General features: G+C 72.1%; 56 protein-coding genes (2 of these 56 cut by a window edge). 20 read left to right on the forward strand and 36 right to left on the reverse strand.

Annotated features, from left to right (window positions below; genetic code table 11):
• Positions 1-165 carry the start of an endo-beta-N-acetylglucosaminidase gene (locus AC07DC_RS16960; RefSeq protein WP_478915198.1) on the reverse strand. 1,947 nt of this gene lie to the left of the window's left edge, so 165 of the gene's 2,112 nt are visible here — the first part of the coding sequence; it begins with the start codon at positions 163-165; its stop codon lies beyond the left edge, outside the window.
• A 291-nt stretch (positions 166-456) separates the two neighbouring features.
• Here AC07DC_RS16960 and AC07DC_RS16965 point away from each other — a divergent pair, with 291 nt between their 5' ends.
• Positions 457-1,521, forward strand: coding sequence for a LacI family DNA-binding transcriptional regulator (locus AC07DC_RS16965; RefSeq protein ID WP_478915199.1), 1,065 nt, complete (start codon positions 457-459; stop codon positions 1,519-1,521).
• A gap of 45 nt (positions 1,522-1,566) precedes the next feature.
• Here AC07DC_RS16965 and AC07DC_RS16970 read toward each other — a convergent pair whose 3' ends face one another.
• The 4 genes from AC07DC_RS16970 to AC07DC_RS16985 form a co-directional block, all read right to left on the reverse strand.
• Complete coding sequence (locus AC07DC_RS16970) at positions 1,567-3,000, reverse strand: hypothetical protein (protein WP_478915200.1); 1,434 nt, start codon at positions 2,998-3,000, stop codon at positions 1,567-1,569.
• A gap of 132 nt (positions 3,001-3,132) precedes the next feature.
• Positions 3,133-3,786: a cytochrome b/b6 domain-containing protein gene (locus AC07DC_RS16975; RefSeq protein ID WP_478915201.1), complete on the reverse strand. Its 654-nt coding sequence runs from the start codon at positions 3,784-3,786 to the stop codon at positions 3,133-3,135.
• A complete protein-coding gene (locus tag AC07DC_RS16980) occupies positions 3,770-4,528 on the reverse strand; it encodes a molybdopterin-dependent oxidoreductase (protein WP_478915202.1) in 759 nt (252 codons plus the stop codon). The genes AC07DC_RS16975 and AC07DC_RS16980 overlap by 17 nt, the downstream gene beginning before the upstream one ends.
• A gap of 97 nt (positions 4,529-4,625) precedes the next feature.
• Positions 4,626-5,459 carry an alpha/beta fold hydrolase gene (locus tag AC07DC_RS16985; protein WP_478915203.1) on the reverse strand — a complete coding sequence of 278 codons (834 nt, stop codon included), beginning with the start codon at positions 5,457-5,459 and terminating at the stop codon, positions 4,626-4,628.
• A gap of 167 nt (positions 5,460-5,626) precedes the next feature.
• Here AC07DC_RS16985 and AC07DC_RS16990 point away from each other — a divergent pair, with 167 nt between their 5' ends.
• The gene (locus AC07DC_RS16990) at positions 5,627-6,964 is read left to right on the forward strand and encodes an aminotransferase-like domain-containing protein (RefSeq protein ID WP_478915593.1); all 1,338 of its coding nucleotides are present in this window, start codon (positions 5,627-5,629) and stop codon (positions 6,962-6,964) included.
• A 37-nt stretch (positions 6,965-7,001) separates the two neighbouring features.
• Here AC07DC_RS16990 and AC07DC_RS16995 read toward each other — a convergent pair whose 3' ends face one another.
• Entirely contained in the window at positions 7,002-8,135 is a 1,134-nt protein-coding gene (locus AC07DC_RS16995) for a PLP-dependent cysteine synthase family protein (RefSeq protein WP_478915204.1), read from the reverse strand.
• 376 nt (positions 8,136-8,511) lie between these two features.
• Here AC07DC_RS16995 and AC07DC_RS17000 point away from each other — a divergent pair, with 376 nt between their 5' ends.
• Positions 8,512-8,964, forward strand: a complete 453-nt coding sequence (locus tag AC07DC_RS17000; RefSeq protein ID WP_478915594.1) for an ATP-binding protein — start codon at positions 8,512-8,514, stop codon at positions 8,962-8,964.
• A 145-nt stretch (positions 8,965-9,109) separates the two neighbouring features.
• Here AC07DC_RS17000 and AC07DC_RS17005 read toward each other — a convergent pair whose 3' ends face one another.
• From AC07DC_RS17005 to AC07DC_RS17020, 4 genes are all read right to left on the reverse strand, one after another.
• Positions 9,110-11,674, reverse strand: coding sequence for an ABC transporter permease (locus AC07DC_RS17005; RefSeq protein WP_478915205.1), 2,565 nt, complete (start codon positions 11,672-11,674; stop codon positions 9,110-9,112).
• Positions 11,671-12,453: an ABC transporter ATP-binding protein gene (locus tag AC07DC_RS17010; RefSeq protein ID WP_478915206.1), complete on the reverse strand. Its 783-nt coding sequence runs from the start codon at positions 12,451-12,453 to the stop codon at positions 11,671-11,673. Before AC07DC_RS17010 ends, AC07DC_RS17005 begins: the two co-directional genes overlap by 4 nt.
• Positions 12,450-12,800 (reverse strand): SHOCT domain-containing protein, encoded by a 351-nt coding sequence (locus AC07DC_RS17015; protein WP_478915207.1) that lies wholly within the window; start codon positions 12,798-12,800, stop codon positions 12,450-12,452. The genes AC07DC_RS17010 and AC07DC_RS17015 overlap by 4 nt, the downstream gene beginning before the upstream one ends.
• A gap of 153 nt (positions 12,801-12,953) precedes the next feature.
• Positions 12,954-13,334 (reverse strand): PPOX class F420-dependent oxidoreductase, encoded by a 381-nt coding sequence (locus AC07DC_RS17020; RefSeq protein ID WP_478915208.1) that lies wholly within the window; start codon positions 13,332-13,334, stop codon positions 12,954-12,956.
• A gap of 37 nt (positions 13,335-13,371) precedes the next feature.
• On the opposite strand from AC07DC_RS17020, the gene AC07DC_RS17025 reads away from it, so the two are divergent.
• Entirely contained in the window at positions 13,372-14,271 is a 900-nt protein-coding gene (locus AC07DC_RS17025; protein WP_478915209.1) for a DUF2797 domain-containing protein, read from the forward strand.
• Positions 14,272-14,299: 28 nt separating this feature from the next.
• Here AC07DC_RS17025 and AC07DC_RS17030 read toward each other — a convergent pair whose 3' ends face one another.
• Complete coding sequence (locus tag AC07DC_RS17030; RefSeq protein ID WP_478915210.1) at positions 14,300-15,961, reverse strand: DUF2142 domain-containing protein; 1,662 nt, start codon at positions 15,959-15,961, stop codon at positions 14,300-14,302.
• Positions 15,962-16,364: 403 nt separating this feature from the next.
• Positions 16,365-17,603, reverse strand: a complete 1,239-nt coding sequence (locus AC07DC_RS17035; protein WP_478915211.1) for an ROK family protein — start codon at positions 17,601-17,603, stop codon at positions 16,365-16,367.
• Positions 17,604-17,620: 17 nt separating this feature from the next.
• Here AC07DC_RS17035 and AC07DC_RS17040 point away from each other — a divergent pair, with 17 nt between their 5' ends.
• Positions 17,621-18,868 carry an MFS transporter gene (locus tag AC07DC_RS17040; protein ID WP_478915212.1) on the forward strand — a complete coding sequence of 416 codons (1,248 nt, stop codon included), beginning with the start codon at positions 17,621-17,623 and terminating at the stop codon, positions 18,866-18,868.
• A gap of 218 nt (positions 18,869-19,086) precedes the next feature.
• Entirely contained in the window at positions 19,087-19,830 is a 744-nt protein-coding gene (locus AC07DC_RS17045) for a maleylpyruvate isomerase family mycothiol-dependent enzyme (RefSeq protein ID WP_478915213.1), read from the forward strand.
• A 60-nt stretch (positions 19,831-19,890) separates the two neighbouring features.
• On the opposite strand, the gene AC07DC_RS17050 is transcribed toward AC07DC_RS17045, so the two are convergent.
• Positions 19,891-20,286 carry a MarR family winged helix-turn-helix transcriptional regulator gene (locus AC07DC_RS17050; RefSeq protein WP_478915214.1) on the reverse strand — a complete coding sequence of 132 codons (396 nt, stop codon included), beginning with the start codon at positions 20,284-20,286 and terminating at the stop codon, positions 19,891-19,893.
• An 86-nt stretch (positions 20,287-20,372) separates the two neighbouring features.
• Between AC07DC_RS17050 and AC07DC_RS17055 the strand changes: the two genes are divergently transcribed.
• Entirely contained in the window at positions 20,373-21,923 is a 1,551-nt protein-coding gene (locus tag AC07DC_RS17055; protein WP_478915215.1) for an MFS transporter, read from the forward strand.
• Positions 21,924-22,068: 145 nt separating this feature from the next.
• Positions 22,069-22,347 (forward strand): DUF6332 family protein, encoded by a 279-nt coding sequence (locus tag AC07DC_RS17060; RefSeq protein WP_478915216.1) that lies wholly within the window; start codon positions 22,069-22,071, stop codon positions 22,345-22,347.
• Between the two features lie 39 nt (positions 22,348-22,386).
• On the opposite strand, the gene AC07DC_RS17065 is transcribed toward AC07DC_RS17060, so the two are convergent.
• The 3 genes from AC07DC_RS17065 to AC07DC_RS17075 are packed head-to-tail and all read right to left on the reverse strand — an operon-like array spanning position 22,387 to position 25,044.
• Entirely contained in the window at positions 22,387-23,052 is a 666-nt protein-coding gene (locus tag AC07DC_RS17065; protein WP_478915218.1) for a response regulator transcription factor, read from the reverse strand.
• Positions 23,049-24,266, reverse strand: coding sequence for a sensor histidine kinase (locus AC07DC_RS17070; RefSeq protein ID WP_478915219.1), 1,218 nt, complete (start codon positions 24,264-24,266; stop codon positions 23,049-23,051). The genes AC07DC_RS17065 and AC07DC_RS17070 overlap by 4 nt, the downstream gene beginning before the upstream one ends.
• Positions 24,267-24,324: 58 nt before the next feature.
• Entirely contained in the window at positions 24,325-25,044 is a 720-nt protein-coding gene (locus tag AC07DC_RS17075; RefSeq protein WP_478915220.1) for a TetR/AcrR family transcriptional regulator, read from the reverse strand.
• Positions 25,045-25,175: 131 nt separating this feature from the next.
• On the opposite strand from AC07DC_RS17075, the gene AC07DC_RS17080 reads away from it, so the two are divergent.
• Complete coding sequence (locus AC07DC_RS17080) at positions 25,176-25,631, forward strand: nitroreductase family deazaflavin-dependent oxidoreductase (protein ID WP_478915221.1); 456 nt, start codon at positions 25,176-25,178, stop codon at positions 25,629-25,631.
• Between the two features lie 7 nt (positions 25,632-25,638).
• Here the strand turns inward: AC07DC_RS17080 and AC07DC_RS17085 are convergent, their stop codons facing one another.
• Complete coding sequence (locus tag AC07DC_RS17085) at positions 25,639-26,295, reverse strand: DUF4230 domain-containing protein (protein ID WP_478915222.1); 657 nt, start codon at positions 26,293-26,295, stop codon at positions 25,639-25,641.
• 58 nt (positions 26,296-26,353) lie between these two features.
• Positions 26,354-27,523 carry a geranylgeranyl reductase family protein gene (locus AC07DC_RS17090; RefSeq protein WP_478915595.1) on the reverse strand — a complete coding sequence of 390 codons (1,170 nt, stop codon included), beginning with the start codon at positions 27,521-27,523 and terminating at the stop codon, positions 26,354-26,356.
• 209 nt (positions 27,524-27,732) lie between these two features.
• Here AC07DC_RS17090 and AC07DC_RS17095 point away from each other — a divergent pair, with 209 nt between their 5' ends.
• Positions 27,733-29,094, forward strand: a complete 1,362-nt coding sequence (locus AC07DC_RS17095; RefSeq protein WP_478915223.1) for a M20/M25/M40 family metallo-hydrolase — start codon at positions 27,733-27,735, stop codon at positions 29,092-29,094.
• A gap of 71 nt (positions 29,095-29,165) precedes the next feature.
• Here the strand turns inward: AC07DC_RS17095 and AC07DC_RS17100 are convergent, their stop codons facing one another.
• The 5 genes from AC07DC_RS17100 to AC07DC_RS17120 form a co-directional block, all read right to left on the reverse strand.
• Positions 29,166-30,170 carry an NUDIX hydrolase gene (locus AC07DC_RS17100; protein ID WP_478915224.1) on the reverse strand — a complete coding sequence of 335 codons (1,005 nt, stop codon included), beginning with the start codon at positions 30,168-30,170 and terminating at the stop codon, positions 29,166-29,168.
• 142 nt (positions 30,171-30,312) lie between these two features.
• Positions 30,313-31,239 carry a carbohydrate ABC transporter permease gene (locus AC07DC_RS17105; protein ID WP_478915225.1) on the reverse strand — a complete coding sequence of 309 codons (927 nt, stop codon included), beginning with the start codon at positions 31,237-31,239 and terminating at the stop codon, positions 30,313-30,315.
• Positions 31,236-32,150 carry a carbohydrate ABC transporter permease gene (locus AC07DC_RS17110; protein ID WP_478915226.1) on the reverse strand — a complete coding sequence of 305 codons (915 nt, stop codon included), beginning with the start codon at positions 32,148-32,150 and terminating at the stop codon, positions 31,236-31,238. The genes AC07DC_RS17105 and AC07DC_RS17110 overlap by 4 nt, the downstream gene beginning before the upstream one ends.
• 11 nt (positions 32,151-32,161) lie before the next feature.
• On the reverse strand, positions 32,162-33,433 hold the full coding sequence (locus AC07DC_RS17115) for an ABC transporter substrate-binding protein (protein ID WP_478915596.1): 1,272 nt from the start codon (positions 33,431-33,433) through the stop codon (positions 32,162-32,164).
• A gap of 319 nt (positions 33,434-33,752) precedes the next feature.
• Positions 33,753-34,736, reverse strand: a complete 984-nt coding sequence (locus tag AC07DC_RS17120; protein WP_478915227.1) for an ROK family protein — start codon at positions 34,734-34,736, stop codon at positions 33,753-33,755.
• A 151-nt stretch (positions 34,737-34,887) separates the two neighbouring features.
• Between AC07DC_RS17120 and AC07DC_RS17125 the strand changes: the two genes are divergently transcribed.
• A complete protein-coding gene (locus tag AC07DC_RS17125; RefSeq protein WP_478915228.1) occupies positions 34,888-35,874 on the forward strand; it encodes a LacI family DNA-binding transcriptional regulator in 987 nt (328 codons plus the stop codon).
• An 89-nt stretch (positions 35,875-35,963) separates the two neighbouring features.
• Here the strand turns inward: AC07DC_RS17125 and AC07DC_RS17130 are convergent, their stop codons facing one another.
• From AC07DC_RS17130 to AC07DC_RS17150, 5 genes are all read right to left on the reverse strand, one after another.
• Positions 35,964-37,259: a DUF6986 family protein gene (locus AC07DC_RS17130; protein WP_478915229.1), complete on the reverse strand. Its 1,296-nt coding sequence runs from the start codon at positions 37,257-37,259 to the stop codon at positions 35,964-35,966.
• A gap of 193 nt (positions 37,260-37,452) precedes the next feature.
• The gene (locus AC07DC_RS17135) at positions 37,453-38,415 is read right to left on the reverse strand and encodes an electron transfer flavoprotein subunit alpha/FixB family protein (protein WP_478915230.1); all 963 of its coding nucleotides are present in this window, start codon (positions 38,413-38,415) and stop codon (positions 37,453-37,455) included.
• A 51-nt stretch (positions 38,416-38,466) separates the two neighbouring features.
• Positions 38,467-39,252, reverse strand: a complete 786-nt coding sequence (locus AC07DC_RS17140) for an electron transfer flavoprotein subunit beta/FixA family protein (RefSeq protein WP_478915231.1) — start codon at positions 39,250-39,252, stop codon at positions 38,467-38,469.
• A 186-nt stretch (positions 39,253-39,438) separates the two neighbouring features.
• Positions 39,439-39,957 (reverse strand): flavin reductase family protein, encoded by a 519-nt coding sequence (locus AC07DC_RS17145; protein WP_478915232.1) that lies wholly within the window; start codon positions 39,955-39,957, stop codon positions 39,439-39,441.
• Positions 39,958-40,181: 224 nt separating this feature from the next.
• On the reverse strand, positions 40,182-40,595 hold the full coding sequence (locus AC07DC_RS17150; protein WP_478915233.1) for a thioredoxin family protein: 414 nt from the start codon (positions 40,593-40,595) through the stop codon (positions 40,182-40,184).
• Between the two features lie 95 nt (positions 40,596-40,690).
• Between AC07DC_RS17150 and AC07DC_RS17155 the strand changes: the two genes are divergently transcribed.
• Complete coding sequence (locus tag AC07DC_RS17155; RefSeq protein WP_478915597.1) at positions 40,691-41,119, forward strand: DUF4395 domain-containing protein; 429 nt, start codon at positions 40,691-40,693, stop codon at positions 41,117-41,119.
• 141 nt (positions 41,120-41,260) lie between these two features.
• Entirely contained in the window at positions 41,261-42,016 is a 756-nt protein-coding gene (locus AC07DC_RS17160) for a lysophospholipid acyltransferase family protein (RefSeq protein ID WP_478915234.1), read from the forward strand.
• 24 nt (positions 42,017-42,040) lie between these two features.
• Here AC07DC_RS17160 and AC07DC_RS17165 read toward each other — a convergent pair whose 3' ends face one another.
• From AC07DC_RS17165 to AC07DC_RS17190, 6 genes are all read right to left on the reverse strand, one after another.
• The gene (locus AC07DC_RS17165) at positions 42,041-42,745 is read right to left on the reverse strand and encodes a B3/B4 domain-containing protein (protein ID WP_478915235.1); all 705 of its coding nucleotides are present in this window, start codon (positions 42,743-42,745) and stop codon (positions 42,041-42,043) included.
• A gap of 40 nt (positions 42,746-42,785) precedes the next feature.
• Positions 42,786-43,385 carry a transglutaminase-like domain-containing protein gene (locus AC07DC_RS17170; protein ID WP_478915236.1) on the reverse strand — a complete coding sequence of 200 codons (600 nt, stop codon included), beginning with the start codon at positions 43,383-43,385 and terminating at the stop codon, positions 42,786-42,788.
• A 68-nt stretch (positions 43,386-43,453) separates the two neighbouring features.
• Entirely contained in the window at positions 43,454-43,849 is a 396-nt protein-coding gene (locus AC07DC_RS17175) for an STAS domain-containing protein (RefSeq protein ID WP_478915237.1), read from the reverse strand.
• Positions 43,850-44,006: 157 nt separating this feature from the next.
• Complete coding sequence (locus AC07DC_RS17180) at positions 44,007-45,107, reverse strand: threonine aldolase family protein (protein ID WP_478915238.1); 1,101 nt, start codon at positions 45,105-45,107, stop codon at positions 44,007-44,009.
• Entirely contained in the window at positions 45,086-45,847 is a 762-nt protein-coding gene (locus AC07DC_RS17185; protein WP_478915598.1) for an SDR family NAD(P)-dependent oxidoreductase, read from the reverse strand. The genes AC07DC_RS17180 and AC07DC_RS17185 overlap by 22 nt, the downstream gene beginning before the upstream one ends.
• Before the next feature lie 23 nt (positions 45,848-45,870).
• The gene (locus AC07DC_RS17190) at positions 45,871-47,268 is read right to left on the reverse strand and encodes a DUF6421 family protein (protein ID WP_478915239.1); all 1,398 of its coding nucleotides are present in this window, start codon (positions 47,266-47,268) and stop codon (positions 45,871-45,873) included.
• A gap of 402 nt (positions 47,269-47,670) precedes the next feature.
• Here AC07DC_RS17190 and AC07DC_RS17195 point away from each other — a divergent pair, with 402 nt between their 5' ends.
• The 5 genes from AC07DC_RS17195 to AC07DC_RS17215 all read left to right on the forward strand — a co-directional run bounded on the left by AC07DC_RS17195 (position 47,671) and on the right by AC07DC_RS17215 (position 51,145).
• Complete coding sequence (locus AC07DC_RS17195) at positions 47,671-47,796, forward strand: hypothetical protein (RefSeq protein ID WP_478915240.1); 126 nt, start codon at positions 47,671-47,673, stop codon at positions 47,794-47,796.
• A gap of 10 nt (positions 47,797-47,806) precedes the next feature.
• Positions 47,807-48,502, forward strand: a complete 696-nt coding sequence (locus AC07DC_RS17200; RefSeq protein ID WP_478915241.1) for a glycerophosphodiester phosphodiesterase — start codon at positions 47,807-47,809, stop codon at positions 48,500-48,502.
• A gap of 116 nt (positions 48,503-48,618) precedes the next feature.
• On the forward strand, positions 48,619-49,515 hold the full coding sequence (locus tag AC07DC_RS17205) for an ABC transporter substrate-binding protein (protein ID WP_478915242.1): 897 nt from the start codon (positions 48,619-48,621) through the stop codon (positions 49,513-49,515).
• On the forward strand, positions 49,512-50,384 hold the full coding sequence (locus AC07DC_RS17210) for an amino acid ABC transporter permease (protein ID WP_478915243.1): 873 nt from the start codon (positions 49,512-49,514) through the stop codon (positions 50,382-50,384). The genes AC07DC_RS17205 and AC07DC_RS17210 overlap by 4 nt, the downstream gene beginning before the upstream one ends.
• On the forward strand, positions 50,381-51,145 hold the full coding sequence (locus AC07DC_RS17215; protein ID WP_478915244.1) for an amino acid ABC transporter ATP-binding protein: 765 nt from the start codon (positions 50,381-50,383) through the stop codon (positions 51,143-51,145). Before AC07DC_RS17210 ends, AC07DC_RS17215 begins: the two co-directional genes overlap by 4 nt.
• Before the next feature lie 3 nt (positions 51,146-51,148).
• Here the strand turns inward: AC07DC_RS17215 and AC07DC_RS17220 are convergent, their stop codons facing one another.
• Positions 51,149-51,709: a GNAT family N-acetyltransferase gene (locus tag AC07DC_RS17220; RefSeq protein ID WP_478915245.1), complete on the reverse strand. Its 561-nt coding sequence runs from the start codon at positions 51,707-51,709 to the stop codon at positions 51,149-51,151.
• 57 nt (positions 51,710-51,766) lie between these two features.
• Between AC07DC_RS17220 and AC07DC_RS17225 the strand changes: the two genes are divergently transcribed.
• Positions 51,767-52,153 carry a VOC family protein gene (locus AC07DC_RS17225; protein WP_478915246.1) on the forward strand — a complete coding sequence of 129 codons (387 nt, stop codon included), beginning with the start codon at positions 51,767-51,769 and terminating at the stop codon, positions 52,151-52,153.
• Here the strand turns inward: AC07DC_RS17225 and AC07DC_RS17230 are convergent.
• Positions 52,137-53,570: an aminotransferase-like domain-containing protein gene (locus tag AC07DC_RS17230; protein ID WP_478915247.1), complete on the reverse strand. Its 1,434-nt coding sequence runs from the start codon at positions 53,568-53,570 to the stop codon at positions 52,137-52,139. The two genes, AC07DC_RS17225 and AC07DC_RS17230, sit on opposite strands and share 17 nt — an antisense overlap.
• On the opposite strand from AC07DC_RS17230, the gene AC07DC_RS17235 reads away from it, so the two are divergent.
• On the forward strand, positions 53,569-54,287 hold the 5' portion of the coding sequence (locus tag AC07DC_RS17235; RefSeq protein ID WP_478915248.1) for a DMT family transporter. The gene runs 175 nt beyond the window's last position; 719 of the gene's 894 nt are visible here — the first part of the coding sequence; it begins with the start codon at positions 53,569-53,571; its stop codon lies beyond the right edge, outside the window. The genes AC07DC_RS17230 and AC07DC_RS17235 overlap by 2 nt on opposite strands.

Raw genomic sequence — 54,287 nt, forward strand, 5'->3', positions numbered from 1 at the left:
CAGGTTCCGGGCGCTTCCGGCCGCCGCGGCGGCCGGCAAGCTGGGCGCCAGGAGGAGGCCCGCGGTGCCGGCCCCGGCGATCAGGACCCGGCGCCGGGACGGCCGCGGACGGTCCGCGGCGGGCAGGGCGACGGAGGGGTCGGCAGAGCTGCGGTGCTCGGTCATCGGTGCGCTCCCTGGGAATGTTCGACCTGATGGACGATGAGATGACGCCGCGGGCCGCCGGATGGTCGGCGACGCCCGCGAGGGTCGCCCACTGGCCGGGAGGGGCGGGGTAAGGCTGCACCCGCGCCGGGAGCGTCGTCAACGGTCAACCGGTGACTAATTCACGCCACGCCACATATGTGCAGGTGAGAGCAGTTGTCGCGGAGAAACTAATACGCTTTAGCAAGCCGTTGCTCAAGCGCATTAGTCGCCCGCCGCACTCCGGACCGGGGAGTAGGACATAATCCAGCCATGGATCCCGTGCGCCGCACCCCGGCCCGCCGACCGACGATGAAGGACATCGCGCAGCGCGCGGGTGTCTCCGAGAGCGCCGTGTCCTTCGCGCTCAACGACCGGCCGGGCGTCTCCCCCGTCACCCGCGACCGGGTCCGCCGGGTCGCGGAGCAGCTGGGCTGGCGTCCCAGCACCGCTGCCCGCGCGCTGTCCGGTGAGGGGGCCGCCACCGTCGGCCTGGTACTGGCCCGGCCGGCGCACACGCTCGGCGTCGAATCGTTCTTCCTGCAACTCGTCTCGGGCATCCAGGAGGTGCTGGCGCGGCGTCACCTCGGGCTGCTCTTCCAGGTCGTCGAGGATCTCGGCGAGGAGTGCGCGATCTACCGCCGCTGGTGGGCGGAGCGCCGGGTCGACGGACTGCTCGTCGTCGACCCGCGGCTCGACGACCCCCGGCCGGCGCTGCTCGACGAACTCGGCCTGCCCGCCGTCGTCATCGGCGCGCTCGGCCCGGATACCCCCGCGCACTCCGGCATCTCCACCGTATGGGCCGACGACGCCGGCGCCATGGCCTCGATCGTCGACCACCTGTACGGACTGGGGCACCGCAGGATCCTGCACATCGCCGGCCTGCCGCACCTCGCCCACACCCAGCGCCGCATCCACTCGCTGCGCGCCGAGGCCGCCCGTCGCGGGCTGCCCGACGTCCACTCCATCAGCACCGACTACTCGGACACCGAGGGCGCCGAGGCCACCCGCCGGGCCCTCGCCCAAGCACGGCCGCCCACCGCGATCGTCTACGACAACGACGTCCTGGCCATGGCCGGTCTCGGCGTCGCCAACGAGCGCGGCCTCGCGGTCCCAGGCGACCTGTCCCTCGTCGCCTGGGACGACTCCGTGCTCTGCCGCAGCGCGCACCCCGCGCTGACCGCGCTCGTCCGCGACACCGGCAGTTTCGGCCGCCATGCCGCCGAGCAGCTGCTCAGCCTGCTCGACGGGAACCCCGCCCGTGAGATCCAGGACGACCTGCCGCGCCTTGTCGCCCGCGCGAGCACCGCGCCGCCCCGCGGCCAGGACGGGACGTAGAGCCGCACATGAGCCGGGTCCGGTGCGTCAACCGGATCCGGTGCGTCAGCGGTACTCGGCCAGTCGCGGGCGGACGCCCAGCAGGACCAGGACCGCCGCGGCGGCCAGGGCTCCGGCGGGGACGGCCGGCCAGCCGGCGAGGGCCGAGCGGGCGCGGCCGGTGTGCAGGTCGAAGTCGGACCGCTGGTGGTCCGCGAGCGTGTCGAGCGTTGTGGCGAAGTCCCAGAAGTCGAAGGCGACCTGGCCGCGGCCGACTTCGGTGAGCACCGTGACCGCCTCGTCGAGCCGGCCGGCGGCGCGCAGGTCGCGCAGCTTCCGGTCGTCGGCGCGGAAGTGACCGTAGCGGGTGAGGACGTCCTGGTACGCGGGGCGTTCCGCGGTCGTGGCGTACGACTCGGGGGCGAGGAGGACGTCGAGCCGGCGGGTGAGCACGTCGAACCGCTCGCGCTGGAAACCGGCCGCGTCGGTGTCATGGACCAGCCAGCGGCTCTGCGTGGCGGCGGCATCGGCGGCCACCGCGCGGGCCTCGGCCAGCCGGGACCAGGGCCGCAGGCCCTCCTGCCCCGCGGCGTCGACCTCGGACGCGGCCGAGGCGAAGGAGAGCGCGCCGGTCAGGGTGACGATCACCGCGGCGACCGTGGCGGCGACCAGCGCCGGGCTGAAAACCCGCTGGTAGCGGCGGGCGAGGTCGCGCTGCCACCACACCAGGAAGCCGAGAGTGAGAGCGCCGAGCACCCCGACGAGGCCCGCCGACCAGGACGCGCTGTCGTGCGCGGCGGACTCCAGGTGCGTGGCCTGCTGGGCGTACGTCTCCGACAGCTCCGTCGCGACGGGCAGCAGCTCGTTGCGCAGCACATCGGCGGCCTCGGAGGACAGGGCGACGGCGGCGTGCGGCGGGTTTCCCGCCGGGCGGTTGGGCTGGGTCTCGTCCACGTAGGAGGAGCGGGCGCTCGCGTCGTCGTAGCGGCCGAGCGCGTCGAGCAGGGAGCGGACCCGGTCGCCCTGGCCGGGGTCGGCGCCGAGCTGCCGCAGCAGACCGCTGACCTCGGTACGGCGCTGCTGGGCGGTGATCAGTGCGAGCAGCCGGTTGCCGACCTCCACGTCCGGCTGCAGCGCCGAGTGTCCCGGCACCAGGGAGTTGGCCCGCTGGGCATCGAGGTCGGCGAGCGCGAACCGCAGTTCGGCGGCGACGGCCGCCCGTTGGGAGACGGCCGTGCCCAGGTCGGAGACATCGCCCCGGACGTCGACCGCGCCGAGAACGGCGGCCGCGCAGAGCGCGACGAGGGAGGCCAGCGCGATCGCGGCCGACACGATGAGCCGTACGGGACCGGTGCGCGGGCGCTGCGGACGCCGTGCCGGGAGGCGCCGGGCGCGCGACCGCGGCGGGTCGGGCGGCGCGGCCGGTCCTGCGGCCGGCGCGGCCCGCGGCACTTCGGTCGCGGACACCCGCAGGACCGGCGGCGCCTGAGAGGTCGTCATATCGTGACGCTAGGCGCGTGCCCGGAAAGGCGGATGTCCCATCGGCGGACTCCAGGTGACCGGCCCGTAACAGATCGGAACGGAGGCCGGGCCTCCGCACCGCCCCTAAGCGTGTAAGCCCGTCAGGCCTTGTCAGTCCTTGTCGTCCGGCTTCCACAGCGAGTGCTCGCGCCGCGCCCACCACGGGGCCACGCTCCCGGTCCGCATGCCCAGCCGCGCCTCCGGATCCTTGGTGGCCATCCAGACGTGCCCGGTGATGCCGGCGGCGAGCAGCAGCGCCAGCCAGTCGTGGACGAAGGTGGCACCGGTCCTCCAGACCACCGGGGCGAGGTGGGTGAACCACATCAGCAGCCCGGTGCCGATCATCACCAGCACCGCCCCCGCGATGAAGGCCGCGTAGAGCTTCTGGCCCGCGTTGAACTTGCCTGCGGGCACTCCCTCCTTGCTGCGCTTGCGCAGTACGGTGCGCAGCCAGTGCCAGTCGTGCCGGCCGAAGCGGTTGAGCCTGCTCAGGTCGGCACGGAGCGCGCGGAAGAACAGCCCGGCGAGCAGCGGCGCCGGGAGCACCAGGCCGGACCATTCGTGGACGGTCACCACCAGCCGCCGCCTGCCGACGAGTTCGGCCAGCGGGGGCAGGTAGAGGCAGGCGGCGGTGAAGACGCAGATGCCCATCAGCCAGGCGGTGACGCGGTGCACCCAGCGTTCGGCGCGGCTGAAGCGGCGCACCCGCCGCGCCGGCGCGGGCCGGGCCGCCGGTGCGGTCATGCCGTCAGGAAGTGGGGTCATCGGACCGTCCGTTCGACTTTCCGACCCAGGCGTCGACGTCGTAGCCGAGCTTCTCCCAGTAGCCGGGCTCGACGCTCTTGGTGAGGGTGATCCCCGACAGCCACTTCGCGGACTTGTAGAAGTACATGGGCGCCGCGTAGAGCCGGACCGGGCCGCCGTGGGCGTGGGTGACCGGCTTGTCCTGCATCGACAGGGCCACCAGGACGTCGTCGCGGCGGGCCTGCTGCAGCGTGAGGCTCTCGGTGTACTTGCCGTCGAAGCAGTCGAACCGGACGGCGGTCGCCTCCGGCCGTACCCCCGAGGCGGCCAGGAGCGCGGAGAGCCGCACCCCGCCGAACGCGGTCTTCGGCACCCGCCAGCCGGTCACACACTGCACGTCGTGCACCAGCCGCTGCTGCGGCATGGCCTCCAGGTCGGCGAGCCGGTACGTCATGGGGCGGTCGACGAGGCCGCCGACGGTGAGCCGGTAGTTCTCCGCATTGCGCTTGGGCACGGACGAGGTGACCGAGTAGTACCGGAAGCCTCCGCCGCCGGGCAGCAGTCCCGTCACCCCGGTGGGGTCCTTGGCGCTCACCTCGGCGAGCACCGCGTCGATCCGGTCCTGCACGGAGCTGCCCAGCGCGACCCCCGCGGCGCCCAGGCCCAGCATTCCCAGCACGAGGCGCCGACCGACCGGCGCACCACGCCGTTCGTTCTCTTCCCCCGGGTCGTCGGGGGCATCGTCCACGCGGGGCTCTTCCATAGGTCGATTCGAGCACGTGTGGAAGCCGCTGGCCAGGGGCGGAGCCCTGACGTCAGGCTTTCGTCATAACTCGGGTCGGCGTCAGGTCAGGATCGGGTCAGGATCGGGTCGGTGTCGCGTCAGAATTGGGGCGGCATCGGGTCAGGAAGCGGTCCAGCGCCGCGTTGAATCCGTCCGGACGTTCGAGGTTCGGCAGATGGGCGGCGCCCTCGATGACGACCAGCTCGGATCCGGCGATCCGCCGGTGCATGGCTTCCGCGTCGGAGACCGGGGTGTACTCGTCGTCCCGGCCGACCACGACGAGGGCGGGCACGGCGATCCGGCCCAGCAGCTCCTCGTAGCCGGGACGTTCGGCGCGCCCGCGCAGGGCCGCCGCCGCGCCCTCGGGCGGAGCGCCGTACATCATGCCGCGCACGTGGTCGGCGACGGCGGGCAGCGCCTCGATGTTGTACGGCGCGACCATCTTGGACAGCACCTCGTCGGTGTACCCCTTCAGCCCCTCGCGCACCAGCCGTTCGGCCATGTCACGCCGTACGCGCTTGCCGTCCTCGGTCTCGGCCGCCGGGAAGGTGTCGGCGAGCAGCAGGCCGCGGACCCGGTCGGGGAAGAGTCGGCAGAACTCCATGACGATCTGGCCGCCCATCGACAGACCGCCGATGACGACCCGGTCCAGGCCGAGGTGGTCGAGCAGGGCCGCGATGTCGCGGGCGAAGGTCTCCAGCGGGGTCGTGCCGGGGACGACGGTGGTCGCGCCGTAGCCGCGCAGGTCCGGGGCGACGACCCGCCAACCGCCGGCGGCGAATGCACCGACCTGTGGTGCCCACATCGAGCGGTCGAAGGGGTGGCCGTGGACGAGGACGAGCGGGTCGCCCTCGCCCGCGTCCTCGTATCCGACGGTGATGCCGTTGACCTGTGCCGTTGCCGCCGCCATTGCGCTCCCCACCTGTGCCTTCTTCTTGGTCCGGCCCACGCTGTCCGATGCGGCCGGTGCGCCGTGAGGTTCCGTGCCCGACCCCCGATCCGATGCTAGGGCTGGGAAATGGTGAGTGCAATGTTTATATTGATCTCGGTGCAATGGCGGAGTGGACGGAGTGCGTGATGGAGGACTACCGGGCGGTCGCCGACGCGGTCGCCGCGGACATCGCTGCCGGCCGGCTGCGGCCGGGCGACCGGCTCGCCACGCAACGCGCGTTCGCCCGCCGGCACGGCATCGCGAACTCCACGGCGAGCCGGGTCTACCGCGAGCTGGCCCGGCGCGGTCTGGTCGTCGGCGAGGTCGGGCGCGGCACGTTCGTCCGAGCCGCCCCGCGGACGCCGGGGCCCGCGCTCGCCGAGCCGGCCGCCGCGCGGGTCGACCTGGAGCTGAACTACCCGGTGGTGGAGGGGCAGACCGCCCTGCTGGGCGAGGGGCTGGGCCGGCTGCTGCGACCCGATGTGCTGGCGGACGCCCTGCGGCCGGTGGGCCCGGCCGGCACTCCCCCGGCGCGCGAGGCGGCCGCCGCACTGCTCGCCGGGGCCGGCTGGGCACCGGATCCGGCGCGGGTGCTCTTCGCGGGCAACGGCCGGCAGGCGATCGCCGCCGCCGTCGCCGCGCTGGTGCCCACCGGTGGCCGGCTCGGCGTCGAGGCGCTCACCTACCCGGTGGTGAAGGCCATCGCCGCCCGGCTCGGCGTCACACTCGTCCCGCTCGCCCAGGACGAGGACGGGCTGCTGCCCGACGCCCTGCTGGCCGCCCACCGCAGCGCCCCGCTGGCCGCCGTCTACCTCCAGCCGACGCTGCACAACCCGCTGGCGACGACGATGCCGGAGCGGCGCCGCGCCGAACTCGCCGATGTGTTGCGCCGCACCGGGGTGCACGCGGTGGAGGACACCATCTGGGCCTTCCTCCGTCCGGGGCCGGCCCCGCTGGCCGCCTGGGCGCCGGAGCACACGGTGGTCGTCGACAGCCTGTCCAAGCGGCTCGCCCCGGGGCTCACCGTCGGTTTCGCCGTGACACCGCCGGAGCTCACCGACCGGATCGCGACCTCGCTGCGCTCCGGCGCCTGGACGGCGGCCGGCTTCGCCCTCGACGCGGCGACCGGCTGGATGACGGACGGGACGGTGGCGGCCGTCGGGCGCGCCAAGCGCGAGGACGTGACGCTGCGCCAGGAGATCGCGGGCCGGCGGCTCGCGGGCTTCTCCGTCCGCACCGACCCGTCCTGCTACTTCGTCTGGTGGGAGCTGCCCGAGCCATGGCGCGCCGAGACGTTCGTCGCCGCCGCGGCCCGTCGCGGCATCGCGGTCACCCCGGCCGCCGCGTTCGCCGTGGGTGCGCACAGCGCGCCGAACGCGGTACGGGTCGCGCTCGCCTCACCGCCGCCCGGCACGCTCTCCGCGGCGCTCGGCACCCTGGCGGCGATCGCCGGCGGCTCCCCGGACGACGCGATGGTCGGCTGAACCGCCGGCCCTGGCGCGCTCGTGCGCCGTGCGCGGCTCAGCGCGGCCAGGCGCCTGTGGCGAGGAAGTGGTCGATGGCGGACGCGTAGGGAGCAATGTCCAGGTGCTGCTGGGCGACCCAGTCGTCGGAGTAGTACTTGTCGAGGTAGCGGTCGCCGGGGTCGCAGATCAGGGTGACGACGCTGCCGGTCTCCCCTGCGGCCACCATCTCCGCGATGATCTTGAAGGAGCTCCACAGTCCGGTCCCCGTCGAGCCGCCGGCCTTGCGGCCGATCGCGCCGTCCAGCGCCCGCACCGCCGCCACCGACGCGGCGTCCGGCACCTTCATCATCCGGTCGATGGCGCCCGGCACGAAGCTCGGCTCCATGCGCGGCCGTCCGATGCCCTCGATGCGGGAGCCGACGTCGCTGGTCACGCCCTGGTCGCCGGTGACCCAGCCGTCGAAGAAGCAGGAGTTCTCCGGGTCGGCGACGCACAGCCGGGTGTCGCGCTGGGTGTAGTGGACGTAGCGGGCGATGGTGGCGGAGGTGCCGCCGGTGCCCGCGGTGGCCACGATCCAGGCCGGCTCGGGATACCGCTCCAGCTTCAGCTGCTCGAACATCGACTCGGCGATGTTGTTGTTGCCGCGCCAGTCGGTGGCCCGTTCGGCGTAGGTGAACTGGTCCATGTAGTGCCCGCCGGAGTCGGCGGCGAGCCGGGCGGACACGTCGTACACGGTGCGCGGGTCGTCCACCAAATGGCACTGCCCGCCGTGGAATTCGATGAGCCGCTGCTTCTCGTGGCTCGTCGTACGCGGGATCACCGCGATGAACGGGACTCCGATGAGGGTCGCGAAGTACGCCTCGGAGACCGCCGTCGAGCCGCTGGACGCCTCGATCACCGGTTTGCCCGGTCGGATCCAGCCATTGCAGAGTCCGTACAGAAAGAGGGAACGGGCCAGCCGGTGCTTCAGGGAGCCCGTCGGGTGCGTCGACTCGTCCTTCAGATACAGGTCGATGCCCCACTGCAGGGGCAGTGGAAAGCGCAGCAGATGGGTGTCGGCCGAACGGTTGGAGTCCGCCTGGACCTTGCGGACCGCTTCCTTGAGCCACTCCCGGTACCCCTGGTCCGTACGGTCCACGTCCACCGTGCGCGCACAGCCGCTGTTCCCCGCCTGCTCGATCGTGCCCACCGCGCCAGCCTCCGCTCGTGCCGGTCCCCCGGCGGCACGCCGGGCCATTTCCGATCATAAGCATCCGATCAGTGCGGAACTCGATCAAATGCTCCCTGTCGCGCCGTCTCCCGGCGGGGCGGACCGGGCCGGGACCGGGGTCGGCGGGGGGCGGAGTTCTGGCCGACGGACAGCGGTTCGCAGACCCCTTCGGGCGGTGCACATCACCATGCGGGTTGCGGATCCCGCCACGGGGGGTGACCCTGAAGTCACATCACGGAGTACTGCAGCAGTCACTCTACGCATTTTCGCTCAGGTGTTCTCATTCCGAGCGGTTCAGGACACGGCTTCCACACGGCGGCCGGCCCTCGCCGCGGAGGGAGTCGCAGCCGTGATCATGCAAGCCGACCGACAGTGCACGCTGGAACTCGAAGCACTGCCGTCCCGCATCCAGCAGATACGCCGAATCGTTGCAGCGCAGCTGCGTTACTGGCATCTCGACCCGCTGCTCGACACCGCCCTGCTGGGAATCACCGAACTGCTGGCGAACGTCTACCGGCACGCCGGGGCCGACAAGCACTGTTCGGTCCAACTGACCCTCGTCTCGGGCCGGCTGACCGTATCCGTTCTGGACAGCGATCCCCAGCTGCCCCAGGTCAGCTCCCCCGAGCCGCTCGCCACCGGCGGCCGCGGGCTCGCCATGGTGGCGGCGCTCAGCGACAGTTGGGGAGCCGATCCGGTACCGGACGGCGGCAAGGTGGTCTGGTTCAGCCTGCACGTCGAGGCTCCCGCACCTGCGCCGCGCAGGCGCCCGGTGGCCCGAAGGGTCCCCGCCGTCGTCGCGGCCTGACCTCCTGCGACGGCCCGGCCGCCGTGTCCCCGTGTGGGACGCGGCGGCCGGGCCCGTGCCCGGCCCCGGGCTCATGCCGGGGCCGGGCCTCGTCGTTCCGGAATCGGACTCCCCGGATCCCTTCTCCCCCGGACGGCCTGCCGGATCATTCGGTGGCGATGGCCCGCAGCACGTCCAGCCGCGCCGCACGGCGGGCCGGACGCCAGCCGGCGAGGACCCCCGCGATCAGGCCGACCAGCAGGACCACCGCGAGCTGCGTCGGCGGCACCGCGAAGGCGCTCGTCCCCGAGCTGTCGGTGGCCTTCACCAGCGCCCAGCCGAGGAACGCACCGAGGCCGAGACCACCGACGGTGCCGAACGCCGCGACCAGCACCGACTCCCAGCGCACCATCGCCCGCAGCTGCGACCGGGTCTGGCCGACCGCGCGCAGCAGCCCCAGCTCCCGGGTGCGCTCGTGAACCGCGAGGGTGAGGGTGTTGGCGATGCCCAGCAGCGCGATGAGCACGGCGAGCGCCAGCAGCGCGTAGACCAGCGTCAGCATCATGTCGATGGCCGACGCGGAGGACTTGGCGTACTCGGCGCGGGTCTGCACCGTGGGGTTGCCGTACGCCGCCGCCACCTTCTCGACGGCTCCCTTGCCGTCGCCGGCGGAGACCCCGTCCTTGAAGGCGACCGCGACGAGGGTGTCGGAGCCCTGCACCCGGTGCGGGGCCCATGCCTCACGGGTGATGACGTAGTCGCCCGCCAGATCCGCCCGTTCGTAGACCGCCGCCACGGTGAAGGGCTGCCGCTTCCCGTCGGTGAAGGCGAGCTCCGCCGTGCTGCCGACCTTCCAGCCGTGCTTGTCCGCCTCGTCCCTGGCGACCGCGATGCCACGTTCGCCGAGGGCGCCGAGCGAGCCGTCGACCGTACCGAGGTCGAGGACGGAGGAGAGCGCGGCCGGATCCGTGACGGTCAACTGCCGTCCGCCGCCGTCGACCTTCGCGACGCCCCTGCCGAGCCCGACCGCGGTCCGCACCTGGGGCAGCGCGGCGACGGCGGGGGCCAGCTTCGGGCTGAGTCCGCTGCCGCCGGCCCCGAACACCGGGGCGCTGATCGCGACATCGCCGGCGAAGGACCGCGACACCGTCTGGTCCATGGTCGCCTTCAGCGAGGCGCCGAAGACCGTGAACAGGGAGACGACCGCGACGCCGATCATCAGCGCGGTCGCGGTGGCGGCCGTCCGCTTCGGGCTGCGCAGCGCGTTGCGCCGGGCCAGTCCGCCGGTCACCCCGCGCAGCCGGGCCAGTGGCGCGCCCAGCAGCCGTACCGCGTACGAGGACGCGACCGGGCCGAGGACCACGAACGCGGCCAGGGTGAGTACCGCGCCGCCGCTCGTGAGCCAGACGTCGGGCGTGCCCGCCGCGCCCGCGACAGTCAGCGCGATACCCGTCACCGCCGCGACCGTGCCCAGCACGGCGCGCCTGCGCGACGCACCGGAGGAGTCCACGGCGGTCTCCCGCAGCGCGGCCAGTGGCGCGGTGCGCCCGGCCCGTACGGCGGGCAGCAGCGCCGAGCCGGTGCACACCACCAGGCCGACCAGGAACGGCAGTGCCAGGGCGGTCACGCCGATCACCAGGTCGCCGTTGGGGAACGGGAAGCCCACCACCGGGAAGAGCGCCTGGAGGCCGGCCGCGACACCGATGCCGCCGAGGAGTCCGGCGGTCGAGGCGACCACCGCGACCATCGCGGACTCGACGAGCGTCGAGCCGAGCACCTGGCGGCGCGACGCGCCCAGCGCGCGCAGCAGCGCGTTCTCCCGGGTCCGTTGGGCCACCACGATCGCGAAGGTGTTGTGGATGCTGAAGGTCGCCACGAGCAGGGCGATGCCCGCGAAGACCAGCAGCAGCGAGGTGAAGATCTTCAGGAACGTGCCCGAGATCATGGTGAGGCTCTCGTCCGTGGCCTGCTGCCCGGTGATCGCCTCGACGTTCGAGGGCAGCACGGGCGCGAGCCGCTCGACCAGTTCACGCTGGCCGACGCCCGGTCCCGCGCGCACCTGGATGGTCGACGCCAGGCCCGGCTCCGGGGTGAGGTAGCGCTCCGCGTCGGCGCGGGTGAGACCGGTGAAGGTGGTCTGCCCCATGCCGTCCTCGCCGCCGAAGGCGGCAACGCCGACGATCGTCACCCTGACCGGGTCGGGCGTGCGCAGCACCGTCGTGTCGCCGACCCGCAGCTTGCCGGACTTGGCCGCGCCCCGGTTGATGACGACCTCGCCGGGCGCACTGGGGGCCCGGCCCTCGGTGAGGGTGTACGGGTTGAGCTTGGGGTCCTCGATCCAGTTGCCCGCGACGGTGGGCGGGCCCTTCCCGCCGACGGCCTTGCCGTCGGCGCCGACGAGCTGACCGGCGCCGGTGATGTTCGGGGCGACCGCGGCCACTCCCGGCACCGCCTCGATCCGCTGAATGAGGGAGGTGTCGACGGGCTCGCGGGTGCCCTGGCCGCCGCCGGACACGGTGATGACGTCGGCGCTGCGGACGACCGCGTCCGTACCGCGGTTGGCGTCGGTGAACAGGGTGTCGAAGCCGGCCTTGAGGGTGTCGCCCATGACCATCGTCCCGGCCAGGAAGGACACGCCGAGGAAGACCGCCAGGAAGGTGCCGGCGAAGCGCCTCTTGTGGGCGCGCAGCGAGGCGAGGCTGATCCGCAGTGAGGTGCGCGCGCCGCTCATGACACCGTCCCCCGGCCCGCGCCCGCACCGGCGAGGCCGTCGAAGGCCTTCATCCGGTCGAGCACCTTCTCGGCGGTGGGGCCCGTCATCCGGTCCACCAGCCGCCCGTCGGCGAGGAAGACGACCTCGTCGGCGTGGGCGGCGGCGACCGGGTCGTGGGTGACCATGACGACGGTGCGGCCCATCTCGTGGACCGCGCGCCCCAGCAGGTTCAGCACCTCGGCGCCGGAGCGCGAATCGAGGTTGCCGGTCGGCTCGTCGGCGAAGACCACGTCAGGACGGCCGGCCAGCGCGCGGGCGACGGCGACCCGCTGCTGCTGGCCGCCGGACAGCTCGCTCGGGCGGTGCAGCAGCCGGTCGCCGAGGCCGACGACGTCAATGAGCGCGTCCACCCACTCGGTGTCGGGCCGGGCGCCCGCCAGGTCGAGCGGGAGGGTGATGTTCTCGGCGACGGTCAACGTCCCCACCAGGTTGAACGACTGGAAGACGAAGCCGATCCGCTCGCGGCGCAGCAGCGTCAGGTCACGGTCGCCGAGGGTGCCCAGGTCCGTGGTCCCGATGAAGGCGGAGCCGGAACTGAGCGTGTCCAGGCCCGCGGCGCAGTGCATCAGGGTGGATTTGCCGGAGCCGGACGGGCCCATGATCGCGGTGAAGCGCGCCGCCGGAAACCCGACGGTGACACCGTCCAACGCGCGGACCTCGGCGTCCCCCGCGCCGTAGACCTTGGAAGCGTCCACGACGCGGGCGGCGGAGGTGTCGACAGGGGTCAGGGCGGTCATCGGGAACCACCCTCGGTGCCCGGCTTCTTGAACTGGTCGGACGTGGTGGGCTTGTCGGACGTGGTGGGCCGACCGGACGGTCCGTGCTGCTCGTTCAGAACGGCGAGCCGGCTGCGGTACTCGGCCTCGTCGATCTCGCCCGCGGCGTAACGGCGGCCGAGCAGCGCCACCGGCGAGTGCTCGCCGTTCTCGGCGCGCCACTGCCACGGTCCGCGACCGCCGCCCCGGCCGCGCCACACGGTGCGGCGCAGCACCAGGATGATGCCGACGACGACGAGCGCCCAGACGAGCGGGAAGAACAGGATCCACGGGCCGGGCCCGCCGTCGTGCCATGCCATGACGTTCATCAGAATCGTCTCCTCGGTGATGGTGGGATGCGTTGCATCCCGACACCACCGAGCCTGGTCCGAAAGGGCCGCCGGGTCGTCGTACGGCCAGCGGCACTGCACGTACCACGTGGGGAGTACGAACGCCGGCCGCGACTACGTCCGGCGCCCCGGTCAGAAGGTGATCGCGATCCCCACGTGCGGCCGCTTGCCGAGCCGGAACATCGCGCCGCCCACGTCCAGGACCCTGAAGAGCAGGCCGTACTTGCCCGCCATGGCCTTGCGGACCCGGTCGAGCTCCGGCGCGTCCAGCAGCCGCGCGGTCCCCTCGGCGGTGGACGCACCCTCCGCGATCCTGCCCCGCGCATCGCACGCGGCGACGGTCACCCGGCCGCTGTTGCGGATCCGCTTGACCTTGCCGGTGTCGTCCTTGGTCCAGACGATCAGCTCGTCCCCGTCCCGGACCGCCCACACCGGGGTGGAGACCGCGACGCCGCTGCGGCGGTAGGTGGTCAGGCTGACGTAGGAGCTGAGGGCGATCTCGTCGGGCACCATGAAGACGGAGACTACTCCGCGCGGCCTACCATCAGGTGTGGAGACGTGGCGATGCACCGGACTGCGGTGGAAGGGCGGCCCGGCCTCCTGGGAGCCCTGCTGGCAGTGGTCGCACCCCCGGTACGGCGGGCGGAGCAGCCCGGTTCCGGTCGGCGGCCGACTGGCCCTGGCCGTGGGCCCGGACGCGGTACGGCGCTGCACGGGCGTACACCGGTCCGGCCGTCACCTCCTGTGCCCGCGCGCCGCGGAGCTGAGCCCGACGGCCCGCCGGGACCTGTGCGACGACTGCGCCGCGCTGGACCGGCTCTCCTCCGTCGCCGCCGACACCATGGCCGACGACCCCCGGCCGTACTCGGTGTACCTGGCCTGGTTCGGCCCCGGTCTGACCAAGGTCGGCATCACCGCGGCCGAGCGGGGCGCGGCCCGGCTGGTGGAACAGGCGGCCGTTTGCTTCAGCTTCCTCGGACGCGGCCCGCTGATGGCCGCGCGGCGCACGGAGGCCTCGCTCGGCGCAGCGCTGGGCATCCCGGACCGCGTGTCGGCCGGTGCCAAGCGGGCGGCGCGGTGGGCGCTGCCGTCAGCCGGCGAGCGGGCCGCCGAACTCCGCGCCCTGTACGAGGCGGTGACCGCACTGCCGGACACCCTGGACCGGCTGCCCTACGCCCTGGTCGACCATGCGGCGCTCTTCGGGCTGGAGCCGGATCCGCCCCGGCCGGCGGCCCGGGTCACCGCGCTGGCGCCGGGTACGTCGGTCACGGGCACCGTCCGGGCGGCGGCCGGCGGCGACCTGTACCTCGATACGCCGGACGGCGAGCTGCTGCTCGACTCCCGGCTGGTCTCCGGCTGGCCGCTCACCACACCCGCCCCCGGACCGCGGACCCCGGCGCCCACCACTCCCGTGCCCCGGCCGGAGGACGTTCCGGAACCGCTCTTCTGAACTCCCGGGATCCCACGGCCCGCCCGGGTCACCCGCGGCTGGGCTCCTGCTCCCTGACGACCTGCTCGCGGCTCCCCGCCGACGGGTCGGCGGCCGGCTGGGCGGACGAGTCGGCGGGTGGCACGGTCCCGGCGACGTTCCCGGCCACCGGCCAGCCCGACCTGATCGCCAGCAGGACCAGCAGGAAGCCGGAGAGTGCCGGCAGGAGGAGCGCAGCGGACCAGCCCACGACGGGCGGCTGCCACTGCAGCGGGCCGCCGGAGAACTGGTTCGCCCTGCCGAACGCGTAGCGCAGCGCGGCCCAGACGAACGCGCCGCCCTGGGCCAGCGCCCAGCAGCCGATCAGCAGCAGGGGCAGCCGGGTCCGCAGCCGCTCGGGGAAGGCGCTCCAGTGCCGGGCGACGACCACCGCCGCCAGCACCGGGATCCCGACGGCGACGGCCAGCAGATAGCGGCCCTGCCAGATGAGTCCCAGGTGGGCGGCTTGCGGGGCCATCAGCACCAGCGGGCCGAAGGCGGTGCCCGCCATCAGCGCCGCCAGCACGAGGATCTCACGGGCCCGTCCCGTCGCCAGGGCGACCATGACCAGGCAGCCGGCCATCACCCACCACAGCACGTAGGTGAGTTCGGGGGCGGGGACGTTCAACGACCCGAAGATCGCGACCATTTGGTGCAGGTAGTTCGGGAGGAGGTCGAAGACCGCCTTGAGGGCGGAGGTCAGCGGTGTGTACTGCTCCAGGGTCTGGGCGGGCAGGGCGAGCGTGTCGGCGGTCATGGTCCACGCCACGGCCGCCAGCCCCGCAGCGCCCGCCACCCCCAGGCACACCCACATCGCGCGCAGCCGCGCCAGCTGCCGCAGCCGTCCGGGACGCGCCAGGATCAGCCCCGCCGCCAGCACCAGTGCGATCCACAGCGGGCCCAGCGCGCGCATGGAGGCGAGCAGGACGCAGGCGGCGCCGAGCCGAACCAGTCGCCGGCGCAGTTGCGGCAGCCCGTCGGGGTCGGTCGCCAGCCGGACCACGACGGCCCAGGCCAGTACGGCCGCCGCGACCTCGGGTCCGTTGGGGTTGACGACGCCGCCGAGGTAGACGGCCGTCGGGGTGGCGGCGGTCAGCACGCCGATCAGCGCGACGCGGCCGCTGTACCCCTTGGCCGCACCCTCCTGGACGGTCACCACGGCGCTCGCCAGCAGCGCGGCGCACAGCAGCGCGCTCAGCAGCCGCATCGCGTACAGGCCGGCCTCGCCGGTGAGCAGCAGGCTCGGCCAGCCGACCAGCAGGTAGTAGCCGGGGCCGTACGTGCCGGCGCTGGTGATGACCGTCGCGGTGTCGTCGGAGGGGGCGACGGTGCCGCGGCAGGCGACGGAGAGCTTGTCGTCGTTGCGGAAGCAGCGGTAGCCGCCGTCGATGACGTCCAGGTCGCGGTATCCGGCGGGCACGCGCACGGCCGTGAATCCGACCTCGACGTCGACCCCGACGTGGTGCGCCTCGATGACCCGCTGCTCGCCGCCGAACTCACCGCGTACCACGGCGGCGGCCTTGACCATGTGCGCAGCCTCGTCCGGGGGCGCGGTGACGGGTGTGGCCAGCGACCACGCGGTCATGAGGGTGACGAACGTGGCGAAGGCCAGCGTCCAGACCGTACGGGCGGCGGCCCACGCCGACACCCGCTTCCGCAGCCAACCGGCCACCGTATGGCTCCACTTCTTCCGCCGCCCGGCACCGCCGGCACCGCGCGGGACGCGCCCCGCTGACGGCCGCGCCGTCGATTGAGGCGCACCATATACGCGCAACCTGACGGCCGGGTTCCGCTGATCCGCCCCTCCGGCGAGCCCCGGAAGCACCCCTTGGCGACACCTCCGCCGCAGGGGATCTTCCCTGCTCACACGGGGATTGCGGCGGGTCCGTGCGGTGCCGCGGGTGGCTGCCGGGCGGCCCGGCGGGGCGGTCGCGGGCGGGCCAGGACGGTCGGGCGGCGTCGGGAATTCCCTTACCCGCCCCGCATTGTTCAGCGCCGGGTCACCGTTTCGCGGGTTGCCGCCCATCGGTGGCGGGCGGGGTGACGGGCCCGCTCGCCGCGCCCGCCCCGGGCGTTCAGCCCACCGCTACCGTCCCGCCGAGCGCCGTCATCGGGTCGTCGAGCACCGGCTGCCAGGCCAGTTCGGCTGCGCCGACCAGGCTGTTGTGGTCCAGGGCGCAGGCGAGCAGCGGCACGCTGCCGCTGCGCCCCCACAGGCTGCGGTCGGCGACGACGGCGCGCAGCCGCTCGGGGTCGGCGTCCAGGAGGTGGCGGTGCAGGCCGCCGAGCAGGATCCTGTCGGGGTTCAGGACGTTGACCAGGCCGGCGAGCCCGAGGCCGAGCCGGTCGACGAGGGTGTCCGCGGCGGCGCGGACGGCCGGGTCGCTGTACTCCTCCCGGAGCAGGTCGCGGGCCTGTTCGAGGAGGGAGACAGCCGGCCCGGGCGGGCGTCCGGCCGCTTCGAGGAAGGCGAGCGGGTCGACCTCGACGTCGAGGCAGCCGCGGCTGCCGCAGTGGCAGGGCCGGCCTGCCGGATTGACGGTCAGATGGCCGACCTCGAGGGCGAGACCCGAACTGCCGGTGTGCAGCCGTCCGCCGAGCACGAGCGCGCCGCCGACGCCGCGGTGGCCGGTGGCGACAACCAGCAGCTGGTCGGCCCCGCGCCCGGCGCCGTGCCGGTGCTCGGCGAGGGCGGCGACGTTGACGTCGTTGCCCAGGAAGGAGGCCAGCGGGGCGCCACCGGGTCCGGTGATGCCGGCCAGGGCGATCTGCTCGGCGAAGACCTGGCGGACGGGGGAACCCGCGGGCCAGGCGACGTGCAGCGGGTTGAGGGCGGTGCCCTCGGGCTCCGCGACGGCGGACGGTACGGCCAGCCCCGCGCCCAGGCAGGTGCGCCCGGAGGCCCGCAGCAGCTCCGCGCCGGCTTCGACGACCGCGCCCAGCACGTGCGCCGGGTCGGCGGGCACGGTCATGCAGCCGGGAGCGGTGGCGACGATCCGCCCGCCGAGCCCGACCAGTGCCGCGCGGAATCCGTCGGAGTGCACCTGGGCGGCGAGGACCACCGGTCCCGCCGGGTCGAGGTGGAGTCCGTGTGAGGGCCTGCCCTGGGCGCCGGAGGCACCGCCCGGCCGGGTGTCCACCTGGATGAACCCGAGCGCCTCCAGTTCCGCGGCGACCGCGCCCGCCGTGGCGCGGGTCACGCCGAGTTCCGAGGTGAGCAGGGCGCGGGTCGGCGCGCGGCCGGTGTGCACGAGTGCGAGAGCCGGGCCGAGTGCGCCTCGGCCCCGCTCGAGCCTTGTCCGAATCTGGGTCACCCCCCTATTCTGACTTTGTGCCGACGCTAAACAAAATAGGGATGGCCCTGACGCCGTCCCGCCGTCCCCCGACCGACCCCTCTCTCACCCGGCTTCGCGTCGCCCTCACCACGTTCTTCGCCCTCGACGGCTTCATCTTCGCGGGCTGGGTGGTCCGTATCCCGGCCATCAAAGCGCAGGTGGGCGCCTCCGCGAGCGAGCTGGGCCTCGCGCTGCTCGGCGTCTCCGCGGGCGCCGTGGCCACGATGGTGCTGACCGGCGGCCTCTGCCGCCGCTTCGGCAGCCGCCGGATCACGGTCCTGACCGGCGTGCTGATGTCGCTGAGTATCGCCCTTCCGCCGCTCACCCATTCGGCGCTCGCCCTCGGCCTGGTGCTGCTGGCCTTCGGAGCCGCGTACGGAGGCATGAATGTCGCGATCAACAGCGTCGCCGTCGACCTGGTGGCGGCGCTGCGCCGTCCGGTGATGTCCGGATTCCATGCCGCGTACAGCCTCGGCGGGCTGCTCGGAGCCGCCCTCGGCGGTCTGCTGGCCCCGCATCTGTCGCCCACCACCCATCTCCTGCTGCTCACCCCGGTCGGTCTGCTGGTCGCCGCCGTCGCCGGCCGGACCCTGCTCACGCAGCGGATCACCCCGCCGGCGGACGATCGGCAGGGCGGGCCCGCGAGCCCTGCCGCCGCGCCGACGACCGGGGCGGCACCGACCCTGCACAGGACCGGCCTGCTGGTGACCATCTTCGGCCTGATCGCGCTGTGCACGGCCTACGGCGAAGGCGCGCTCGCGGAGTGGGGACCGCTGCACATCCACGAGGACCTGGGCGGCGGCCAGGGCATCGCCGCGGCCGGATACGCGGCCGTCGCGCTCGCGATGGCGCTCGGGCGGCTCTCCGGCACGGCGCTGCTGGAGCGCCTCGGCCAGACCAGGGCGCTGGTACTCGGCGGGCTCACCGCCGCAGCGGGCATGCTGCTCGGCTCGCTCGCCCCGTACGTGTGGCTGGCCCTCGTCGGATTCGCCGTGACCGGCCTCGGACTGGCCAACCTGTTCCCGGTCGCCATCGCCCGCGCGGGCGAACTCGCCGGGCCCAGCGGCGTCGCGGCCGCCTCCACCCTCGGCTATGGCGGGATGCTGCTCGGCCCGCCCTCCATCGGTTTCCTGGCCGACGCCTTCGGTCTGCCGACCGCACTGACCACGGTGGCGCTGCTGGCCGCGACCGCCTCCGCCATCGCCTACGCCGTACGGAACGTGAGCGCTCGTACGGGACCCTGACGTCGCGGCGCGTCCCGGCCCGCATCCGCAGCGGCGACACCTCTGCGCCGAACCTTCGACGCACCTGCGGCGGACCTGCGACACCCGACCCGGTCCGGTATACGATCCGCGCCCCGGCGCAGCGGAACCGGCGCAGGTCAGCGCATCGCCGCCCGGACCTGCGAGGCGAGTACCGCGCGGGCGTACCGCGTCCCGGGACGGGATGTCACAATCCCGCCATGGAGACGGTTGAGTTCATCGAGATCCTGCGGCACAACGGAACGCTGCTCGCCGATGCCGCCGAACAGGCCGGCCTGGACGCACCGGTGCCGCCCTGTCCGGACTGGCAGGTGCGCGACCTCGTACAGCACACCGGAACCGTCCACCGCTGGGCGACCGGATTCATCGTCGAAGGGCGGAAGGAACCCGCGCCGATAGAGGGCAAGGTGCCGGACGACGGCGAGTTGCTCGACTGGTACCGCGAGGCACACGCCCGCCTCGTGAACGCACTCACCGCGGCGCCGGCCGACCTGCGGTGCTGGCACTTTCTCGCCGCCCCCTCGTCACTGGAGTTCTGGGCGCGGCGCCAGGCGCACGAGACGGCCGTCCACCGGGTGGACGCCGAGGCCGCGCTCGGTGTGGCCCCCTCCCCCATGAGCACGGCGTTCGCCGCCGACGGCGTGGACGAACTGCTGGCCGGGTTCCACACCCGCCCGCGCAGCCGGGTGCGCAGCGAACTGCCGCGCACATTGCGCGTCCGGGCGGTGGACGCGGCCGCCGGCACGGGCGACTGGCTGGTCCATCTCTCGCGGGAGGCGCCGCGGGTGGAGCGCGGGGCGCCGGGCGCGGCCGACTGCACGGTGAGCGGAACCGCCGCCGACCTCTATCTCGCGCTGTGGAACCGCGGACCGTACGACGGGCTCGACATCTCCGGGGACGCGGGACTGGTGGAGCTGTGGCGGCGGGACTCCCCCATCATGTGAGGTGCGCAGGCCGCGGAGCCCGGTGGTTCGGTCGTCGAACCCCGGGCATGGGGGCGACGCTCAGGCGTTGCCGAGCATGCGCTCGAGAACGGCGCGCTGGCCGGGCTTGGCCACCTCGTACCGGGTGCGCCCGAGGTCGGTGATCCCGACCCGTACGCCGCGCCGGTCCTCGTCGCAGATCCCGCGGTTCACCAGACCGTCCTTCTCCAGCCGGGCCACCAGCCGGGACAGCGCGCTCTGGCTCAGATGGACCCGGTCGGCGAGTTCCTGGACGCGGAAGGTGCAGCCGCCGTCCTGCGGATCCCCGCCGGCGAGCACGTCGAGGACCTCGAAATCGCTGGCCCCGAGACCGTGCTGATGCAGTTCACGGTCGAGTTCGCACGCCGTACGCGCGTGCACGGCGAGGATCCCCCGCCATTCCTCCACGAGCGTCCGCTCACCCTTGTCACCGGTCATATCTGCACGGTAGCAGAGAAACGGAGCTTTATGCGCAAGCATTAAATGCACTTGCATTGGATGCATGCGCATGTAGTCTGCTCCGCATGACCTCTCCGTCCTCCACCGTCCCCGGTAGCGAAGCGAGTTGGAGCGCCCGGCAGTGGGGCACCCTGCTGGTGCTCTGCGCGGCGCTGTTCCTCGACGCCCTCGATGTATCGATGGTGGGCGTCGCCCTCCCGTCGATCGCCCACGACCTCGACCTCACCACCGCCTCGCTCCAGTGGATCGTCAGCGGCTACATCCTCGGCTACGGCGGCCTGCTGCTGCTCGGCGGCCGCGCCGCCGACCTGCTCGGACGCCGCCGCGTCTTCCTGATCGCGCTCGGCGTCTTCGCCGGCGCCTCACTGCTCGCCGGCATCGTCGACTCCGGTGAGCTGCTCATCGCCACCCGGTTCATCAAGGGTCTGAGCGCCGCGTTCACCGCGCCCGCCGGACTGTCGATCATCACCACCTCGTTCGCCGAGGGCCCGATCCGCAACCGGGCGCTCACCATCTACGCCTCCTGCGGCGCCACCGGCTTCTCGATGGGCCTGGTGCTCTCCGGACTGCTCACCGAGGTGGGCTGGCGCTGGACGATGCTGCTGCCCGCGCCGGTCGCCCTGATCGCCCTCGTCATCGGCCTGAAGCTCATCCCCAGGAGCCCCCGCGAGACCGGCGCCGGACGCGGCTACGACCTGCCCGGCGCACTGACCGGCACCGCCGCGATGCTGCTGCTCGTCTACACCGTCGTCGAGGCCGGACAGCGCGGATGGGGCTCGGCCCGCACTCTGGTGTCGTTCGCCGTCGTCGCCGTACTGCTGGCCGGTTTCATCGCGATCGAACGGCGCTCCGCGCACCCGCTGATCCGGCTCGGCATCCTGCGCTCCCCCAACCAGATCCGCGCCAACCTGGGCGGCGCCACCTTCATGGGGTCGTACATCGGCTTCCAGTTCCTCGTCACGCAGTACATGCAGTCACTGCTCGGCTGGTCGGCGCTGCACACCGCGCTCGCCTTCCTGCCGGCAGGCGCGCTGGTGGCCATCGCCTCACCCCGGATGGGGCCGGTCGTCGACCGGTTCGGCACCCCGCGGGTGATCACGGCGGGCTTCACCTCGCTCGTCCTCGGCTACGTGCTCTTCCTGCACGTCGACCTGTCACCGAACTACGCGCTCGACATCCTGCCGTCGATGCTGCTGCTCGGCACCGCCTTCACCCTGGCCTACTCGTCGCTCAACATCCAGGCCACCAACGGGGTCGAGGACCACGAGCAGGGCATGGTCTCCGGCCTGCTCAACAGCTCCTTCCAGGTGGGCGGGGCGATCTTCCTGGCCATCGTGACCGCGGTGGTGACCGCCGGCGGCACCGGAACCTCCCGCACACCGCAGGCGGTCCTGGACACCTACCGGCCGGGGCTGGTGGTCGTCACCCTCATCGGACTGGCGGGGCTGCTGATCACCGTCACCGGGCTGCGCAAGCGCCGCGCGGCCCACGAGATCATCGTCGCGACATCCGTCCCGTCCGCCTCGTCGGCTTCGTCGGCTTCAGCGGCTTCAGCGGCTTCGTCCGGTGTGCTCGCGGCGGACGCCGAGGCGCAGCCGGTGGTGGTGCGCGACTGACCGACCGGTCCGCCGTACCACTCGGGAACCGACCACCGTCCGGTCCCGCGCCACGAGGGAAGGCGCGGGGCCGGACGGCTCCCGTGGTGCGGGACCGCGTGCCAGACTGGCGGCAGTGCTGCCGTCCCCTGGGAAGGGTGGTCCGATGCGTGGGACTCGTACACAGGCCGAACGGGACGCCGCCACCGTCGAGATGATGTACGCGGCGGCGGCCGGAACGTTCTTCGCCGCGATCGCCTTCGCCCTGGTGGTGAGCCCGGTGCTCGCGGGTCGGGTGCACGGCGACGCCCGGCACAGCTGGGTGACCGCGGCCGTCGCCGTGGCGGTGGTGACCTTCTGCGGCGCGGTGGCCGGCATGCTGCAGCGCCATGAGAACCGGATGCGCACGGCCCGGGACGTGACGGACCGCGAAGAAGCCCGCTGAGCCGATATCGGGGTCCGGTCAGCTACTGAAGCGGTCCGGTCAGCCGAGCCAGCCCGGTCGCACCAGCCCGGACTCGTAGGCCAGGACGACGAGTTGGGCCCGGTCGCGGGCCCCGAGCTTGATCATGGCGCGGCTGACATGGGTCTTGGCGGTGAGCGGGCTGACGACGAGCCTGCGGGCGATCTCCTCGTTCGACAGGCCGATGCCCACCAGCGCCATCACCTCGCGCTCCCGGTCGGTGAGGTGTTCCAGACCGGCGACGGTGGTCGGTTCCTTCGACCGGGCGGCGAACTCCGCGATCAGCCGACGGGTCACGCCGGGCGACAGGAGGGCGTCGCCCTCCACCACCGCCCGCACCGCCCGCAGCAGTTCGGCCGGCTCCGTGTCCTTGACCAGGAAGCCGGAGGCTCCGGCGCGGATCGCCTCGAAGACGTACTCGTCCAGCTCGAACGTGGTCAGGATGACCACCTTGACGCCGGTCAGCGCCGGATCCTCGGTGATGTGCCGGGTGGCGGCCAGTCCGTCCATACGCGGCATGCGGATGTCCATCAGCACGGCGTCCGGGGTGAGTTCGCGCACCAGGCGCAGCGCCGCCTCCCCGTCGTCGGCCTCGCCGACCACCTCGATATCGGTCTGAGCGTCGAGCAGAGCCCGGAATCCGGCCCGCACGAGGACCTGGTCGTCGGCAAGCAGTACGCGGATCATCGGCCCTCTTCCTCGGTGGCGCCCGCCACGGTACCGGCCGCGCCGGACGGCAGCCTCGCCAGCACGCGAAAGCCGCCGCCGGGGCGCGGTCCGGCCTCGACCGTGCCGCCCAGCGCCGCGGCCCGCTCGCGCATGCCGAGCAGGCCGTTGCCGCCGCTCTCGCCGCCCTCGGGACGCGGAGACGAGGGTCCGTCGTCGTCCACGCTCAGTTCGACGCCCGCGGGCCCGTATCCCAGCCGGACGCGCGCGGTGCGGGAGCCGGAGTGCCGGACGATGTTGGTGAGCGCCTCCTGGATGATGCGGAAGGCCGCGAGGTCCGCGCCGGGCGGCAGCGGGAAAGGGGCGCCGGCGGTGGTGATGTCCACCGTCAGGCCCGCGCCGGCCGCCTGTTCCGCGAGCTCGGGCAGCCGGTCCAGGCCGGGGGCGGGCGAGCGCGGCGCGTCACCGGGCGTACGCAGGGTGCTGAGCACCTGCCGGACCTCGCCGAGCGCCTCCTTGCTGGCGGCCTTGATGGTGGTCAGTGCCGTACGGGCCTGCTCGGGGTGGTCGTCCATGAGCGCGAGGGCGACGCCCGCCTGCACGTTGATCACCGAGATGCTGTGCGCGAGGACGTCGTGCAGTTCCCTGGCGATCCGCAGCCGCTCCTCGTCGGCGCGCCGGTGCTCCGCCTCCGCGCGCTCGCGCCGTTCGCGCGCGATCCGCTCGCGGCGGGCCCGGAACAGCTCGGCGCCGGCCAGGATCGCGAGCAGCCAGGCGGCGATGCCGGACGCGGCCATCCAGGACGAGGGGCCGTCGCCCTCCGGCGGCAGCCAGCGGTACAACCACTGGCCGACCAGCAACTCCCCTGCGTAGACCACACCCGCGATGATCAGCACGGCGCGGCGGCGGCCCGCTCCGATGGCGGCGAAGAAGGCCACCACGACGCTGAGGAAGACCGGCCCGTACGGGTAGCCGAGGGCGAGATAGGTGCCGGCCACGGCGGCGGTGCCGGCGGCGACGAAGACCGGCAGGCGGTGGCGCAGCGGCAGCATCGCCGGTCCTGCCAGCAGCAGCACGTAGGCCAGCGCGTCCAGGTGCACCCGGCCCGACTGGTTGCGCGCCGCTCCGTTGGAGCCGATGAGCTGCGCGACCGCCACGGCGATCGAGGAGATCCAGGGGTAGCGGGTGGCGATGCCACGGATCCGGGGTGCCCCGGGCGACTCCTGGTCTGTCATGCCGCAACGCTAGACCGGCGACCGGGCGGTCGTCGTCCGCTCCGCGTGGTCATCGTGACTACTCCGCCGGGAGTACGGCGACGGGCGACAGGCCGACCTGGCCGGCGAGCGCGCCCACGGCCTGGTCGAAGAACTCGCCGCGGGCCTCCACCACGCGGTTGAACTGGCCGAAGAGCTCGAAGCTCAGCAGCCCGAAGAGCTGCGCCCAGGTGCTGACCAGCGCGGCGATGACCGGGATGGGGAGCTCGGGGCCCAGCTCCGCCGCCAGCCGGGCGGCGTCCGCCCTGACCGGCGCCGCCAGCGGCGATCCGGAGGGCGGGCCCAGGTCGCCGGACGCGTGCGCCTGCCGCACCACGGCGACCAGCGTGAGCGGAACGCGGGAGGCGGGACCCACGGTGTCCATCGGCGCGAAGTAGCCGGGCACCGGCGAGCCGTAGATGAGGGCGTACTCGTGCGGGCGCGCCAGGGCCCAGTCGCGCACCGAGCGGCAGACCGCCACCCACCGCGCGTGCGGGGCGTCGCCGGCCGTGCGGGCGAGGGCCGCCTCCGCCTCCGCTCCAATGGCGTCGTACGCGTCGATGATGAGCGCGGTGAGCAGCTCGTCCCGGCTCGGGAAGTACCGGTAGAGGGCCGAGGAGGCCATGCCCAGCTCGCGCGCGACCGCGCGCAGGGAGAGGCGGGCCGCGCCCTCGGCGGCCAGCTGCCGGCCGGCTTCCTCTTTTATGGCGGCGGTTACTTCGATTCGGGCCCGTTCCCTGGCTCCGCGGATCACACTCATGTCGTCCAGTCTGCCATCTTCCGGAGCATCGGCCAACAACGAGAGCACTGCTCTTGTTTTTTCCGGACGGGGGTGGCAGGCTGATCTCAAGCGAGAGCACCGCTCTCCATTTCCCCCAGGGAGCATCGATCATGTCCGACCGCGACCACGTCAAGAAGCCCGGCTGGTTCACCGTCAACGTCTTCAACCGCACGGTCGCGTGGCTGACCCGGCGCGGGCTGAGCATCTGGGGATCGCGAGTGCTGGCCGTGAAGGGTCGCAAGAGCGGCGAATGGCGGCGCACCCCGGTCAACCTGCTGACCGTCGGCGAGGAGCGCTACCTCGTGGCCCCGCGCGGGCACGTCCAGTGGACGCACAACATGCGGGCCGCCGGCGGCGGGCAGCTGATCCTGGGCCGCAGGACCGAGGAGTTCACCGCGACCGAGATATCCGACGACGACAAGCCGGTGCTGCTGCGCGCCTACCTCAAGCGCTGGAAGGCCGAGGTCGGTGTCTTCTTCGGCGGCGTCGGCCCCGAGTCGACCGACGAGGAACTGCGCGCGATAGCGCACAAGCACCCCGTCTTCCGGGTCACCACCTCGGGCTGACGAGGGGCTAGGGGCCGAAGGTCACCTCGACCTTGGTGAACCCGAGCGAGGTGAGCAGCCGCTGCAGCATCGACTGTGTGTTGGCCTCCGCGCGCTTGCCCAGCTCGGTCGACCTGGCCGCGTCCTGGATCTTCTGCGCGGCCAGTTCGTTCAGCTGCTTCTCGTTCCCGGGGTTGTTGCCCAGGAAGTCACCGAGCCGGTCGAAGAACCCCCGCTGCTGCGAGACGACGTAGGAGTTCTTCGGGTCGAGGGCGGTGCGCTCCAGCTCCGCGTGGGGCAGCCGGATGGTCGCGGCGGTGCGGTCGCCGGAGACGGTGACCGCGTCCTTGCCGACCTTGCCCAGGTCCACGTAGGAGTCCACGCTGCCCGCGCCGACGTACAGCGTCCGCTTGCCCTTCACCGAGTCGGGAAGGAAGGTCGCGTCCTTCTGCAGATCGACGACGACCTGGAAGTTCCCGCTCGCGCCCTGGAAGCGGCTCATGTCCTGGATGGACTTCAGCACCACAGGACCGCTGCGGTCCTTGGTCTTCTCGCCGAACGGATTGGGGATCCCGGGAAGCAGGTCCGCTTTGGCGAACAGAAAGAAAAGCCCCGCCAGGACCACCACCGTGGCGGTCAGCCTGGCCCACCACGGCATTCGGCCCGAACTGTCGCGCAGCACCATGTCGACGGCACCTCCTGGGAAGTCGCCTTCCCCTCAAGTGCCGTTCCATGACCCGCCGTTACGAACGGTCCAGGGCCCACAGCGCGCGGCGGGCGAGCGGATGGTTGCGGACCAGGTCCGCGAGGGTGCCCTTGCCGCGGGTGATCCCCGCGAAGGCGTGCCAGGCCGGCGGGAAGGTGGTGAGGACGGCGTGCAGCAGACCGGGGCGCTTCTCGAACAGGGCCAGCATCCGCCGCCCCACGCCCATCTCCACACCGAGCCCGGCCTTCACGGCGAAGGCGTAGTTCAGCGCCTGCCGGCGGGCGTCGACCGCGTCGTGCGCCTCGGAGATCCGGACCGCCCACTCCCCGGCCAGCCGTCCGGAACGCAGTGCGAACGAGATGCCCTCACGGGTCCACGGCTCCAGCAGTCCCGCCGCGTCACCGCACACCAGGACCCGGCCGCGGGAGAGCGGGGAGTCGTCGGACCGGCAGCGGGTGAGGTGCCCGGAGGAGATGCTCGGCTCGAAGCCGGCCAGCCCGAGGCGGGCGATGAAGTCCTCCAGATAGCGCTTGGTCGCGCTGCCGTCGCCGCGGGCGGAGATCACTCCGACGGTGAGCGAGTCGCCCTTGGGGAATACCCAGCCGTAACTGCCGGGCAGCGGGCCCCAGTCGATGAGCACCCGGCCGGCCCAGTCCTCGGCCACCGCCGCCGGCACCGGGATCTCGGCCTCCAGACCGAGATCGACCTGGTCCAGCTTGACCCCGACATGGACTCCTATCCGGCTGGCGCTGCCGTCGGCGCCGACCACGGCACGGGCGAGCACCGTCTCCCCGTCGCTCAGCACGACGGCGACCGTCCGCCGGTCGGGCACGGCCGGACCGTGCTGCTCGACGCGGGAGACGGTCACGCCGGTCCGGAGCACGGCTCCGGCCTCCTGCGCCGTCCGGACCAGCGCCTCGTCGAACTCGGGGCGGTTGATCAGGCCGAACAGCATCTGCCGCGAGCGCTTGGTGCGGGACAGCTTGCCATTGAGGCTGAACGTGACCGCGTGCACGCGGTCGCGCAGCGGAAGCTCGAAGCCGGGCGGCAGCGAGTCGCGGGAGGGGCCGATGATGCCGCCACCGCACGTCTTGTAGCGCGGCAGTTCGGATTTCTCCAGCAGCAGCACCCGGCGGCCGGCGGCGGCCGCCGCATGGGCGGCCGAGGCTCCACCGGGGCCGGCACCGACCACCACGACATCCCAGATCGTGTCGTCCGCTCCGTCGTCCGCCGAACCGCTGCCCTGCGCCGCTTGCTCGCTGCTCACGTGTGATTCCGCTCCCGCTCGACCCGCCGACTCTCGTCGCCCCTGCTCAGCCGCATCCTATGGCGCGAAGGCGACTCCGGCCGCTGTGGCACCATCGGCAACGTCCACTTGTGCGCACGAACACACCATCACACCCGCAAGGAGCGCCCATGCAGGCCGTCCCGCTCTCCGAAACCGTCGCCTCGCTCATGCCGCGCGCCCGCGCGGAGCTCGCCGAACTCGTCTCGTTCGCGTCGGTCGCGGACGAACGCCAGTTCCCGAAGAGCGGCTGCGAGAAGGCCGCCGGCTGGGTCGCCGACGCGCTGCGGGCCGACGGCTTCCAGGACGTGGCGCTGCTCGACACCCCGGACGGCACCCAGTCGGTCTACGGCCACCTCCCCGGACCGCAGGGCGCGCCCACAGTGCTGCTGTACGCGCACTACGACGTGCAGCCGCCGCTGGACGAAGCCGCCTGGCTCTCCCCGCCGTTCGAGCTGACCGAGCGGGACGGCCGCTGGTACGGGCGCGGCGCCGCGGACTGCAAGGGCGGCATCCTGATGCACCTGACGGCGCTGCGCGCCCTGCGCGAGCACGGCGGCTCCCCGGTGAACATCAAGGTCATCGTCGAGGGTTCCGAGGAGCAGGGCACCGGCGGGCTGGAGCGCTATGTCGAGGCGCACCCCGATCTGCTGACGGCCGACGCGATCGTGATCGGTGACGCGGGCAACTTCCGGGTCGGGCTGCCGACGGTCACCGCGACGCTGCGCGGCATGGCCATGGTCGAGGTGAAGGTCGACACCCTCGGCGGCAATCTGCACTCGGGCCAGTTCGGCGGCGCGGCCACGGACGCGCTCGCCGCGCTCATCCACATGCTCGGCACCCTGCGCGACGAGAACGGCGCCACCACCGTCGACGGGCTGGACGCCGGCGGCCGGTGGGAGGGGCTGCAGTACCCGGAGGACGACTTCCGCCAGGACGCCAAGGTGCTCGACGGTGTCGGCCTGGTCGGCACCGGCACCATCTCGGACCGGATCTGGGCCCGGCCGTCCGTGACCGTGCTGGGCATCGACTGCCCGGCGGTGGTGGGCGCGACGCCCTCCGTCCAGGCGAGCGCGGGCGCGGTGATCAGCCTCCGGGTGCCGCCGGGCATGGACGCCCAGGAGGCCGCCGACGCGCTCATCGCGCATCTGCGGGCGGCGGCCCCGTGGGGCGCCCGGGTCGAGGTCACCCAGCGCGGCAGCGGCCAGCCGTTCCGCGCCGACACCACCAGCCCGGCGTACACCGCGATGGCCGACGCCATGCGTGACGCGTACGGCCAGGAGCTGGAGATCGCGGGTCAGGGCGGTTCGATCCCGCTCTGCAACACCCTGGCCACGCTGTACCCCGAGGCGGAGATCCTGCTGATCGGCCTGAGCGAGCCCGAGGCCCAGATCCACGCGGTGAACGAGAGCGTCTCCCCGCAGGAGCTGGAGCGCCTGTCGCTGGCCGAGGCGCTGTTCCTGGGCAGGTACGCCGCGTCCAGGTCCGTGTGATCCGTCCGAGGTGACGGGGTCCCTCCCCCAGCGGTGACTGGGGGAGGGACCCCGTCGGTCCGGCCCCCGGCTCATTCGACGGGGCGGCCGGCTTCCAGGTTCAGCGGGATGCCGCGCTCGCGGGCCCGCAGCGCCCAGCGCAGCCGGTCCAGCCGCACCGGCGGCAGCAGCCCCGCGGCCTCGTCCTCGGTGACGAACCGCCAGCCGCGCAGTTCGGCCCCGGGAAGCAGCAGCCGGGCGGCTTCGGCGGCCGGTATTCGTCCGCCGTCGAAGAGCAGCCGCATCCCTCCGAAGCCGGGTGGCGCCGGTGGCTCCCAGTCGACGACCAGCAGCTTCGGCACCACGGCGAGTTCGATGCCCAGTTCCTCGGAGACCTCACGCAGTCCCGCCTGCGCCGGTGCCTCACCGCGCTCGACGACCCCGCCGGGGAACTCCCACCCCGGTTTGTAGGTGGGATCGACGAGCAGCACCCGGTCCTGTTCGTCGAAGAGCAGCACTCCGGAGGCGACAGTTTCCGCCGTGGGTTCCGGGGTCTGCACGATGTCGCAGCGCCCCACGCCCTGGCGCAGCGCCTCGGCGATCCGCTCCGCGGTCTGCCTGGGCGTGAGCCCCGCCGTCCTGATGACGTACGCGTCGGCGCTGAGCCAGGGCAGCGCGTCCAGGTAGGCCGGAACGTGGCCCGCCCGCACCTCCTCGGTGTCCTCCCGACGGGCGAGACGCTCCCGCAGGATCGTTTCCCCAGGGTCGAGCAGCACATGTCGCACCACGATCCCGCGCGAGGCCAGACCGCCGAAGAGCTCGTCCCGGTACTCCTGCCGCAGCAGCGTCGCCGGGACGACCAGCACTCCCCCGACCTCCTGGAGCAGCGCGGCGGCGGTGTCGACCACCAGCCGCCGCCAGATCTGCAGGTCCTGGAGGTCGGTCACCTCCTGGAGCCGCTTCTCGGACAGCAGCTGGCCGAGTCCCGTACCGACGACCTCCGGATCGTAGAGAGTGCTGCCCGGCAGTAGGTCCAGCAGTTCGCGTGCGGCGCAGGTCTTGCCCGCGCCGAACGCCCCGTTCACCCAGACGATCACGGTGCCCCCTTCTCCGTAGCCCCCTACGAATTGCCCGGATCATCGCCATCGGCAAACGCGAAGTACCGGCCATCGGCTCGTACTGGCCCCCGCCGGCGACCCGTCGGCACCCGTCCAGAAGAAGGTTTTCCCGCAGTGCCCCCTAACCCTTGCTCGCGCCCAGGGTGAGGCCGGCGATGAACTGCCGCTGCAGGATCATGAAGACCAGGATCGTGGGCAGCGCGACCATGACCGACCCGGCCGCCAGCAGGTTGTAGTCCGTGAAGAACTGTCCGCGCAGGTTGTTGAGCGCCGAGGTGATCGGCAGCTTGTCGCCGGAGGACATGAAGACCAGCGCCCACAGGAAGTCGTTGTACATCCAGGTGAACTGCAGCGTGGCGAGCGCGGCGACGGCCGGCCGGCACAGCGGCAGCGTGATGCGCCAGTACTGGGTCCACACCCCCGCACCGTCGACGATCGCGGCCTCGATGATCTCCATCGGCAGGGTGCGCATGAAATTGGCGAGAACGAATACGCAGAAGCCGGTCTGGAAGGCCACCTGGACGGCGATGACGGCCCAGTAGGAGTCGTACATCGTCATCGAGTCGGACATCCAGTACGGCAGCGGAATCCGGTTGAAGAGCACGTACAGCGGGGTCACGATCACCTGCTGGGGAAGCAGGTTGCCCGCCGTGAACATGATCAGCAGGAAGACCCGGCCCCTGAGCTGGATCCGCGACACCGAGAACGCGACGAAGGAGGCGAAGAACAGCGTGAGCAGCAGCGCGGGCACCGCGATGATCAGGGAGTTGATGAAGTACTTGCTCATCTCCCCCTCGGTGAACGCCTGCTTGTAGTAGTCGAACGACAGATGCCGCGGCAGGGAGAAGTACCCGTACTCGGCGGTCTCCTGGTAGGGCCGCAACGAGGCGTAGACGGCGAGCAGGAGCGGGGCGAGGAAGGCCAGCGACACGACCATCAGGAACGTGTGGAGGCCCAGGCGCGCGGGACGGACCCGGCGCCGGTCCGGCGGGCCGCCGGTGGCGGCCTTCGCGTGCTGGGAGGGCCGGGCGGCAACGGCGGATGTCATGACTTCTTCTCCTCGCGCATCTCCTGGACCAGGTACGTCACGATGAATCCCAGCGAGATGGTGAGCAGCACCACCGCGATCGCCGATCCGAAGCCGATCCGGCTGGCCTCGCCGATGATGTTGTCCGTGACCAACACGCTGAGCAGTTCCAGACCGTTGCGCCCGTGGTTGACGGCGTAGACGATGTCGAACGCCCGGAGCGCCTCGATGACGGTGATCACCGCGACGATGACGTTCACCGGCCGGAGAGTGGGCAGCACGACCCGGAAGAACGACTGCACCTCGCTGGCCCCGTCGATCGCCGCGGCCTCCTTGAGGGCGGGGTCCACCGACTTCAGCCCGGCCAGGAAGAGGATCATCACGTAGCCGGTGTGCCGCCAGGCCGCGGCGAGCAGGATCGCCCAGATGTTCAGCGAGGGGTCGCCCAGCCAGTCGGTCGGGTTGTCGGTGTTGGCCAGAACGGCGTTGAGGGCGCCCTGGTCGCGGGAGAAGACCAGCTGCGCGATGAAGCCGACCACCGCCAGCGAGAGCACGACCGGCATGTAGAGGGTGCTCTGGTAGAAGCGGCTGAAGCGGATGTTCTTGTCCAGCAGCACCGCGAGCAGCAGCCCGAAGGGGGTCGCGATCAGGCCCAGGAACCCCAGCCAGAGCAGGTTGTTGCGGGCCGCCCGCCAGAACGGCGGATAGTTCGTGATCAGGTCGTGGTAGTTGCGGGTGCCGACCCAGTGGATGCTGCCGACGCCGTCCCAGCTGGTGAACGACAGCCCGACGGAGGCCAGGGTGGGGCCCCAGATGAGGCAGATTTCCAGCAGGACGGGTATCCCGAGCAGCACACCGAGGACGGCGAGGTCGCGAGGGGTGAACCTCCGCGGGCCCCGCCGTCCGGCGCGCCGCGTGATGATCTGCGGCACAGCCTGTACTCCTAGTCCGCGGCGGCGAAGATGGACTTCTTCTGCCTCTCGATGCTGTTGACCAGCCCGTCGATGTCGTCCGGCTTGTTGATGAACGTCTGCAGCGCCGGGATCATGACGGTCGAGGCGAAGTCCGGACGGGTGTCGCGGTCCAGGAACTGGGATATGTGCTTGGCTCCGGAGACCAGTTCCGCGGACTTCTTCTGCAGTTCGGTGTACTTGGCGGTGGAGGCACCGGAGTTGACACCGACGTTGTTCGGGTCGCCGGCGAGGTAGGCGTCCTCGGCCGCCGGGGTGGCCAGGTACTTGAGGAAGTCCCGCGCCGCGTCCTTGTCCTTGGCCTTCTTCGACATCAGGAAGCCGTCGATGGGTGCTTCGACCGAGTCCTGCCCGTGCGCCGGGTCGATCTCCGGGAAGGGGAAGAAGTCCAGGTCCGCGTGTTCGGCCTCGGGGAACTGGGTGCCGGGGTGCGGCAGCCCGAAGACCGCCATGCCGGTCTTGCGCTGCTGCAGGCTCTGCCCCGCCTCCTCCCAGGTCCGGCCGTTGGCGCCCTTCTGGTGATAGGGCATCAGGCTGCGCCACAGGTCGAACACGTGCTTGACCTTGGGGTCGGTCCAGGACTCCTTGCCCGCCATGAGCGAGGCGTGGAAGTCGTAACCGTTGGCCCGCATGTTGATGTAGTCGAACGTGCCCATGGCGGGCCAGCCGTCCTTGTCGCCGAAGGCGATCGGGGTCAGCCCGTCCTTCTGCATCTGCTTGGCGAGCGCGGTGTACTGGTCGAACGTCTTCGGCGCCTCGTAACCGTGCTGCTGGAAGAGGCTTTTACGGTGGAAGACGGCCCACGGGTAGTAGTAGTACGGCACGAAGTACTGCTTGCCGTCATGCCCGGTGGACTGCGCCTTGAGCGCGTCGGAGAAACCCTTGAATCCCGACCACACATCGCTGATGTCGGTCAGCAGGCCCTTTTCCGCGAAGAACTGCATCCGGTTGCCGGCGAACCACATGAAGACGTCGTCCGGGCTGCCCTGCAGATAGCGGTTGATGTTCTCCTGGAACGTGTTGTGGTCGACGGTGTTGACCTTCACCGTCTCTCCCGACTGCTTCTGATAGGCGTCAAAGGCCGACTGGAACGCCGCCTTCGGCACGGCATCCGACGCATTGGAACCGAGAGTAACCGTCTTGCTGTCCCCGGCGGGGCCGCTGCTACAGGCGGCGAGCAGCGAGGGAAGGGTTACCGCTCCCGCGCTGATCGCTGCACCTCGCAGCAGGCTTCGGCGGGAGATCCGATGTCCGGCGGCTTCTGTGAATGTGGGCCGACCACTGAACGATGACTGCGCCATGTCCCCCTCCTCGTGGGTGGAACTGAACACAACCGAACGCGAGCGGTGCGATCTCACCTCCGGGCGGGGGCGGTGTCAAGGTTTCTGACGAGATAACGAACAACGGTTACCGGATCTCTTTCAACAACCTTCAACAGCTTCTAACGTAAACGACCGTCATTCCCTTGGGTATAACCCTGCGTGACTCCGGTCGGCGCGAGGCCCTGCCGGCACATGTCATCGTGCCTCCGGGGCCCCGCACAACCAGTCGTCGGAGCGCTGTTCAGCCCTCCAGAGCGAACTCCGGCGAGAACTCCGCCAGTCCCAGCGCCTGGGCGGCGGCCGCCGCGGCGCCGACCAGGCCCGCGTCGGTGCCGAGCAGCGCCGGAACCACCTCGACCCCGGCGGCGAACGACAGCGTCGCGTAGCGCGCCAGGTGCGCGCGCAGCGGGCCGAAGAGCACGTCCCCCGCGCCTGCCACCCCGCCGCCGATCACCACGACCCGCACCTCGACCAGCGTCGCGGTGGCGGCGATCCCGGCCGCCAGCGCCTGCGCGGCCCGGTCGAAGGAGGCCAGCGCGACCGGGTCGCCCGCTCGCGCGGAGTGCGCCACGGCGGCGGCTGTCGGCTCGGAGCCGCCGGCCGGGAGCCAGCCGTTCTCCAGGGCCCGGCGGACGATGTTCGGCCCGCTGGCCAGCCGCTCCACGCAGCCGCGCGACCCGCACGGGCAGGACTCGCCGTCGAGGTCGACGCTGATGTGGCCGATGTGGCCCGCGTTCCCCGTGGGGCCCGGCAGCAGGGCGCCACCGACCACGAGCCCGCCTCCGACGCCCGTGGAGACGACCATGCACAGCGCGTTGTCGTAACCGCGGGCGGCGCCCAGCCAGTGCTCGGCCGCCGTCATCGCGACGCCGTCCCCCGTCAGGACGACCGGAAGCCCGTCGACCGCCCGCGCCACCCGCTCGACCAGCGGGAAGTCGCGCCAGCCGGGGACGTTGACCGGGCTGACGGTTCCGCGCGAGGCGTCCACCGGTCCCGCGCTCCCGATGCCGACGGCTACCACGCGCCGCCATCCGCCGTCCTGGCGCAGCTCACCGAGAACCTCCCCGACGGCGCGCATCACCGTCTCGCCGTCCTGCTTGGCGGGGGTCGGTCGCAGCGTGCGCACGAGCAGCCGGCCGCTCGCGTCGACCAGGGCGCCGGCGATCTTCGTTCCGCCGATGTCCAGTGCGGCAATCAGCGAGCCTGCGGCGCGGTCGGAGTGCATCGGGTTCCGTTCTCCCTCTCATTGGCCGGATCCCCGCACGTGGCGCGGGGTCAGGAGTAGTGTTTCCTTTCGCTGACAACGTTGTCCATTCATTGCGGCAAGGAATATCGCGACAGTGACCCACACCCCGGGGCATACCCCCCGCCCCACCATGAAGGACGTCGCAACGCGGGCCGGAGTCGGGCTCAAGACGGTCTCCAGGGTGGTCAACGAGGAACCGGGGGTCACCCCGGACACCATCCAGCGGGTTCGGGAGGCGATCGACGCCCTCGGCTTCCGGCGCAACGACAGCGCGCGGCTGCTGCGCACCGGACGCACGGCCAGCATAGGTCTGGTGCTGGAGGATCTCGCCGACCCGTTCTACTCGCCGCTGAGCCGGGCGGTGGAGGAGGTCGCCCGCGCGCACTCGACGCTGCTGTTCACCGGTTCCAGCGCCGAGAACGCCGAACGCGAGCAGGAACTGGTCCTCGCGTTCTGCGCCCGCCGGGTGGACGGACTGGTCGTGGTGCCCGCCAGCGACGACCACCGCTATCTGGAGCCGGAGATCGACGCCGGCGTCTCGACGGTCTTCGTGGACCGGCCGGCCGGCGGCATCGACGCCGATGTCGTCCTCACCGACAGCGCCGGCGGCACCCGCGAGGGCGTCGCCCACCTCATCGCGCACGGCCACCGGCGGATCGGCTTCATCGGCGACCAGCCGCGGATCTTCACCGCCACCGAGCGGCTGCGCGGCTACCGCGAGGCGATGGCCGCCGCGGGGCTGCCGGTGAGCGAGGAGTGGATCTCGATGGGCCCCACCGCGCCCGAGCGGGTACGCGCCGCGCTGGGGGCGATGCTGTCGGGGCCCGAGCCGATCACGGCGCTCTTCGCCGGCAACAACCGAGTCACCGTCACCGCGGTACGGGTACTCCTCGGCGAGCTGCGTCCGGTCGCCCTGGTGGGGTTCGACGACTTCGAGCTCGCCGATCTGCTGCGCCCCGCGATCACGGTGGTCGCGCAGGACGCGGTCGGGCTCGGACGGGCGGCGGCGAAGCTGCTCTTCCGCCGGCTGGACGGCGGATCCGACAAGCCGCGCCGGATCGAGCTGGCCGCCCGGCTGATCGTGCGCGGCTCGGGCGAGATCCCGCCGGCGCCGTAGCCGGCGGCCGTGTGCCCGGCCGGGCGCGGTCAGGGCGCTCCGGCCGGGCACGGTCCGGGGGGAGGCGGGCCGGAGCCCGGCTCCCGGGTTCAGCAGCCGGCCAGGGTGTCCAGCTCCGCGCGGCCGAGCGCGGTGCGCGCCGTGACCTCTTCGAGGTCGACGGCGCCGCAGTCCAGGCCGCGCAGCAGGTAGCCGCTGAGCGCCTTGGCGGTGGCGGGCTCGTCAATCACATCGCCGCCGGCCTTGGCCACGTACGCCGCGAGCCGGGCCGCGGCCGCATCCAGGCCCTCGCGGTAGAAGGCGTAGACGGCGGCGTAGCGGGTGGGCAGGTGGCCTGGGTGCATGTCCCAGCCCTGGTAGTAGGCGCGGGCGAGCGAGCGGCGGACGAGGCCGTGGTGGAGCCGCCAGGCATCGTGCACCTGAGCGGTCGGGCCGACCGGCAGCACGTTCGTGGAACCGTCGGAGAGCCGGACGCCGGTGCCCGCCGCGGCGACCTGCATCACGGCCTTGGCGTAGTCGGCGACCGGGTGGTCCATCGACTGGTAGGCGGCGCTGACCCCGCAGGAGGCGCTGTAGTCGAAGGTGCCGTAGTGCAGGCCGGTGGCGCGGCCCTCGGCGGCGTCGATGAGGCGGGGCACGGTGGCGGTCCCGTCGGGGCCCAGGATCGACTGGGTCGTCTCGATCTGGATCTCGAAGCCGATGCGGCCGGGCGCCAGGCCGCGGGCCTTCTCGAACTCCTCACAGAGTCGGACCATCGCGGTGACCTGCTGCGGGAACGTCACCTTCGGCAGCGTCAGCACCAGCCCGTCCGGCAGGCCGCCGGCCTCCATCAGCGTGCTGAGGAAGATGTCCAGGGTGCGGATGCCGCGGTCGCGGACCGCCGCCTCCATGCACTTCATGCGGATGCCGATGTACGGGGGTGTGGTCCCTCCCCCAACCTCCGGCCGGGAGGTGCCCCCAGCGACAGCGGCGGAGACGATCCGGGCGGCGGCCACGGCCGCGGCGTCCTCCTCTGCGTCCGGGCGCTGCCCGTAACCGTCCTCGAAGTCGATCCGGAGGTCCTCGACGGGCTCGCGCTCCAGCTTGGCGCGCACCCGGTCGTGGACCGGCCCGGCGAGGTCGTCGCTCAGGCCGAGCACCCGCGCGAGGGACTCCGCGTCCGGGGCGTGCTCGTCGAGCGCGGCCAGCGCCTGCCGGCCCCAGCTGCGTACGGTGTCGGCGGTGAAGGCGTCGGCGGGGACGTAGACGGTGTGCACCGGCTGCCGGGTACCCGGGTCTCCGGGGTAGCGGCGGGCCAGCTCCGCGTCGGTCGCGGCGAGCGAGGCACCGATGCCCTCTCGTACCGCGTCCGCCAACGTCGTGCCGACCGTCTCACCGTGCGTCATGTGCCAGCCTCCCGAACTTCAACAAACCGTTGAAGGGAAGTTATCCGCGCCACGAGGCGGGGTCAACACCCGGCCGCCCGATGTCGGCCCAAAACGCCCATGGGACGAGATTCCCACCTGCACGGACGGGGCGGAACGCACGACAGCCCCCGCACGCGCCAGGCGTGCGGGGGCCGTCGGAAGTACCGCGGGATCAGCCCTTGCGGGCCGTGATCTCCTCGGTCAGCTGCGGGACGACCTGGAACAGGTCGCCGACCACGCCGTAGTCGACCAGGTCGAAGATCGGCGCCTCGGCGTCCTTGTTGACCGCCACGATCGTCTTCGAGGTCTGCATGCCGGCCCGGTGCTGGATGGCGCCGGAGATGCCGTTGGCGATGTAGAGCTGCGGCGAGACCGACTTGCCGGTCTGGCCCACCTGGTTGGTGTGCGGGTACCAGCCGGCGTCCACCGCGGCGCGGGAAGCGCCGACGGCCGCACCGAGCGAGTCGGCGAGCGCCTCGATGATGTGGAAGTTCTCGGCGCCGTTGACGCCGCGCCCACCCGAGACCACGATCGCGGCCTCGGTCAGCTCCGGGCGCCCGGTGGACTCGCGCGGGGTGCGCGCGAGGACCTTGGTGCCCGTGGCGAGCTCACCGAAGGAGACGGCGAGCTGCTCGACCGTGCCGGCGGCCGGGGCGGCCTCCGGAGCGGCGGAGTTCGGCTTGACGGTGATGACCGGCACGCCGGTGGTGATGCGCGACTTGGTGGTGAACGACGCGGCGAACACCGCCTGCGTGGCGACCGGGCCACCGTCGCCCGGCTCGACGTCGGTGGCGTCGGTGATGATGCCGGAGCCGAGGCGCAGCGCGAGGCGGGCCGCGATCTCCTTGCCCTCCGCGGAGGACGGCACCAGGACGGCCACCGGTTCCACGGCCTTGGCGGCGGCCTGCAGCGCGTCCACCTTCGGTACGACGAGGTAGTCGGCGAACTCGGCCGCGTCGGCGGCCAGCACCTTGACCGCGCCGTACTCGGCGAGCACGGGGGCGGCGGTGTCGACGCCGGCGCCGAGGAAGACGGCGACGGGCTCGCCGATCCGGCGGGCCAGGGTCAGCAGTTCGAGGGTCGGCTTGCGGACGGCACCGTCCACGTGGTCGACGAGGACGAGGACTTCACCCATAGGAATGGTCTCCTGCGAAATCTAGAGAGGCGGGGGCAGCGGGATCGCGGCTCAGATGAACTTCTGGCTCGCGAGGAACTCGGCAAGCTGCTTGCCGCCCTCGCCCTCGTCCTTGACGATCGTGCCGGCGGTGCGCGCCGGGCGCTGCGAGGCCTCGTCCACCGCGGACCAGGAGCCGGCGAGGCCGACCGTGGCCTCGTCGATGTCCAGGTCCGACAGGTCCAGGGACTCCACCGGCTTCTTCTTGGCGGCCATGATGCCCTTGAACGACGGGTAGCGGGCCTCGCCCGACTGGTCGGTCACGGAGATCAGGGCGGGGAGGGACGCCTCGAGCTGCTCGCTCGCCGCGTCGCCGTCACGGCGGCCGGTCACCTTGCCGTCGGCAACGGACACCTCGGCCAGCAGGGTCACCTGCGGGACGCCGAGGCGCTCCGCGAGGATCGCCGGCAGGACGCCCATGGTGCCGTCGGTGGAGGCCATACCGCACACGACCAGGTCGAACCCGGCGTGCTCGATCGCCTTGGCGAGCACCAGCGAGGTACCGAACACATCGGTGCCGTGCAGCGCGTCGTCCTCGACGTGGATGGCCTTGTGGGCGCCCATCGACAGCGCCTTGCGCAGCGCGTCCTTGGCGTCCTCGGGACCGACGGTCAGTACCGTGATCTCGGCATCGTCGGCCGCGTCGGCGATCTGCAGCGCCTGCTCGACCGCGTACTCGTCGAGCTCGGACAGCAGACCGTCAACAGCGTCGCGGTCAGTGGTCAGGTCCTCGGCGAAGTGACGGTCGCCCGTGGCGTCGGGCACGTACTTCACACAGACAACGATCCTCAAGCTCACGCCTGCTCTCCTACTGCTTAGTCTCGTCAACTGCCCTTGCAGGCAGCATAGGCTCCTCAGCGGGGCGGCCCCCCACCGGCACGCGTCAGCGCTCCAACAGAAGGTTACTCGCCAGTACACCCAGCTCTTGACCCGCATGCAAGGGTGATGAACTGTGACGTTGCCGACGCCACGGCCCGGAACGGGTCAGTGGCGCAGCCCGTTGAAGCCGCCCTGGTGGTAGAGGAGCGGGGTGCCGCGGCCGGTCGGATCGCCCGCGACGGCCTGCGCCACCACGATCCGGTGGTCGCCCGCGGGGATGCGCGCCAGCACGCGGCACACAAGCCAGGCGGAGACGTCGCCGAGCAGGGGCACGCCGTGCGGCCCCTCGTGCCAGTCGGTGGCCGGGCCGAACCGGTCGGCGCCGCTGCGCGCGAAGGTCGCGGCCAGCGCTTCCTGGTGCTCGCCGAGCACATGGACGCCCACGAACGGCACCTCGGACACCGTGGGCCAGCTGGAGGAACCGGTACTGATGCCGAACGAGAGCAGCGGGGGTTCGGCCGACACGGAGGTGAGCGAGGTGGCCGTGAAACCCACCGGCCGGTCACCGGCCGCGGTGATCACGGCGACGCCGGCCGCGTGGCGGCGGAACACCGAGCGGAAAACTGCTGGATCGAAGCCGGCACCGGTGCCGGGATACGTGCCGAGGTCGGTCAGGGCAGTCATGGAGTTGTCCTTCTGGAGCGGTCGGGCCGGAGGCGAATGGTCGTCTGGGGCACTCAACAACTCGGACAGCGCGCACTCGAATGGCGACCGAAATCGACATCCGCGCGCGTGTGAAGAAGGGGGTCTCGCGACATAACGTCAGAGTGACGATGGCGGGTGGGCCCCGTCAAGAGCGGCCCGGGATATGGGATCCCCGTCACAAGATCACCGGCCCGGCGCGGCCGTCACACCGCGGCGCCGAGCGCCGCGATCACATCCACCTTGCGCGGCTGGCCCGCCGCCCTGCGCACCACCGCTCCGCTCGCGTCGAGCACGAGGACGGTCGGCGTCTTGAGGACCGCCAGCCGGCGGACGAGTTCCAGATGGGCCTCCGCGTCGATCTCGACGTGGGTCACCCCCTCGACCATGGCGGCGATCTCGTCGAGCGTCCGTCGGGTGGCCCGGCACGGGGCGCAGAAGGAGCTGGAGAACTGCACCAGCGTGGCGCGCGCGCCGAGCGGCCCGCCGATCTCGGCAGCCGTCAGCCGCTCCTGGCCGTCCTTCGTCCGCACGCGCATCCTCCCGTTCCGGCGCTGGTGCACCAGGCCGAACACACTCGCCGCCGCGAGGACAGCGAGGCACACCATCAATCCCGTCATCTTTCCTCCCGCAGCGGTGCAGCGTTCACGGGACCGCAATGATTCCCGTGCGGCCAGGTGCGCTCCGGTCCGGGATCATCGGCTCCATGAACGCGATGAATGCCGCGCACCCCGCCCCCGGCCTCGATGTGCGGGGCCCCCGGTTCGGTGCCGTCCTGACCACCGTCGTCCTGGCCGCTGTCCTGGTCACCGGGAGTGGCTGGCTGCTCGCCGTGCAGCTGGTGGTCTTCGCGGTGGGCGCCGCGGCCGGGGTGCGGCGCTCCCCGTACGGCTGGCTCTTCGCCACCTTCGTACGGCCCCGGCTCGGGCCGACGGCGGAGACCGAGGACCCGGCGCCGCCGCGCTTCGCGCAGGCGGTGGGGCTCGTCTTCGCGATCATCGGGCTGACCGGTTACCTCGCGGGACCGCTGTGGCTGGGCATGGCGGCGACGGGCTGCGCGCTGGCCGCGGCGTTTCTCAACGCGGCCTTCGGGTACTGCTTGGGATGCGAGATGTACCTCTTGTTCCGGCGTGCGACGAGGTGACGTGACGAGAATCTCGCGGGATCGTGGGCACGCAAGGTGACACGGGGCACGTTGTCGGTGCACGATCCATCAGCGACCGGAACCTACGGGCGCGTAACTTCCGCCGGGAGAGCCGCCCCCGGAGAGAGCAGGTACCCGGACATGGCTGAACTCGTCTACCCCCCGGTCATCGGCGTCGCCCGCACCATGTTCCGTGTGCAGGGGCTGCGTTTCGACATCGGTGGTACGGAGAACGTTCCGCGCAAGGGCGGAGCGCTGCTGGTCTCCAACCACATCGGCTACCTGGACTTCGTCTTCGCCGGTCTGACGGCTCTCCCGGCCAAGCGGCTGGTCCGCTTCATGGCGAAGGAGTCGGTCTTCCGGCACAAGGTGTCGGGTCCGCTGATGCGGGCGATGAAGCACATCCCGGTGGACCGCTCGGAAGGTATGCACGCGTACGCGCACGCGCTGGACGCGCTGCGGGCCGGCGAGATCATCGGCGTCTTCCCCGAGGCCACCATCTCGCAGTCGTTCACCTTGAAGTCGTTCAAGTCCGGTGCGGCGCGGCTCGCCGAGGAAGCCGGCGTACCGCTGCTGCCGATGGCCCTGTGGGGCACCCAGCGGCTGTGGACCAAGGGGCACCCGCGCCAACTCGGCCGCAACAAGTTCCCCATCACCATGCGGGTCGGCGAGCCGATGCGGGCGAACGACGGCGAGAAGCCGGGCGCGCTCACCCGGCGGCTGCGGATGCGCGTCCAGGAGCTGCTGGAGGACGCACAGCGCGCCTACCCGGGCAAGCCCAGCGGCCCCGACGACCGGTGGTGGCTGCCCAGCCACCTCGGCGGCACGGCGCCCACCCCGGAAGAGGCCGCCGAGCTGGACCGGGCGGACCGCGACGAGCGGGCGGCCAGGCGCTGACCCACCGCGCCGCGGCGCCCGGGCTCAGTCCGCGATGCGGACCGTCACCTTCGCCGCCGGGCACAGCAGGCGCAGGCCGTCGGCGAGCTCGCCCGCCGCGGCGTGCAGCTCGTCGAGCGGCATCGGCGCGAGGCGTTCGAGCAGGAAGACGGCGTTGACGGAGTCCTCCGTCAGCCGGGTCCTGACGCCCTGACGCCAGTTCCAGCGGCGGCAGGTGACTCCGGTGTCGTCCTGCCAGACGACCTCACCGGGCTCGGGGTGCTCGACGACGGGCGCGCCGCCGGCCGCGGTCTCGAACTTCTCGTCACCATCGGCCCGCACCAGCCGCATCCCGCCGAGGATGTGGTCGGTGTCCTCGCCGCCGACCGGGACGAGATGGGCCACGCTGACGGCGTTGTAGAGGTCGACGAGGAGATTGATCCTCGGCAGGCCGCCGTCGGCGAGTGCGCGCCGGGCCAGCGCCTCGGCGGAGTTGCGGGTGCGGGACGGCTTGGCGCCGAAGGCGCTGTACGCCTCCCGCCAGGCGGCGAGGTGCGGGTCCTCGTGCGGGGCGCGGCCGGCGAGCCGGCCGGCGAGCCGGCGCACGGCGTCGTCGAGCAGCGCGGAGCTCCGCTCGTCGCTCGGGCCGTTGGTGAGGCCGCGGGCCTCGACGACGAGGGGGACAAAACCGGGCGCGAGGTCGTGCACCTCCGGGGCCACGGTGATCTTCAGGGGCGGAGCGGTGTTCATCGGGGGCATCGCAGACCTTGGTTCGTCGACGGGACGGCGTTCACAGCGCGGTCGGCAGCAGCCGCCACAGGTGCGGCCGGTCGGTGGCGCGCTGAAGCGATTCCAGCACGGCCGGCGGCGCGGCCGCGTACAGCACGGGGTAGTCGACCTCGCCGAATCCGGGGCGGACCTGCCAGGCGAGCTGTTCCCGGTCCGTCGAGAAGTGCGCGTCCACACCCGGCTTGTTGCCCCGCGCGTCCTGGCGCGCCCAGCGGGTCTCACCGGGCAGCAGGACGGCGATGAGGCCGTGGACCAACGGATCGCTACCGTCCTCGGCGGCGAGCCGCTGGTAGCAGAGCCCGGTGGGGATGCCCTCGGCCCGCAGCAGCGCGGTGAGCGCATGCGACTTGGCGTGGCAGATACCGGTGCGCAGGCGGAGGACGTCCGAGGCCCGCCAGGTCACCCGGGGGTCGTCGGCGTCGCCGGAGTGCGGAATGGTGTCGCGGACGAACTCGAAGGCCGCCCGCGCGTAGTCGTACGGGCCGGTGGCGCCGGCGCGCAGCCGCTCCGCGGTCTCGCGCACCAGCGGGTGGTCATGGTCGATGACGTCGTCGGCGGCGAGATAGGCCGCCTGGCCGGGTACGTCCTGGAGGAGTTCCATACCCGGAACCCTAGGCATGATCGCGCGGCCAATCAATCGAAATACGAGCCAGCGCATATTTATTCAGACTAGGCGATCGCACCGTTCGTTGCGGCCGGCCCGGTGTCCTCCGCGTGCCGGGCCAGCGCGGACGCCAGATCGGGATGGATCTCGAAGACCCGGGCCAGCCGGGTGAGCCTCAGCAGCTTCGCGAAGGACGGATCGGCGCTGACGATCCGGACGCGGCCCCCGCTTTCGAGGGCGCGCATCCGGAACCGGCAGAGCAGCGACAGACCGCTGCAGTCGATGAACGTCACCGGCCGCAGATCGATGACGAAGTCCGAGTTGGTCACCCGGGCCAGTGCGTCGAGGAAAGGGGACAGCCCCGCCGAGGCGAGGACGTCCAGTTCACCCCAGAGCTCGACCACGGTGGTCCCGGCCACCGATCGTCGACTGGCGCCGAAGGCGGGCTGATCGTCGTACATGCAGGCCCCCCACTCCCGGTGATGAGGCGTGCGCCGATGCGCATGTGTACGTGTCATACCCGCCGGTCGGCGATGAAGTCAACGGTTGGGACAGCAGCGCAAGTTGGCTTGATCCGAGCCGTGCCCAGCCTGGTGTCAGGCCGTGGCCGGCCTCGTGTCAGGCCTCGTGTCCGGCCATCTCCGCGGCGAGGGCCGCCGCGAACGAGTCGACGTCCTCCTCCGTGGTGTCGAAGGAGCACATCCAGCGGACCTCGCCGGTGTTCTCGTCCCAGAAATAGAAGCGGTAGCGCTTCTGCAGCCGCTCGCTGACCTCGCGCGGCAGGATCGCGAAGACGGCGTTGGACTCGACGGGGCGCATGATCGTCACGCCCTCGACGCCGCGGACGGCCGCTTCCAGCCGACGCGCCATCGCGTTGGCGTGCCGAGCGCTGCGCAGCCACAGGTCACCGGCGAGCAGCGCCTCGAACTGCACCGACACGAAGCGCATCTTGGAGGCGAGCTGCATCGACAGCTTGCGCAGGTGCTTCATGGCGCGCACCCGGTCGGGGGTGAGGACGACGATGCACTCCCCCATCAGCAGGCCGTTCTTGGTGCCGCCGAAGGAGAGGATGTCGACCCCGGCGTCGGTGGTGAACGCCGCGAGCGGCACACCGAGCGTCGCGGCGGCGTTGGAGATCCGCGCACCGTCCAGGTGGACGACCATGCCGTGCTGGTGGGCGTGGTCGCAGATCGCCCGGATCTCGTCGGGGGTGTAGCAGGTGCCCAGCTCGGTGGTCTGGGTGATCGAGACGACCTGCGGCTGCGCCCGGTGCTCGTCCTCGAAGCCGTACGCCTGGAGGTCGATCAGCTCGGGGGTGAGCTTGCCGTCGGGCGTCGGGACGGTCAGCAGCTTCAGGCCGCCGACGCGCTCCGGAGCACCGCACTCGTCCACGTTGATGTGCGCGGACGCCGCGCAGATGACCGCGCCCCAGCGCTCGGTGACGGCCTGCAGCGCCGTGACGTTGGCGCCGGTGCCGTTGAAGACCGGGAAGACCTCCGCGCGCGGGCCGAAGTGGCCGCGGAAGATGTCCTGCAGATGGGCGGTGTAGTCGTCCTCGCCGTACGCGACCTGGTGGCCGCCGTTGGCGAGGGCGAGGGCGGTGAGCACCTCGGGGTGTACGCCGGCGTAGTTGTCGCTGGCGAAGCCCCGTACCTCCGGGTCGTGCCGCCGGACGGCGTCGGTGGCGAGCTGCTCGGTCACGGTTGGGGCGTCAGCCACAGTCGGGTTCCGTTCACTTCCTCGGCGGGCCGGCTCCAGATGTCCGTGACGGCCTCGGCGAGGTCCGTCACATCGGTGAAGCCGGCGAATTTGGCGTTCGGGCGCTGCGCCCGCATCTCATCGTGCACCAGCGCCTTGATGACGACGACGCTGGCTGCCGCGGTGAGCGGATCGGTGCCCGCCAGCTTGCGGAACGAGTCGCCCATGGCGAGCGTCCACGCTTCGGCGGCGGCCTTCGACGCGGCGTAGGCGGCGTTGCCGGACGTCGGGCTGCTGGCGCCGGCGGCGCTGATCAGCACGTAGCGGCCGCGCTTGCTGCGCAGCAGCGGGTCGTGGAACGCCAGCGAGGTGTGCTGAACGGTGCGGATCAGCAGCTTGTGCAGGAAGTCCCAGTCGGCGAGGTCGGTCTCGGTGAACGACGCGGAACCGCGCCAGCCGCCGACCAGGTGGACCAGGCCGTCGACCGGACCATGGTCCTTCTCGATCCGCTCGGCCCATTCACGGGTCGCGACGGGGTCAAGCAGGTCCACGATCTCGCCGGTGATGTCCGCACCGCCGGCGTCGTAGCGGGCCTGGTCGACGGCTTGCGCGAGCCGTTCGGGATTCGCGTCCGCCGCGACGACATGGGCGCCCGCCTTGGCGAGCCGTTGGAGCATCGCGCGGCCGGCCGGCCCGCCGGCCCCCGCCACGGCGATGACCGCTCCCTGAAGCGGCCCCTGGGTTTCGGTCGCGTTCGTCATCTTCGCCTCCTCGGCCGCGTCGCTCACGCCGCCGTCCGTACGACGCCGCTCGCGGTGATCCCCTTGGTGGAGGCGATCACGTCGCGGAGCTTCTTCGCGAGTGCCTCATAGAACATGCTCAGCGGGAACTCGTCGACGAGCACCTCGTCCACGAGCTTGCGCGGCGGCAGTGACAGGTCGAGGGCGTCCGCGCCCTTGGCCCACACCGATCCGGGGTGGGGCGAGAGGTACGTCGCGACCAGGTCGTACGCGGCGAACCAGTGCACGAGCTTCGGGCGGTCGATGCCGTCGCGGTACAGCTTCTCGATGTCGGCGCAGAGCTGGTTGGTGACCTTGGGAGCCAGCTCCCAGTCGATGTGCAGGGTGTTGTCCGTCCAGCGTACGGCGTCGTGCTTGTGCAGGTAGGAGAAGAGCAGCTGCCCGCCCAGGCCGTCGTAGTTGCGGACCCGGTCGCCGGTGACGGGGAAGCGGAAGAGGCGGTCGAAGAGGATCGCGTACTGCACGCCCAGGCCCATCGGGTGGCCCTCGGCCTGCAGCTTCACGGCCTCCTTGAAGGTCGTGAGGTCGCAGCGCAGCTCCTCGAGGCCGTACATCCAGAACGGCGCGCGCTGCTTGATCATGAAGGGGTCGAACGGCAGGTCGCCGTGGCTGTGGGTGCGGTCGTGGATCATGTCCCACAGCACGAACGTCTGCTGGGAGAGCTCCTGGTCCTCGATGAGCCGGGCTGCCTCACCGGGCAGTTCCAGGCCGAGGGTGTCCACGGCGGCGGCGGTCACGGCCCGGAAACGGGCGGCCTCGCGGTCGCAGAAGATGCCGCCCCAGGTCCAGCGCTCGGGCGCCTGGCGGACGGCGACGGTCTCCGGGAAGAGCACCGCGGAGTTGGTGTCGTAGCCGGGGGTGAAGTCCTGGAACGTGATCGGCACGAAGAGCGGGTTGTCGTAGCGGGTGCGCTCCAGCTCGGCGAGCCAGTCGGGCCACACGACGCGCAGCGCGACGGCTTCCAGGTTGCGGTCCGGGTTGCCGTTCTGCGTGTACATCGGGAAGACGACCAGGTGCTGCAGGCCGTCCTTCCGGTCGGCGGCGGGCTGGAAGGCGAGCAGCGAGTCCAGGAAGTCCGGGACGCCGAAGCCGCCGTCGGCCCACCGGCGCAGGTCCGTGACCAGTGCCTGGTGGTACGCCATGTCGTGCGGCACCAGCGGGGAGAGCTGCTCGATCGCGTCGATGACGCGATCCAGGGTGCGCTCCACATCGGCCAGGGGCGGTACGACCTCGGCGGAGAAGTCGATCGAACCGTCCTTCTGCTGCCAGGGCCTGATGGCTTCCACGGCTTGTTTCAGTACGGCCCACGCCGGATGCGAGGCGATGCCCTCGCCGGATATGCCGGTCCCGTCAGCCACTACAGCCGAAAGATTTTCACTCATGACCCCTCCTTCACAGAAGAAACGCGCTTGATCCGCCAAGGAAGCGTATCTATACGAGCTTCCTCCGTTCAAGGGGGGTCGGAACAGATTATCCTGCGCGACCCCCATCAAGACCGGTCATTTTCCTGCCATGCGCCGTTCTCGCGACGACTTCTGTTCGTTGCGTCACGGCGGCGAGGGTGACCTTCGGGACATTTCTGCCCAACTGCCATAAAACGACTTTGTTCCAGTCTCGCCCAGCTTTCCCGGGTACGCGATCCCCGCAAGGGATGCCCGCGCCGGACGCCGCATCGGCTGCCCTGTCGGGTCCCGGCATCGCCGTGGCAGCCCGGCGGGGCGGCACGCCCTCACACGAGTGACGGAGTCGGCCGATCGGGGTCCGGCGGCGGTAGGAGAGGGGTCATGAGTACCCGCGCTGTCCTCGTCGCCGCCCTGATCACCGGATTCGTCCTCGGCACGGCCGGTGTCCGCTCCGCGCACTCCACGCCGTCACACCACGTTCCGCCCGCCGTCACCAGCCGTCGCTAGGCTGTCGGCCATGAACTTCCTCACCGTCGGTCACCGGGGTGTCATGGGCGTGGAGCCCGAGAACACCCTGCGTTCCTTCACCCGCGCCGAGCGCGAGGGACTGGACCAGATCGAGCTCGACCTGCACCTGAGCAAGGACGGCGCGCTCGTCGTCATGCACGACGCGGAGGTGGACCGCACCACGGACGGCACCGGCCGGATCGGCGACCTCACCCTGGACGCGCTGCGGGAGCTGGACGCGGGAGCGGGCGAACGGGTGCCGGTCCTGCAAGAGGTGCTCGACACGGTCACCGGACCGGTCCAGGCCGAGATCAAGGACGTGGCCGCCGCCCGGGTGCTCGCGAAGGTGCTGCACGAGCGCGACGAGGTGGGGCGGGTGAGCGTGCTGTCCTTCCACGACGAGGCGCTGCGCGAGATCCACGAGCTGCTGCCGCAGTCGCACCGGGTGCTGGTCGCCAGCGAACTCGGCCAGGACCTGGTGGCCCGCGCGCAGGCGGTGGGCGCCCGGATGGTCAGTCTGGAACTGCCGCAGCTCAGCCTCGACATCGTCCGGCGGTGCCAGGACGCGGGGATCGCCGTGATCGCGTGGACGGTGAACACCCCGCAGGAACTGGCCCTGGCGCACGCGTTGGGACTGGACGGCATCGTGACGGACCTGCCGTCGATCGACGGACGGACGATGCCTCAGATCGCCGGGCGGGCCTGACGGTCCGAGTTCGGCCCGCGGCGCCCACGGCAACACTCCGGACACAAACGTCCGCCATTCGGACGTACGCCCGTGCGGCCTGGACAGACTCCCCCAGCCGGTGCCAATGTCCGGCCATGCGTTCCGCGAACCCGCTGTCCCCGCGCCTCGCCGCCATCGCCGCGGCCACCACCCTGCTCACCCTCGCCGCCGCCGGCTGCGCGCCCCAGGAGGACTCCTCCGCGGGCAGCACCGCCTCGCCCTCGGGAACGTCCGCCGCGAACTGCGCCCCCGCCGGCCTGGCCACCCGCGCCGCGGGCAAGCTGACCGTGGGCACCGACACGCCCGCGTACGACCCGTGGTTCACCGACGACAAGCCCGCCAACGGCAAGGGCTTCGAGTCGGCGGTCACCTACGCCGTCGCCAAGCAGCTCGGCTATGCCCAGGCCGACGTCGTCTGGCAGACGGTGGCCTTCAACAACGCCTTCGCGCCCGGGGCGAAGACCTTCGACTTCGACATCAACCAGGTCTCCATCAGCGATGACCGCAAGAAGGCCGTCGACTTCTCGTCCGGCTACTACGACGTGCGCCAGGCCGTCATCACGCTCAAGACCTCGAAGATCGCGAACGCGAAGACGATCGCCGACCTGAAGGGCGCCAAACTCGGCGCCCAGGTCGGCACCACCAGCCTGGACGTGCTGAACGACGTCATCAAGCCGACCCAGGCGCCCGCCGTCTACCAGAAGAACGACCTCGCCAAGAGCGCGCTGAAGAACGGTCAGGTGGACGGCATCGTGGTCGACCTGCCCACCGCGTTCTACATCACCGGCGCCGAGGTGCCGGAGGCCAAGGTCCTCGGCCAGTTCGAGGCCGGTGGCGCCCAGCAGGAGCAGTTCGGCCTCGTCCTGGACAAGGGCAGCAAGCTCACCTCCTGCGTCAGCAAGGCCGTCGACGCGCTGCGCAAGGACGGCACGCTGGCCGGGCTGGAGAAGCGCTGGCTCTCCGACGCCGTCGACGCCCCGGTGCTGAAGTGACCCTGGAGGACACGCGGCCGGACACCTACCGGCCGTCCGCGCGGCGGATCGAACGGGAGCGCTTCCGGCGCGCCCGCACCCGCCGCGCGGTGACCATCGGCGCCGTCAGCTCCCTCGCCACCGCCGGGCTGCTCATCGGGCTCGTCGTCAGCTCCCCGGGCTGGCAGCGCACCAAGGAGACCTTCTTCAACGCGCACGACGCGCGCGCTTCGCTGCCGAAGATCCTCGACGGGCTATGGCTCAACCTCCAGCTGATGGTGGTGTGCGGAGCGGTCGTCCTGGTCCTCGGGCTGCTGCTCGCCATCACCCGCACCCTGCGCGGGCCGGTCTTCTTCCCGCTGCGCGCGCTCGCCACCGCGTATGTCGACTTCTTCCGCGGTCTGCCGCTGATCATCTGCCTGCTCGGGGTGGTCTTCGGCGTCCCCGCGCTGCGGCTGCAGGGCGTCACCACCGACCCGGTGGTGCTGGGCGGGACGGCGCTGGTCCTCACCTACTCCGCGTACGTCGCCGAGGTCTTCCGGGCCGGGATCGACACCGTGCACCCCAGCCAGCGTGCCGCCGCCCGTTCGCTGGGGCTGAGCAGCGCGCAGACCATGCGCCATGTGGTGCTGCCGCAGGCCGTCCGGCGGGTCGTGCCGCCGCTGCTGAACGACTTCGTCTCGCTGCAGAAGGACACCGGCCTGGTGTCGATCGCCGGCGCGGTGGACGCGGTGTACGCGGCGCAGATCTACGCCGGCAAGACGTTCAACTACACCTCGTACGTCGTGGCCGGCCTGATCTTCGTCGCGCTCACCATCCCGATGACGCGCTTCACCGACTGGATCACCGCCCGGATGAACCGCCGCCAGTCGCAGGGAGGGACCGTATGAGTACCGGCACGAGCGCCACACCCGTGCTGCGGCTGGAGTCCGTACGCAAGACGTTCGGCTCCTCGGTGGTGCTGCGCGACATCGATCTCACCGTGCCCCCGCACACCGTCACCGCGCTCATCGGCGCCTCGGGGTCCGGCAAGTCGACGCTGCTGCGCTGCGCCAACCTGCTGGAGGACATCGACGACGGGGCGATCTTCCTGGACGGCGAGGACATCACCGACCCGCGCGTCGACCCGGACACGGTGCGCCGCCGGATCGGCGTCGTCTTCCAGGCGTACAACCTGTTCCCGCACATGACCGTGCTCGACAACATCACCCTCGCACCGCGCCGGGTGCACAAGGTCGCACGCGCCGAGGCGGCCGAGCGGGCCCGTGAACTGCTCGCCCGGCTCGGCCTCGGCGACAAGGCGGGCGAGTACCCGGACCGGCTCAGCGGCGGACAGCAGCAGCGTGTCGCGATCGTCCGGGCGCTGGCCGGCAAGCCCCGGCTGCTGCTGCTCGACGAGATCACCGCGGCGCTCGACCCGGAGCTGGTCGGCGAGGTGCTGGGGGTCGTCCGCGATCTCAAGGAGCAGGGCATGACGATGGTGATCGCCACCCATGAGATGGGCTTCGCCCGCGAGGTCGCCGACCAGGTCTGCTTCCTCGACGGCGGCGTGGTGCTGGAACGCGGCACACCCAAGGAGGTGTTCGGGGCGCCGGCGCAGGAGCGCACCCAGCGGTTCCTGCGGCGCTTCGCGGAGGCCGGACGGCTGTAGCGGTCAGCCGGTGGCAGCGGCCTTGAGGTCCTTCACCAGCAGCTCGAACTCCAGGTCGTCGCGCTGCGGCAGCCCGAAGCGCTCGTCCCCGTACGGGAAGGGGTGCGTCCGGCCGGTTCGGGTGTAGCCGCGGCGCTCGTACCAGGCGATGAGGTCCTCGCGGGCCGTGATCACCGTCATGTGCATCTGCGCCGCGTCCCACTCCGTCACGGCGTAGCGCTCGGCCTCCGCGAGGACGGTCCTGCCGAGGCCGCCGGCCTGCGCCGAGGGCCGGACCGCGAACATCCCGAAGTACGCGTTGTCACCGCGGCGTTCGATGTGGCAGCAGGCGATCAGCTCGCCCTCGCGCTCCACCAGGACGAGCCGGCTGCCCGCCTTCTCGATCACCTCGACGACGCCCTCGGGGTCCGTCCGCTGCCCCTGCAGGATGTCCGCCTCGGTCGTCCACCCGACCCGGCTCGAGTCCCCCCGGTACGCCGACTCGACGAGAGTGACGACGGCGGGAACATCGGCCGGCGTGGCCGTGCGGAAGGTCGGCTGCGCGGTGCGCTCGCTGATGTCCATGGGGCCGAGGCTACCTGGGAGCACATCCGGGCCGCCGGGGCCGGGTAGCTTCACCGCATGGTGAATGTGGTGAGCAGCCGGATCCTGTTGCAGCCGACCGACCTGGAACGATCCCGGGCCTTCTACCGTGACGATCTCGGGCTGGCGATCTACCGGGAGTTCGGGAGCGGACCCGGACGCGGCACGGTGTTCTTCCTCGGCGGCGGCTATCTGGAGGTCTCCGGGCGCTCCGGGGCGCCGATGAGTGCGGCGCTGCGCATCTGGATCCAGGTCCCGGACATCGCGGCGGCGCACGCGGAACTGGCCGATCGCGGGGTCCCCGTGCTGCGGCCGCCACTGAAGGAGCCCTGGGGGCTGGTCGAGATGTGGATCGCGGATCCCGACGGGCTGGAGATCGTCGTGGTGGAGGTGCCGGCCGACCACCCGATCAGATACCGGCCCTGACCTCGGTGAAGGCGGCCGCGAGCCGCCTGATCCCGTCGTCGATCTCCTCGGTGCCGCTGGTGTCGGCGAAGCTGACGCGGATGTACGGCGCCGGGGCCTCGGCGGCGAAGTAGGCGCGCCCGGCCGCGACGGCGACCGAGGCGCGCAGGGCGGCCGTGCACAGCTCCGTCTCGTCGGTGCCGTCGGGCAGTCGCAGCCACAACTGGTAGCCGCCGGTCGGGACGTGGCCGGGGACGAGCTCCGGCAGGTCGCGTCGCAGGGCTGCCAGCATCGCGTCGCGGCGCTCGCGCAGGCCCGACGCGACGGCCCGCAGATGGCGCGGCCAGGCGGGTGCGCCGACCAGTTCCAGCGTCGCTTCCTGCAGGGGGCGGGGGACGAAGAAGCTGTCGACGACCTGGATGGCGCGCAGCCGTTCCACGACCGGGCCGCGGGCGATGAGCGCGCCGACCCGCAGGCTGGGCGAGGTGGGCTTGGTCAGCGAGGTGACATGGACGACGGTGCCGTGCGGGTCGTCGGCGACCAGCGGCGCGGGCAGCGGGCCGCCGTGGCCCAGCCGCCGGGCGAAGTCGTCCTCGATGACGAACGCCCCGGCCGCGCGGGCGATCCCGGTGATCTGCGCCCGCCGCTCCGGGGCGAGGACCGCTCCCGTCGGGTTCTGGAAGAGCGGCTGGCAGAAGAAGACCCGCGCGCCCGTGGCGCCGAAGGCGTCGGCGAGCAGGTCCGGGCGTACGCCGTCGGCATCGGTCGGCACCGGGACCGGCCGCAGGCCGGCCGCGCGGGCCACCGCGAGCACTCCGGGGTACGTCGGGGACTCGACGAGCAGCGCGGAACCGGGCGGGGCGAGCGCGCGCAGCGCGGTGGTGAGCGCGGCCTGCCCGCCCGCGGTGATCAGCACCTGGGCGGGCCCGACGCCCGCCTCGCGGGCGAACCAGGTGCGCAGCGCGGTGAGCCCCTCCACCGGCGGCCGGTCCCAGGCCCCGGGCCTGCGGGCCGCGCGGGCGAGCGCCGCGCCCAGGGCCTGCTGCGGCTGGAGGTCCGGGTGCAGATAGCCGCCGTTGAACGGGATCACACCGGGCGGCGGGGCGGCGAGCGTGGCGAGCACCCCGGAGGCGTCGACGACGCGCGGGGCCGGCTCGCCGTGCTGGTCCCCGGCGGTCAGGGCGACCTGCTGCCAGGAGGTGTCGACGGGGCCCGCGGGGTGCGCGGCCTCCTGCGACCGGTAGGTGCCCGAGCCGGGGCGGGTCACCACCAGGCCCTCGGCGGCGAGCGCGGCCAGCGCCCTGGACACCGTCACGGGGCTGACGCCGAACCGGTCGACGAGGGAACGGCTCGACGGCAGTTTCGCTCCCGGGGAGAAGCGCTTCAGCTCGCTCCGCAACGAATCCGCCAGTGAAGTCGAACTGCTACCGTCATTCATGACAGCCGATAATAGCGCTACCGCACTGCGACCGATAGCGGTGAACGGCACCGCCCTCGCCGCTGTCGGCGTCGCGATCTTCTCCCTCACCTTCCCCGCGACCCACTGGGCGCTCGGTGGCTTCGGGCCGTGGACCACCGTCGCCGTGCGCGGCGTCCTCGCCGCCGCCGTCGCGGGTGTCTGCCTGGTCGTCGGGCGGGCTCCGGTTCCCGCCCGGGAGCACTGGCCGGGACTGGTGGTCGTCGGCCTCGGGGTCGTCGTCGGATTTCCGCTGCTCACCACGTTGGCGCTGACGACCACGAACACCGCGCACGCCGCCGTCGTCATCGGCGCGCTGCCGCTGGCCACCGCCATCGTGGCCGCCGCGCGGGAGGGGAGCCGTCCGTCACGCACCTTCTGGGCCGCCGCGATCGCGGGCGCCGGCGTGGTCACCGTGTTCACCCTCGCGCAGAGCGGCGGCGCCCCGACCACCGGCGACCTCTACCTCTTCGGCGCCCTGGCGGTGTGCGCGGCCGGCTACGCCGAGGGCGGCCGGCTGGCCGGGGTGATGCCAGGGCTGCGGGTCATCTCCTGGGCGCTGATCGCGATGCTCCCGTTCACCCTGGCCGGCTCGCTCGTGGCGCTGACCTTCGAGCCGGTGCACATCGGCGGCCAGGCGCTGCTGGGGCTGGCGTATCTCGCGGCCGGCTCCCAGGTCCTCGGCCTCATGGTCTGGTA

Source organism: Streptomyces sp. NPDC045021 (genome assembly GCF_056432645.1).

Coding starts and splice junctions, on each gene's coding strand:
- AC07DC_RS16965 (WP_478915199.1), top strand. CDS start 457: ATGGATCCCGTGCGCCGCACCCCGGCCCGCCGACCGACGATGAAGGAC.
- AC07DC_RS16970 (WP_478915200.1), bottom strand. CDS start 3,000: ATGACGACCTCTCAGGCGCCGCCGGTCCTGCGGGTGTCCGCGACCGAA.
- AC07DC_RS16975 (WP_478915201.1), bottom strand. CDS start 3,786: ATGACCCCACTTCCTGACGGCATGACCGCACCGGCGGCCCGGCCCGCG.
- AC07DC_RS16980 (WP_478915202.1), bottom strand. CDS start 4,528: ATGGAAGAGCCCCGCGTGGACGATGCCCCCGACGACCCGGGGGAAGAG.
- AC07DC_RS16985 (WP_478915203.1), bottom strand. CDS start 5,459: ATGGCGGCGGCAACGGCACAGGTCAACGGCATCACCGTCGGATACGAG.
- AC07DC_RS16990 (WP_478915593.1), top strand. CDS start 5,627: ATGGAGGACTACCGGGCGGTCGCCGACGCGGTCGCCGCGGACATCGCT.
- AC07DC_RS17000 (WP_478915594.1), top strand. CDS start 8,512: ATGCAAGCCGACCGACAGTGCACGCTGGAACTCGAAGCACTGCCGTCC.
- AC07DC_RS17005 (WP_478915205.1), bottom strand. CDS start 11,674: ATGAGCGGCGCGCGCACCTCACTGCGGATCAGCCTCGCCTCGCTGCGC.
- AC07DC_RS17010 (WP_478915206.1), bottom strand. CDS start 12,453: ATGACCGCCCTGACCCCTGTCGACACCTCCGCCGCCCGCGTCGTGGAC.
- AC07DC_RS17015 (WP_478915207.1), bottom strand. CDS start 12,800: ATGAACGTCATGGCATGGCACGACGGCGGGCCCGGCCCGTGGATCCTG.
- AC07DC_RS17020 (WP_478915208.1), bottom strand. CDS start 13,334: ATGGTGCCCGACGAGATCGCCCTCAGCTCCTACGTCAGCCTGACCACC.
- AC07DC_RS17045 (WP_478915213.1), top strand. CDS start 19,087: ATGGAGACGGTTGAGTTCATCGAGATCCTGCGGCACAACGGAACGCTG.
- AC07DC_RS17050 (WP_478915214.1), bottom strand. CDS start 20,286: ATGACCGGTGACAAGGGTGAGCGGACGCTCGTGGAGGAATGGCGGGGG.
- AC07DC_RS17055 (WP_478915215.1), top strand. CDS start 20,373: ATGACCTCTCCGTCCTCCACCGTCCCCGGTAGCGAAGCGAGTTGGAGC.
- AC07DC_RS17060 (WP_478915216.1), top strand. CDS start 22,069: ATGCGTGGGACTCGTACACAGGCCGAACGGGACGCCGCCACCGTCGAG.
- AC07DC_RS17065 (WP_478915218.1), bottom strand. CDS start 23,052: ATGATCCGCGTACTGCTTGCCGACGACCAGGTCCTCGTGCGGGCCGGA.
- AC07DC_RS17070 (WP_478915219.1), bottom strand. CDS start 24,266: ATGACAGACCAGGAGTCGCCCGGGGCACCCCGGATCCGTGGCATCGCC.
- AC07DC_RS17075 (WP_478915220.1), bottom strand. CDS start 25,044: ATGAGTGTGATCCGCGGAGCCAGGGAACGGGCCCGAATCGAAGTAACC.
- AC07DC_RS17080 (WP_478915221.1), top strand. CDS start 25,176: ATGTCCGACCGCGACCACGTCAAGAAGCCCGGCTGGTTCACCGTCAAC.
- AC07DC_RS17085 (WP_478915222.1), bottom strand. CDS start 26,295: ATGGTGCTGCGCGACAGTTCGGGCCGAATGCCGTGGTGGGCCAGGCTG.
- AC07DC_RS17095 (WP_478915223.1), top strand. CDS start 27,733: ATGCAGGCCGTCCCGCTCTCCGAAACCGTCGCCTCGCTCATGCCGCGC.
- AC07DC_RS17105 (WP_478915225.1), bottom strand. CDS start 31,239: ATGACATCCGCCGTTGCCGCCCGGCCCTCCCAGCACGCGAAGGCCGCC.
- AC07DC_RS17120 (WP_478915227.1), bottom strand. CDS start 34,736: ATGCACTCCGACCGCGCCGCAGGCTCGCTGATTGCCGCACTGGACATC.
- AC07DC_RS17125 (WP_478915228.1), top strand. CDS start 34,888: ATGAAGGACGTCGCAACGCGGGCCGGAGTCGGGCTCAAGACGGTCTCC.
- AC07DC_RS17130 (WP_478915229.1), bottom strand. CDS start 37,259: ATGACGCACGGTGAGACGGTCGGCACGACGTTGGCGGACGCGGTACGA.
- AC07DC_RS17135 (WP_478915230.1), bottom strand. CDS start 38,415: ATGGGTGAAGTCCTCGTCCTCGTCGACCACGTGGACGGTGCCGTCCGC.
- AC07DC_RS17145 (WP_478915232.1), bottom strand. CDS start 39,957: ATGACTGCCCTGACCGACCTCGGCACGTATCCCGGCACCGGTGCCGGC.
- AC07DC_RS17150 (WP_478915233.1), bottom strand. CDS start 40,595: ATGACGGGATTGATGGTGTGCCTCGCTGTCCTCGCGGCGGCGAGTGTG.
- AC07DC_RS17155 (WP_478915597.1), top strand. CDS start 40,691: ATGAATGCCGCGCACCCCGCCCCCGGCCTCGATGTGCGGGGCCCCCGG.
- AC07DC_RS17160 (WP_478915234.1), top strand. CDS start 41,261: ATGGCTGAACTCGTCTACCCCCCGGTCATCGGCGTCGCCCGCACCATG.
- AC07DC_RS17165 (WP_478915235.1), bottom strand. CDS start 42,745: ATGAACACCGCTCCGCCCCTGAAGATCACCGTGGCCCCGGAGGTGCAC.
- AC07DC_RS17170 (WP_478915236.1), bottom strand. CDS start 43,385: ATGGAACTCCTCCAGGACGTACCCGGCCAGGCGGCCTATCTCGCCGCC.
- AC07DC_RS17175 (WP_478915237.1), bottom strand. CDS start 43,849: ATGTACGACGATCAGCCCGCCTTCGGCGCCAGTCGACGATCGGTGGCC.
- AC07DC_RS17185 (WP_478915598.1), bottom strand. CDS start 45,847: ATGACGAACGCGACCGAAACCCAGGGGCCGCTTCAGGGAGCGGTCATC.
- AC07DC_RS17190 (WP_478915239.1), bottom strand. CDS start 47,268: ATGAGTGAAAATCTTTCGGCTGTAGTGGCTGACGGGACCGGCATATCC.
- AC07DC_RS17195 (WP_478915240.1), top strand. CDS start 47,671: ATGAGTACCCGCGCTGTCCTCGTCGCCGCCCTGATCACCGGATTCGTC.
- AC07DC_RS17200 (WP_478915241.1), top strand. CDS start 47,807: ATGAACTTCCTCACCGTCGGTCACCGGGGTGTCATGGGCGTGGAGCCC.
- AC07DC_RS17205 (WP_478915242.1), top strand. CDS start 48,619: ATGCGTTCCGCGAACCCGCTGTCCCCGCGCCTCGCCGCCATCGCCGCG.
- AC07DC_RS17215 (WP_478915244.1), top strand. CDS start 50,381: ATGAGTACCGGCACGAGCGCCACACCCGTGCTGCGGCTGGAGTCCGTA.
- AC07DC_RS17220 (WP_478915245.1), bottom strand. CDS start 51,709: ATGGACATCAGCGAGCGCACCGCGCAGCCGACCTTCCGCACGGCCACG.
- AC07DC_RS17225 (WP_478915246.1), top strand. CDS start 51,767: ATGGTGAATGTGGTGAGCAGCCGGATCCTGTTGCAGCCGACCGACCTG.
- AC07DC_RS17230 (WP_478915247.1), bottom strand. CDS start 53,570: ATGAATGACGGTAGCAGTTCGACTTCACTGGCGGATTCGTTGCGGAGC.